45 protein-coding genes (2 of these 45 running past the window's edge) are annotated in these 57,671 nt (G+C 51.9%); 9 read left to right on the top strand and 36 right to left on the bottom strand.

All coding sequences use genetic code 11. From position 1 onward, the window contains the following. Window positions 1-356, bottom strand: the beginning of a protein-coding gene (locus ACFQ3W_RS04610; RefSeq protein WP_379317074.1) for a hypothetical protein. The gene continues 1,084 nt to the left of window position 1, outside the view; the window shows 356 of its 1,440 coding nt (coding positions 1-356); the start codon lies at window positions 354-356; its stop codon lies beyond the left edge, outside the window. Window positions 357-642: 286 nt separating this feature from the next. Next, a complete protein-coding gene (locus ACFQ3W_RS04605) occupies window positions 643-1,620 on the bottom strand; it encodes an NAD-dependent epimerase/dehydratase family protein (RefSeq protein WP_379317072.1) in 978 nt (325 codons plus the stop codon). A 211-nt stretch (window positions 1,621-1,831) separates the two neighbouring features. On the opposite strand from ACFQ3W_RS04605, the gene ACFQ3W_RS04600 reads away from it, so the two are divergent. Together ACFQ3W_RS04600 and ACFQ3W_RS04595 are read left to right on the top strand one after the other, a co-directional pair. After that, on the top strand, window positions 1,832-2,884 hold the full coding sequence (locus ACFQ3W_RS04600) for an LCP family protein (RefSeq protein ID WP_379317070.1): 1,053 nt from the start codon (window positions 1,832-1,834) through the stop codon (window positions 2,882-2,884). A gap of 4 nt (window positions 2,885-2,888) precedes the next feature. Continuing rightward, window positions 2,889-4,151, top strand: a complete 1,263-nt coding sequence (locus ACFQ3W_RS04595; RefSeq protein WP_379317068.1) for a right-handed parallel beta-helix repeat-containing protein — start codon at window positions 2,889-2,891, stop codon at window positions 4,149-4,151. Window positions 4,152-4,163: 12 nt separating this feature from the next. Here the strand turns inward: ACFQ3W_RS04595 and ACFQ3W_RS04590 are convergent, their stop codons facing one another. The 14 genes from ACFQ3W_RS04590 to ACFQ3W_RS04525 form a co-directional block, all read right to left on the bottom strand. Then, a complete protein-coding gene (locus ACFQ3W_RS04590; RefSeq protein ID WP_379317066.1) occupies window positions 4,164-5,639 on the bottom strand; it encodes a sugar transferase in 1,476 nt (491 codons plus the stop codon). After that, window positions 5,636-6,919: a glycosyltransferase family 4 protein gene (locus ACFQ3W_RS04585; protein WP_379317064.1), complete on the bottom strand. Its 1,284-nt coding sequence runs from the start codon at window positions 6,917-6,919 to the stop codon at window positions 5,636-5,638. The genes ACFQ3W_RS04590 and ACFQ3W_RS04585 overlap by 4 nt, the downstream gene beginning before the upstream one ends. After that, window positions 6,841-8,010 (bottom strand): glycosyltransferase, encoded by a 1,170-nt coding sequence (locus ACFQ3W_RS04580; RefSeq protein ID WP_379317062.1) that lies wholly within the window; start codon window positions 8,008-8,010, stop codon window positions 6,841-6,843. The genes ACFQ3W_RS04585 and ACFQ3W_RS04580 overlap by 79 nt, the downstream gene beginning before the upstream one ends. Next, window positions 7,979-9,265, bottom strand: coding sequence for an O-antigen ligase family protein (locus ACFQ3W_RS04575; RefSeq protein ID WP_379317060.1), 1,287 nt, complete (start codon window positions 9,263-9,265; stop codon window positions 7,979-7,981). The genes ACFQ3W_RS04580 and ACFQ3W_RS04575 overlap by 32 nt, the downstream gene beginning before the upstream one ends. Continuing rightward, a complete protein-coding gene (locus ACFQ3W_RS04570; RefSeq protein ID WP_379317058.1) occupies window positions 9,253-10,422 on the bottom strand; it encodes a glycosyltransferase in 1,170 nt (389 codons plus the stop codon). The genes ACFQ3W_RS04575 and ACFQ3W_RS04570 overlap by 13 nt, the downstream gene beginning before the upstream one ends. Then, window positions 10,382-11,836, bottom strand: coding sequence for a polysaccharide deacetylase family protein (locus ACFQ3W_RS04565; RefSeq protein ID WP_379317056.1), 1,455 nt, complete (start codon window positions 11,834-11,836; stop codon window positions 10,382-10,384). The genes ACFQ3W_RS04570 and ACFQ3W_RS04565 overlap by 41 nt, the downstream gene beginning before the upstream one ends. A 78-nt stretch (window positions 11,837-11,914) precedes the next feature. Beyond that, a complete protein-coding gene (locus ACFQ3W_RS04560; protein WP_379317054.1) occupies window positions 11,915-13,294 on the bottom strand; it encodes a lipopolysaccharide biosynthesis protein in 1,380 nt (459 codons plus the stop codon). 37 nt (window positions 13,295-13,331) lie between these two features. Further along, the gene (locus tag ACFQ3W_RS04555; protein WP_379317052.1) at window positions 13,332-14,465 is read right to left on the bottom strand and encodes a DegT/DnrJ/EryC1/StrS family aminotransferase; all 1,134 of its coding nucleotides are present in this window, start codon (window positions 14,463-14,465) and stop codon (window positions 13,332-13,334) included. A gap of 7 nt (window positions 14,466-14,472) precedes the next feature. Next, a complete protein-coding gene (locus ACFQ3W_RS04550) occupies window positions 14,473-15,093 on the bottom strand; it encodes a DapH/DapD/GlmU-related protein (RefSeq protein WP_379317050.1) in 621 nt (206 codons plus the stop codon). Window positions 15,094-15,111: 18 nt separating this feature from the next. Further along, window positions 15,112-16,458 (bottom strand): nucleotide sugar dehydrogenase, encoded by a 1,347-nt coding sequence (locus ACFQ3W_RS04545; protein WP_379317225.1) that lies wholly within the window; start codon window positions 16,456-16,458, stop codon window positions 15,112-15,114. Between the two features lie 55 nt (window positions 16,459-16,513). After that, the gene (locus tag ACFQ3W_RS04540; RefSeq protein WP_379317048.1) at window positions 16,514-17,527 is read right to left on the bottom strand and encodes a Gfo/Idh/MocA family protein; all 1,014 of its coding nucleotides are present in this window, start codon (window positions 17,525-17,527) and stop codon (window positions 16,514-16,516) included. After that, the gene (locus tag ACFQ3W_RS04535) at window positions 17,524-18,204 is read right to left on the bottom strand and encodes a YveK family protein (protein ID WP_379317046.1); all 681 of its coding nucleotides are present in this window, start codon (window positions 18,202-18,204) and stop codon (window positions 17,524-17,526) included. Before ACFQ3W_RS04535 ends, ACFQ3W_RS04540 begins: the two co-directional genes overlap by 4 nt. 19 nt (window positions 18,205-18,223) lie before the next feature. Continuing rightward, window positions 18,224-19,207, bottom strand: coding sequence for a polysaccharide deacetylase family protein (locus tag ACFQ3W_RS04530; protein WP_379317044.1), 984 nt, complete (start codon window positions 19,205-19,207; stop codon window positions 18,224-18,226). 203 nt (window positions 19,208-19,410) lie between these two features. Next, complete coding sequence (locus ACFQ3W_RS04525) at window positions 19,411-20,682, bottom strand: glycosyl hydrolase family 28-related protein (RefSeq protein ID WP_379317042.1); 1,272 nt, start codon at window positions 20,680-20,682, stop codon at window positions 19,411-19,413. 245 nt (window positions 20,683-20,927) lie between these two features. Here ACFQ3W_RS04525 and ACFQ3W_RS04520 point away from each other — a divergent pair, with 245 nt between their 5' ends. Then, window positions 20,928-21,854, top strand: a complete 927-nt coding sequence (locus ACFQ3W_RS04520) for a GNAT family N-acetyltransferase (RefSeq protein WP_379317041.1) — start codon at window positions 20,928-20,930, stop codon at window positions 21,852-21,854. Window positions 21,855-22,358: 504 nt separating this feature from the next. On the opposite strand, the gene ACFQ3W_RS04515 is transcribed toward ACFQ3W_RS04520, so the two are convergent. Both ACFQ3W_RS04515 and ACFQ3W_RS04510 read right to left on the bottom strand, forming a co-directional pair. Beyond that, on the bottom strand, window positions 22,359-23,465 hold the full coding sequence (locus ACFQ3W_RS04515; RefSeq protein WP_379317039.1) for a DUF58 domain-containing protein: 1,107 nt from the start codon (window positions 23,463-23,465) through the stop codon (window positions 22,359-22,361). A 3-nt stretch (window positions 23,466-23,468) separates the two neighbouring features. After that, window positions 23,469-24,446 (bottom strand): AAA family ATPase, encoded by a 978-nt coding sequence (locus ACFQ3W_RS04510; protein ID WP_379317037.1) that lies wholly within the window; start codon window positions 24,444-24,446, stop codon window positions 23,469-23,471. 126 nt (window positions 24,447-24,572) lie between these two features. On the opposite strand from ACFQ3W_RS04510, the gene ACFQ3W_RS04505 reads away from it, so the two are divergent. Then, a complete protein-coding gene (locus ACFQ3W_RS04505; protein ID WP_379317035.1) occupies window positions 24,573-25,214 on the top strand; it encodes a serine/threonine protein kinase in 642 nt (213 codons plus the stop codon). Between the two features lie 51 nt (window positions 25,215-25,265). Then, entirely contained in the window at window positions 25,266-26,042 is a 777-nt protein-coding gene (locus ACFQ3W_RS04500) for a sporulation protein (RefSeq protein ID WP_379317033.1), read from the top strand. A gap of 169 nt (window positions 26,043-26,211) precedes the next feature. Here the strand turns inward: ACFQ3W_RS04500 and ACFQ3W_RS04495 are convergent, their stop codons facing one another. The 3 genes from ACFQ3W_RS04495 to ACFQ3W_RS04485 all read right to left on the bottom strand — a co-directional run bounded on the left by ACFQ3W_RS04495 (window position 26,212) and on the right by ACFQ3W_RS04485 (window position 29,684). Continuing rightward, window positions 26,212-26,517 carry a thioredoxin family protein gene (locus tag ACFQ3W_RS04495; protein WP_379317031.1) on the bottom strand — a complete coding sequence of 102 codons (306 nt, stop codon included), beginning with the start codon at window positions 26,515-26,517 and terminating at the stop codon, window positions 26,212-26,214. A gap of 344 nt (window positions 26,518-26,861) precedes the next feature. Next, window positions 26,862-28,772 (bottom strand): beta-N-acetylhexosaminidase, encoded by a 1,911-nt coding sequence (locus ACFQ3W_RS04490; RefSeq protein WP_379317029.1) that lies wholly within the window; start codon window positions 28,770-28,772, stop codon window positions 26,862-26,864. A gap of 51 nt (window positions 28,773-28,823) precedes the next feature. Further along, a complete protein-coding gene (locus ACFQ3W_RS04485) occupies window positions 28,824-29,684 on the bottom strand; it encodes an AraC family transcriptional regulator (protein ID WP_379317028.1) in 861 nt (286 codons plus the stop codon). Window positions 29,685-29,811: 127 nt separating this feature from the next. Here ACFQ3W_RS04485 and ACFQ3W_RS04480 point away from each other — a divergent pair, with 127 nt between their 5' ends. The 4 genes from ACFQ3W_RS04480 to ACFQ3W_RS04465 all read left to right on the top strand — a co-directional run bounded on the left by ACFQ3W_RS04480 (window position 29,812) and on the right by ACFQ3W_RS04465 (window position 33,007). After that, window positions 29,812-30,870, top strand: a complete 1,059-nt coding sequence (locus ACFQ3W_RS04480) for a Gfo/Idh/MocA family protein (protein WP_379317026.1) — start codon at window positions 29,812-29,814, stop codon at window positions 30,868-30,870. An 18-nt stretch (window positions 30,871-30,888) separates the two neighbouring features. Continuing rightward, window positions 30,889-31,779, top strand: coding sequence for a sugar phosphate isomerase/epimerase family protein (locus ACFQ3W_RS04475; protein ID WP_379317023.1), 891 nt, complete (start codon window positions 30,889-30,891; stop codon window positions 31,777-31,779). A 15-nt stretch (window positions 31,780-31,794) separates the two neighbouring features. Next, window positions 31,795-32,652: a sugar phosphate isomerase/epimerase family protein gene (locus tag ACFQ3W_RS04470; protein ID WP_379317021.1), complete on the top strand. Its 858-nt coding sequence runs from the start codon at window positions 31,795-31,797 to the stop codon at window positions 32,650-32,652. 76 nt (window positions 32,653-32,728) lie between these two features. Further along, the gene (locus ACFQ3W_RS04465) at window positions 32,729-33,007 is read left to right on the top strand and encodes a hypothetical protein (protein ID WP_379317019.1); all 279 of its coding nucleotides are present in this window, start codon (window positions 32,729-32,731) and stop codon (window positions 33,005-33,007) included. A gap of 153 nt (window positions 33,008-33,160) precedes the next feature. Here the strand turns inward: ACFQ3W_RS04465 and ACFQ3W_RS04460 are convergent, their stop codons facing one another. The 15 genes from ACFQ3W_RS04460 to ACFQ3W_RS04390 all read right to left on the bottom strand — a co-directional run. Then, window positions 33,161-34,687, bottom strand: coding sequence for an ABC transporter substrate-binding protein (locus ACFQ3W_RS04460; RefSeq protein ID WP_379317017.1), 1,527 nt, complete (start codon window positions 34,685-34,687; stop codon window positions 33,161-33,163). Window positions 34,688-34,827: 140 nt separating this feature from the next. Continuing rightward, window positions 34,828-35,781, bottom strand: a complete 954-nt coding sequence (locus tag ACFQ3W_RS04455) for a carbohydrate ABC transporter permease (protein ID WP_379317015.1) — start codon at window positions 35,779-35,781, stop codon at window positions 34,828-34,830. An 18-nt stretch (window positions 35,782-35,799) separates the two neighbouring features. Next, window positions 35,800-36,729: an ABC transporter permease gene (locus ACFQ3W_RS04450; RefSeq protein WP_379317013.1), complete on the bottom strand. Its 930-nt coding sequence runs from the start codon at window positions 36,727-36,729 to the stop codon at window positions 35,800-35,802. 253 nt (window positions 36,730-36,982) lie between these two features. Next, on the bottom strand, window positions 36,983-38,554 hold the full coding sequence (locus ACFQ3W_RS04445) for a response regulator (RefSeq protein WP_379317223.1): 1,572 nt from the start codon (window positions 38,552-38,554) through the stop codon (window positions 36,983-36,985). Between the two features lie 2 nt (window positions 38,555-38,556). Next, complete coding sequence (locus ACFQ3W_RS04440; protein ID WP_379317011.1) at window positions 38,557-40,398, bottom strand: cache domain-containing sensor histidine kinase; 1,842 nt, start codon at window positions 40,396-40,398, stop codon at window positions 38,557-38,559. A gap of 445 nt (window positions 40,399-40,843) precedes the next feature. Further along, complete coding sequence (locus ACFQ3W_RS04435) at window positions 40,844-43,582, bottom strand: alpha-mannosidase (RefSeq protein WP_379317009.1); 2,739 nt, start codon at window positions 43,580-43,582, stop codon at window positions 40,844-40,846. A gap of 118 nt (window positions 43,583-43,700) precedes the next feature. Next, window positions 43,701-44,693 carry a glycoside hydrolase family 130 protein gene (locus ACFQ3W_RS04430; protein ID WP_379317007.1) on the bottom strand — a complete coding sequence of 331 codons (993 nt, stop codon included), beginning with the start codon at window positions 44,691-44,693 and terminating at the stop codon, window positions 43,701-43,703. A gap of 59 nt (window positions 44,694-44,752) precedes the next feature. Beyond that, the gene (locus tag ACFQ3W_RS04425) at window positions 44,753-46,072 is read right to left on the bottom strand and encodes a glycoside hydrolase family 125 protein (protein WP_379317005.1); all 1,320 of its coding nucleotides are present in this window, start codon (window positions 46,070-46,072) and stop codon (window positions 44,753-44,755) included. A 44-nt stretch (window positions 46,073-46,116) separates the two neighbouring features. Then, window positions 46,117-49,275, bottom strand: coding sequence for an alpha-mannosidase (locus ACFQ3W_RS04420; protein ID WP_379317003.1), 3,159 nt, complete (start codon window positions 49,273-49,275; stop codon window positions 46,117-46,119). 6 nt (window positions 49,276-49,281) lie between these two features. After that, a complete protein-coding gene (locus ACFQ3W_RS04415) occupies window positions 49,282-51,582 on the bottom strand; it encodes a glycoside hydrolase family 3 N-terminal domain-containing protein (protein ID WP_379317001.1) in 2,301 nt (766 codons plus the stop codon). Between the two features lie 27 nt (window positions 51,583-51,609). Continuing rightward, a complete protein-coding gene (locus ACFQ3W_RS04410; RefSeq protein WP_379316999.1) occupies window positions 51,610-52,527 on the bottom strand; it encodes a carbohydrate ABC transporter permease in 918 nt (305 codons plus the stop codon). A gap of 22 nt (window positions 52,528-52,549) precedes the next feature. Beyond that, entirely contained in the window at window positions 52,550-53,431 is an 882-nt protein-coding gene (locus ACFQ3W_RS04405) for an ABC transporter permease (RefSeq protein ID WP_379317221.1), read from the bottom strand. A gap of 156 nt (window positions 53,432-53,587) precedes the next feature. Then, a complete protein-coding gene (locus tag ACFQ3W_RS04400; RefSeq protein WP_379316997.1) occupies window positions 53,588-55,093 on the bottom strand; it encodes an ABC transporter substrate-binding protein in 1,506 nt (501 codons plus the stop codon). Window positions 55,094-55,224: 131 nt separating this feature from the next. Continuing rightward, the gene (locus ACFQ3W_RS04395; RefSeq protein WP_379316995.1) at window positions 55,225-56,745 is read right to left on the bottom strand and encodes a response regulator; all 1,521 of its coding nucleotides are present in this window, start codon (window positions 56,743-56,745) and stop codon (window positions 55,225-55,227) included. Continuing rightward, window positions 56,738-57,671 carry the 3' portion of a sensor histidine kinase gene (locus tag ACFQ3W_RS04390; protein WP_379317219.1) on the bottom strand. Its footprint extends 845 nt past the window's final position, so 934 of the gene's 1,779 nt are visible here — the last part of the coding sequence; its start codon lies beyond the right edge, outside the window; the stop codon is at window positions 56,738-56,740. Before ACFQ3W_RS04390 ends, ACFQ3W_RS04395 begins: the two co-directional genes overlap by 8 nt.

Below are 57,671 nucleotides of genomic sequence, written 5' to 3'. Positions count from 1 at the left end.
GCAAATAGCAGTACCAAAGAAGCATAGAAACCAACTAAAGAAACGGAGTTGGAAGTTCCCTCCTGGCTCTGGGAAGGCAAAGCCTGCGCAGCAGCGGCTATGGCCAAGGCTCCTCCGAGCAGCACAGCGACGATCAGCCGCTGCCATAGCTTGGGAAGCCGAGGGCATGTCAGCACCCCCGCAAGGGATAGAAGCGGCAGAACGCCCAGCCAAACGGGGGAAAGACCAGATGGCAGCAGATGTACGGACATAAGCACCCAGGCCGGCAGCAGGAGCACCATTTCGATCAGACAAGACAGCCATTGGCGAAAAGATTTATAAAGGTAAGCGGAAACGTCCAAGTTCATTTTAAACACCGAAGCCTCTCACATTTGAAAATGCCTGTTATGAATGAGTGCGCCTGCACTCTCATCTGTCAATTTTCGTTATTTACATGAAAAGTCCTGCTTCTTCAACCGAAGAAACAGGACTTTTTGCCAGGTATGTAACCTATCCAGATGATTTTACGCCAGCCCAGGGCTCAAATTTTCATCATCCAGGGTACCGGTTCAGCGCACTCGAGTGTTTAAATGTATTAAGTACATTTATTTTTGAACATTTGAACGTACTCGCAAAAATAAATGCAAAAAGTGCAGCCTCAAATCATATTACCGACGAAGCCTCGCTATAGCTTACCCCTGCCCGCTGCACAAGCATTGGATTTTGCCGCGCATCGAGCTCAAAGTCAACCATTTCCCTGAGTCCTTCATAGATAGAATAGGATGGCTCCCACCATAGGATATCCCTAGCCTTACCGTTATCCAGCACGCTATGCTCTATATCACCAGCCTGCGCCGGGAGAAACTGCGGATTAACGTTTCTGCCGCACAGCTCCTTCAGTATTCCCACCGTCTCCAAAAGTGAGATTCCCGCCCCACTGCTGATATTCATAATCTGCTGTTCCCCTGAACGGAGTGCCGCTACATTCGCTTCGGCGACGTCTTTAACATATATAAAGTCCCGGGTCTGCAAGCCGTCCCCATATATCTCCAGAGGCAGCCCTGCCATAATGCGCTCCACAAATGCGGTCAGCACTCCGTCTTCACCGGTTCGGGATTCCCGAATTCCATACACGTTAGCGTAACGAAGGATTGAATAATCCAGATCATGGCGCAATGCAAAAGTTTCAATATACATTTCCGAAACCCGTTTGGAAACGCCGTAAAATGACAGTGGTTCCGTGATATGCGTCTCCTTTATAGGAACCTGCCGAGGATTGCCGTACACAGCAGCCGACGAAGCAAAGACGATTTTTTGCACATGATAACGCGCACATAGCTGAAGCAAACGAACCGTTCCCATAATATTTGTCTCGGCATCATCCAACGGATTTTGCAGGGACCTACGAACGCTAACCTGCGCGGCTAGGTGAATCACGCTGTCCGGGCGCTCATCGGCAAATATTTTCTCCATCTGCTCTGATCCGATATCCTGCTGGTACACAGTAACCCCCAAGTCCGAAAACAACCTGCCGACATCAGGTTTACGGTCTACAACAACAACTTGGTCTCCCACTTCTATCAATCGCTTGACCGTGTAGCGACCGATAAATCCAGCTCCTCCAGTAACTAACACTTTCATCTCTTTCGCCTCTCCCATTTCCACTATTTTACAATGAATTCGTCATCTCAACACCTTATGTCAGGTTTGGCCTGAATATACTTGGGGGAGTTGAATATTTGAAAACATTTCTGAAATGTCGCACATTGCATAGTGTCCGGTCGCCACGAATATACTGCTATGAAACACTTTAAAAGGTCGGAATCAGAATCAATGTGACGGAGTGGAAAATATGAAAATACCCAAAAAAATTGTTATTCCGGTCTCCCTATTGCTCGTCCTAACGGTATGCGCCTTGTGGCTGTACTTTCGATTTGAGCCCTCACGCCATTTTAGCAGCGCCGATATTCCTGTACTCGCCAAGCCAACGTACACCTCGGATTTGAGTGGGAACAGGCAGAGTTCGAAAAAGCAGGCCATTAAGAACGGGGTTAGCCCCAACAACGGACTAGCCGCTCCTTCCCCCCGTGATACAGCTGACGGCAAGCTTAAAGAAATTCAAGGCGCCAAGGGAAGCTTTAATATGCTTCTGCTGGCTGTCGATGCCAGAGCCGAAGAAGCCTCGCGTACCGACGTGCTTATGCTTGTCCACGTCAATCCGGCCAATCAAACGGTTCGCCTCGTCTCAATTCCCAGGGATACACGGGTCAATCTGCCGGGAATCGGCCTCACCAAAATTAACCATGCCCATGCGCTCGGAGAAATGAAAGGAAAAGGCGTTCACTCCGGTACCACGGCAGCGATTCAGGCGGTCAGCGACTTATGCGGCTGTACGATCAACTACTACGTAAAAACCAATTTTGAAGGGTTTGAGCACTTCATCGACACCATCGGGGGCTTGGACGTCGAGCTCGATGTCCCCGTTAAGCTTACTTATGACCACCTCACGCTGCCTGCCGGAAAACAGCATTGGGACGGGAGAACGACGCTCCATTTTGCCCGTGAGCGCAAGTCTCTACCGGAGGGGGACAGCGGTCGCCAGGAGAACCAAGCGCTTGTTCTGAAGGCGATCGTCCAAAAGCTGCTCAAGCCGGGCAATCTGGCGCAGATTCCTGCCCTGATCGACCAGGTAAAGGAAGATATTCTCGATACCAATCTGTCCAAATCCGATATGATTAGCCTCGCCTGGATGGCCAAGGACGTCGATGCCGGAGAAATAACCTATGCCCAATTTCCGGGGAGCAGCGGCAAGGCTTATGATCCGCTAGTAAAAGCCGAGCTCTATTACTGGATGCCGGATTTAACGGCTTGGTCCTCCGTGTCCGAGCAATTGCTGGGGGATTAATGCAATGGGTATTTTTCAAAAGAAACACCGAACCTTCTGGCTGACCTGCGCCCTTCTTGTATGCGCTGCTATCGTCGCCTTCGTGCTTCTCCAGCATTCGCCCCTCTTCCAGAGCAAATGGGTGCTTGATGTAAAAAAAGCCGGAGCGAAGGGCGATGGGGTCAATGACGATACGGATGTCTTCTTGAAGGTGCTGCGGCAAGCGGCTGATGCCGGACACGGTGCCGAGGTGATTGTGCCGCCCGGAACCTATTCTTTAAGGCTGGACGAACCGTTGCCCCTATACAGCGGTGTTTCCATCCGGGGGCAAGGCAAGCCCGTGCTAAAGTTCCGGAGTCTGACCGGAGTCCGGAACGGCTTTGAGGCTGTTGCGGCGTCCGGAAGGCATATCCGTATAGACGGGATCGTCATTGACGGCGGACATCGTTTAACACGCGGCATCAATGTGCATACCGGGTCTTACGATGTAGAAATCAGAAACAGCGTCATCCGCGATTTAAGCCAGTCCGAAAACCCGGAAAGCTCGCTTTATTCCGCGGTCGTCTCGGGCATTATGATTTATGGAAATACGTCGAAAATAACGATTTCAGGCTGCACGATCACGCAAATTTCTGCGTCTCATGGACAGCCCGTAGCCAGAGGAATCATGGTGTGGAGCGAGCCGGGGAAAAATATCGCCCGCTTCGTTCGTATCATCGGCAACGAAATTTCCCATATCACGCCGCGAGAGGATGCCGATGGGATTTACTTCGACAAACCTCCGGCCGACGCTCATTTATCCGAATCCGTGATCGAAGGCAACTTCATACACCATACGGCGAAACGGGGAATCAAAATCTCCACTCCCGGCGTCACTGTAAAGGACAATCATATTGTGAACCCATACTCCGGCAATAACCGTTATTTACGACCTGCCAAAGATCCGCTTCCGCAGGATATGTATTCAGCGATTTCTATTTACGCGAGTCAAGTTACGGTATCGGGCAATACGATCGATGGAACGGGGAGCTTCTATGCGGCGATTGAGGCGGATATTGGCCCTCTGAACGGAATCGTTATTGAAAATAACCAAATTTCCGGCGGTTCCTCCGGCACGGTGCGGAATACGAGCGGAATTCGACTGGGTGCGGTTCACGGATTCACCGTGAAGGAGAACACGATTAGATATGTGCAGACGGGAATCCGCTTATCGGAAACAGCCACGGCCGGTCACCTTGCCGGAACGGGGAAAATCGCAGATAACCAAATTCAGGAACGCAAACAGTAAAACCCCATTCACTTAAGTTTGTGATGGGGTTAGTGTTTGTGCTGAAGCGGGATTCGGGTCCAGGGAATTCGCAGCCGGATGCGCAAGATGCGTAGCTCCAGCTAAGCTGGACAAAGCCAGCACAGCAGGTGCGGGATTGGCGGTAGAGGGCTCCACACCTTTTGCCTGTTCCCGCTGCAAAATAACCCGTATCGTCTGAAACAAAATGCGAATATCCAGCAGGAAGGAATATCTTTTGATGTACATCAGATCATACCTGAGCTTATCGGAGGGAGTCGTTGCGTAGCCTGCCATAACTTGGGCATAGCCGGTCAACCCCGGCTTTACAAGCAAACGGTATGTATAGTGCGGCAGCTCCTCCTTAAACCTTGTAACGAAAAAGGCCCGTTCCGGCCGTGGTCCGACCAGACTCATGTGTCCTAGAAGCACATTGAACAGCTGCGGCAGCTCATCGATGCGGGTCGCTCGAATGAACTGACCCAGCCGTGTAATTCGGGCATCTTCTTTCCCGGCCAGAACCGGTCCGGTAGCCGCCTCAGCGTTCTCGATCATGCTGCGAAACTTGTACAGGGGAAATGGCTTTTCCGAAAGCCCGATTCGCTCCTGGACAAACAGCGCTTTGCCCTTCGACGTTAAAGGAATGACGAAAAACATGATAAGCATGACCGGCGATGCTATAAGCAGCAGAAGCAGCGAGATCACGATGTCCGACATGCGCTTGAGCACGCGCTCCGGCAGCGTAAGCTGCGGCGGCATCAGGGAATAAACAAGCAGGTCATCGATTTGCTGGGGCTCGGCGTCCGCCAAATACAGCTCATAGAAGTCCGGTACCATGATGACCTCCACATTTCTTTGGCCGGCAAGCCGCACCCACTCCGCCTTGGCCGACGTGGACAGGCCCGGACCAATCCATATGGCTTCGATGCCAACCCACCAGCCATCCGGCATTTCCGCCCGCACATCGCCGACTTGCAAGATTCGCTCAATGCGAAACCATGGCTTTCCTTCAAGCATCATTTTTTGCAGAGTGGCTAGGTCTCCGGCTTCGGGGGTGACGATTGCGAGCGTCCGTTTTACGCTGATTCCTTTGCTCTGCGCGTAAAATAACAGCAGACGTAGGCCAAATGACAATACCATTTGAATAAGGAATGCCGCAAACAAGATGCCTGGGGATAAGCGGAACGAGCTCATCCAATAGCTATACACGATCAGCTCGGCAGCGATAAACAGTTGAGCAAGGAACAAATTGAACAAAAATTGCGAAGGTTTCCTCCGACCGGCCAAATCATACAGATTAAAAAAATAATTGGTTGTTGCTGTAAACAACGCTAGCCACGGCATATTTTGCAGAAATGAATCCCACTCCGTGATTGGTGAACCGCTGTGATTAAGGAATCTGTACGCCAGCAAAAAACTGAAATAGATCAGCAGTCCATCCAGCAGCAGCAAAACGGCCTTCATCCCGTTATTCCGAAACAGCTTGATCAAATACTTCCTCTCCTTTCCCCTGCGCCAGCAGAAACCTTCGGCTCCTCGCAAAGGGCATGACCATAACTCTGAACTCCCAATGACATATATATCTTGCTAATTTCCGCCCGGATGCTCATCAAATCATACTGTGCTGCGAGGCCGCGGCTGTACTCGCCCATAAGCTGCCGCAGTTCCGCATCCTTATACAGCTTCTCAAATGCATCCGCCGCCCCGGTATCTCCGACCGGGACAACGTATCCGTTGTGCCCATCGGTAACCAGATCCCGGCTGCCCCGCACATCTGTTGCCACCAGCGGCTTGCCAGCTGCAAGACCCTCCAGCAGCGCCTTTGGCAGCCCCTCCCGCCGGGACAGCAGGCCCAGCACATCGGCAGCCTGAAGCAGCCGCGGAATATCCCGGCGAAAACCGAGGAACCGGACCTCCTGCTGCAGTCCGAGCTCCGCCACTAGCCGGCGGTACTCCGGTTCTGCTTCCCCCGTTCCGGCCAGAAGCAGGACGGCTGGGATGCTGCGGCTTCGCAGCTCACGGACGGCCTCAATCAGTTGCTGCTGATTTTTGTTCCGATTCAGTTCTGCGATGCAGAGAATGGCGAAGTCATCAGGCTGCAATCCCAGCTCTTTCTTTAGCTGTATCGACGTGAATTCTCCGCTCTCCGGCATAATGTTGCTGCCATATGCGGCAAGATCAACGCCGACGCCGGGAACATATACCACTTTCCCGCGAACCGGAAATGCGGCAGCCCGCTCGTAATCTTCCCGGTTAATCGTCACCAGTACATCCGTAAGCCGCGACAGCATCCTCTCCATCGGGTAATAGAGCAGCCAATTGCGCCATGGGGCCCCGCTGTAAAAGTGAAACCCATGAGCGGTGTACACGACATTACCGCTTCCGGTCAAGGCCGCCGCCAGGCGACAGACCACGCTCGCATTGGGGGTATGTACATGGATGAATTCATAACGCTCGCGCTTCAACCACTTCATCAGATCAAACAACGCCTTCACATTTCCGATAGCCAGCGGACTGCGGCTGAACGGAAGATCGCGGCAGGTGAAGCCGTCCTTCTCCACCTCTTCGCGGCAGTGATCCGGCGCAGCGTAAGCGTGGACCTCATAGCCGCGCGCACGCAAGTCATGCATAAACGGAAGGTGAAACACCGCCAAATGCGAGTAAACGGTAGCGACGTAGGCCGCTTTTCCCTTCATCCTTCCTGCACCCCGTTTCGCAGCAACGCCGCCGGCAGCTCCCGACCGCACGCCTGCCCGTAAATGTCGGCCCATTTCTGAGCAACACGCCCGATTTCATAATGCTCCATGACATGCTCCCGCCCGTGCTCTCCCATGCTAAGGCGCTCCTCGGACGTCAATACCATAAGCCGCTCCATGGAACGGGCGAGCGCATGATGATTTTCGGGCTCCGTCACATATCCATTCACCCCGTCCAGAACGACCTCCTCATTCCCGCCGACCCGGGTGGCGATAATCGGCAGACGACTGGCGGAGGCTTCCAATAATACGATGGGCAAACCCTCCCACTTGGAGGACAGCACAAAACCATCAGCAGCGCTCATTAGCTCGGAAATGTCGGTGCGGATTCCCAGGAAATGCACCTTTTCCTGTATTTCGAGCTCTACTGTCCGCCGCTCTATGAGCGGCAACTCAGGACCGATCCCGGCGATGAACAGCCGGCTGTTCGGGTATTTCCTCAGCACCTCGGCAAAAGCGTGAATCATGACCGGGTAGTCTTTCTCCGGGACAAAACGGCCGGCGGCCAGCCACATGAACGGCTCAGCCTCCCGTCCCGGACCTGCAGCTAGGTCGAGCCTGTCGCGTATCTTGCTGCGCCTATCCCCGCCTCCGCCAAACTGTTCCAAATTCACGCCGTTCGTGATCAATTTGATTTTGCGGGCGGGCGCTATTTTTAGGGAGATATACCGGTCTACAGCTTCCCGGCTGACATTCGTCAGCAAATCACCAAGCGGATCGCTGAGGCGGTACAGCCACTCCCGCACTCTTCCACCTTCATTTATACTGTGGGCGGTACAAATCAAGAACGGAATTTTCACAAACAGGCGAGTAACCCGAGCCAGCAAATTGGCATGGACCAGATGACTGTGAACGACATCCGGCCTCATCTCCCGAATGATGCGGGCCAGCCGAAAAATCGCCCGGGGATCGGGGACGCCCTTTTGCATGCCTAGGCTTTGCACCTCGACCCCCATCTCCCGCAGCTCATCTAAATAGGCCACCGGCGGAATCATCGTGACCAGCCTGATCTCGCAGTTTCTGGCCCGCAAATCCCGGCATAGCAGCACTACCTGACTCTCCGCCCCCGCGTAATCAAACCCGGTGATAAGAAACAATATTTTCATGGCTTGTAGCGACTCCTTTCCCGATTCTCTCCGGCAGCAGTGCCAGCGCAACAAAGGCCATCACCACATATTCGTAGTTGAACCCGAAATCGCCGCTCAACATGGCGTAGCCGATGCATTGTACCAGCAGAATGGCGAGCACCGTGGCGTATCTAAGGGCGGCCCAAAGGGAAAACAGCACAGCGAAGGTCCACATGGCAAGACCAACCACCCCCAGCTCGGCAGCCATTTCCACGATGATATTGTGCGGGAAATCCCTGGCCAGAGGCGGAGTAACCCCGCCGAGACCCGCCCCGAAAAATGGCGATGCATCTAATTTCTCGGCAGCCTTGAGCTGCAACTCCACCCTTCCAATAAAATTATCGTCCCCCTGGAGCCGAGCCCTGTCGAAAAGCACCGTAAATCGACTGCCGCCGACCCAGTCGCCAAGCTGCTGTCCATACATTGAAAAGCCGGCACCTGCCATCAAAAGCAGCAACAGCGCCGGAATCGCAAAACGCGACAGCTTGATCGACTGTTTTTTATCCCGATATTTACGGACAGCCCACACGATGAAAAAGAGGGCATTGGCGATGAGAAAGGCCGCCAGCGGTCCCCGGGACTGCGTAGCCAGCGCCGACGCCATTGCTGCCCCAGCAGCAATGACCCGAACCGGGAGCGGAATGGACCGAGCCCACAGGCAAACGGTCACTGTCAAAAGCGAAGCCCGGGCGTTAAAGATCGGATTGCCGCCGGGCAATGTCAGTCTGCCGGGATATTCCTCCAAGTAGACTCCAAGCAGCAAATGGGCGATCGCGTAGGTTAAGCCGGCCCAGGCTACAACATTCCAGGAGAAACGGCCGTATTTTTTGTAGACGATGTAAATGTATATAGCCGGCACAACGCCATGGGCCAACAGGACGATTTCCTTCATCAAGCCTTCCGATTCCGAGGGGGCCCAAGCCAAGGACAGCAGAGCATACACGAGAAAAATTCCCCACAGCCAAAACCCCTGATCTCGCAGGAACCCCCACGAGGAAGTCGGCTTATGCAGCAGGGCGACCGCAACCGGTAGCAGCGGCGCTGCGATCAGGAGCAACAATGCCTGCCCCGGCAGCACCATTTTGTAAAAATAGCCAAACAGGTCAAAATAAATGCAAAAAGCAAACAAGTAGCCGGCATCCACCTTCATCTTGAGAACTACCAGGCACTGCAGAATAAAGAAAACGGCTGTCCCCACCAAAAGCACGAGCCAAACCAAGCTCAGACCGGACATGGCTCGCTCCCTCTCTTCCGGCTCGTAATTATCCGTTCCATAAACTCGATTCTAGCCGCCTCCTTCACCGCGGTATCCAGATGGCGGACATCTTCACGCTCCACCCTTCTTCCTTTCCACGCGTGAACAAATTGTTCGATTTCTCCGAGGCTGCGGACCATGTTTCCCGGCTCGTTGGGAAGCTGCAGTACAAAGGGAACAGGCTCCGAGAAGTCCGTCTCCCGATAAGCCGTAATCACCGGCAGGCCATTCGCTAAGTACTCACGAACTTTTAGCGGGGATGCTTCCTCCATCCCCTTGCGGTACAGTGCCAGCGTACCGATCGCGATGTCGGCCTGGTCGAGCAGCGGCTGATAGCGGCTGCGCAGCAGCTTGCCGTGAAAATGCATGTTGTCGGGAACCGGCTGCGCCAGCTCCGAACGGTCCATGCCGATTACATCGAACCCCCAATCCGGTTTAACCGCGGCAAGCTCGGCAATCTGATCAACTCCGTGCCAGGTTTGACCTGCCGACCCGATAAATACGAAGCGAACGGATGACTCCACGCTGGCGCCCGCTGCTTCATGAGCTTCTGCATCAGTCCATGGCAACGTGTTCCCTTGAGTTGTTTCATGTTGCTGTAGATTAATCCCGTTGCCGATCACCTTCACAGCTTTACCTTCGACGAAACGCCGAAAAGGCGCCGCCTCCGCCAGCTCTCCGCTGACGAAAACGAACCCGGCAGGTGCAGTCAGCACCAGGCGGCGCGTCAGGAGATGGTAGCCGTAGCGAAGACCGCTTTTTTTCTTCTCCAGCACCAGTTCAGCGACGTCATTCGTATTGATTTCCAGTACCGATGGGACCTCACGTAGCAGCCGGGGGAGCGAAGGATAATACAAATCAAAACGGTGGTATACGATATCGGGCTGCCAGGCGCGCAATTTGGCCAGCAGCACTTTAAAACGGGCTTGGCGCCCTAACTTGCCCCGGTACGTTTCGGCAATGATGCGAATGCCCGCCTCCTCCGCCTCGCGCCATTCGTCGCCGCTGCGGCTGGTAAACAGATACATGGCAGGTTCATGCTGAAGCGCCCGCCACTCCCGCGCCTGGGCGAGCACTTTTTTGAACACCCCGCTGTCAGGCCCTTCGTTCCAATGGATCAGATAAGCAATTTTCAAGCGAAATCCCCCTCCCTTCTTGTTCCGAATTCAAACCCCGCCGTTCCGGCTCATTCCCCCTGCTCAGGCTTCCGCCGGTACGCTGTCCAAGCATCTCCAAACATTTGCGGTAAACGTCCCGTTCCGATGATTTCAACAGCTGGCTGTTGTGCCATAGCAATGTAAAATCACCGCGATATTTCATGCATTCAACGTAAAAATGGCGAATCGTTTCATACGCCTGCTCATGCGTAAGCCCCATATATTCCGGGTGTAAAATCGTCTGGTCCATGACGAGCAGCGGACGCTCCCTTAGAGCTAGCGCCTGTCCGGTCCTAAGGTTAAACACCGGATACTCGTAGCAGACGCCGCAGCGAAAACCCGCCCGGTCCGCAAAACTGAGCGTGCTGTCGTACTGCAAACCGGCGTCCTCCCAAAACTGCCAAGTATCCGGGGCTCGCCACCGCAAGTAATGCTGTCTTCCTCCCCAGCTCTGCTGTGTGATGTCGTTCGCGGCGGCGATCTCCTTCAGCTTCTGAAACTGTGAGTGGATGCGCGCTGGATTCAGATATGTGTTGTAGCTGGGATGCAGGCCGATTTCATGACCGCGGGTATGAATTTCCCGAAGCAGCTGCTGGATTACCGGATCGTCGATCGCATAATTACCGTCGATTCCCGGCTTTGTCTCTTCCGTGATGAAATAGAAGGCGCTGCGAATGCCAGCCTGCTCGCTGAGATCCATCAGCCAACTGAACGTGTTGTACGGGTCCCAGGCGAGGTTGCGTCTGGCCTTGTACAGCATTTTGGCTTTTTTCCAGCTCGACTCGATGTCCCCCCGTCGGACAAGATCCATCAGGATGTCCCGCACCATGCGCAGCCGGTTGCGTCCGTAAACGTAATAAGGGAAATCCACGTCATGGCTGATTCGAATATTCGGTTCCCGCAGCCTACGGCGCAGCTCTGGCCAAAGCTGCTTCATGAGCTGCCACAGCAGCTCCACGTATTCATTGATGATCGGACGGTGGAGGAAAGACTCCAGATAAGCAAGAGATTGCTTGGCCGGAAAACGGTCGAGCCGGTCCCGATCCCGGATAACCAGCTCTTCATATCGGGCCAGCATAAACAGACTGCTTCCAAAGATGTCGATACCCAAATAGATGCCGCCCTGCTCCGACTCGATATATTGCCCTGTCCCACCAGGCTGTCCGTAAATAACCGGCATGAGCGGAACGCCCTCGGCTCCTGGAAGCTGAAACCGGTTCAGGGGGCGCCGGGGCAAAGAGGAAGGCGTCAGCCATAACGAATCCGGTGTTTGCAGTAATATATCCGGCATACGCAGCCTTGGCCCTGTGGACAAATCGTCGGAGCTGTCTGAAGCTAATCGAAGCTCCGTCCCCGTACGTTCCTCGTAAACGACGTTATAGGCCAGGCCCATGAACTCGCCCAAAACAACGCGGTATATATATTCCCTTTCAGCAAGCCGTGATTGAGGAGAGTATACCGTCAACATCCGTTATCCCCGCTCCCTGCTCAGTAATTGTTCGTGATTCGTCCGGTACTTCCGCACCGACATCCAGGACAGCCCCAGGTGCAAAATGTAACCCAGTGTAGAAGCGCCGCTGAACAGCCAGATGGCTACATTCGCCGATTGGTGGAAATACCAAGCGAGAAACAGCGATCCGAGGATCAAGATGGTACGGACGATCTCCCGGTACAAATGAAGATCCTGCCTCTCCATGACATCGATCGTCGATCCGACCGAATTGGCCACAAACTGGCTCAGATACATAATCGACAATATCCGGATAAAGCCGCCCGATTCTTTCCATTCCTCGCCAAACAAAAACGGAAACAAAGAGGGGCCGATCAACACAATTAGGAGAATGATGAACGCTCCAACCAGAAAGACATTTCGGACGGTTTTCATGAACAAGGGATACATACGGCTGGGACTGTTGATCATGTAATTCGAAGACTCCGCCAAATATACATTGCGAACAGATGTCATAATTAATGTCATTGGGGAGCCGAGGATACGCTGACAAAGGGCGAACCATCCGGCGACCTGGGGACCGTAAATCGAAGCCAGCAAAATCGTCGGAACGTACAGAACAATGCTGTTGAGCACGTTAGAAGCCATCGATAATATTGGAAATCTGCGGTACCTGTAGGCACTATCCTTCAAATCCGACCAGCCTGACGTGATCTCCTGACGCTTTACGTCATGCCGCCACAATCTCCACTGGGGAATCAATCCGCCAAAGCGGCCCATAATATCGCCGATAATGAGTCCGAGCGGCCCTATGTGAAACAGGCTGAGCCCAATTTGCGAGGAAACCTGGCCTATGCTTTGGGTATATTTTGTACGGGCAAGTTGTCTAAAGTATTTTTTGCGGACCGACCAATAATTTAATATTTGATAAAACCCTGCACCAAACAGGGCGACGATAAAAAACAAATAGTAATGAGTTAAGTAAGACTCGTGCAGCCATGCCGATAAAGGGTCCCTCAAAATATAAATGCCGATGCCGCTGGCAATGCTTACCCCGACGCAGATCCGCAGCGACAGGCTCAGCACGCTGGAGGCCGTATGGTCATCCTCGGGCAGCGTGATGGCATTTTCGTAGGAAAAAGAGATCACCATCAGAAGAATGCCAATAATCGACAAGTACATGGAATAGGTACCGTATTCGGTCGGCGAATACAGACGCGTCAAAATCGGCAGGGTCGCCAAAATAATGATTTGGCTAATAATCGTCCCGCTGGCCAGCACAAATACGCTTCGCAGGAAACCGTCATTTTTCAGCTTCTGGAGCAGGTTTAGAATATGCCGTAGCTTAAAAAGCTCGCGTATATCTTGAATCCGGCGTAGCGAGGATATTTTCTTGAACATTCCAGTCCAACCTCGTCCATTTTTTGTAAAAAGCTGCTTAATCGATGAGCGATTTGATCTGCTCTGCGACATAACGCTGAACGTCAGCTCCGATCTTTGGCCAGATCGGCAAAGATAGCACCTCTTGAGACAATCGCTCGGCTACCGGCAGAGACGGACTGCCCGCCACATAGACAGGGAGCTTATGAACCGGCACCGGATAATACACCATCGTGCTGACACCCACCGCTGCAAGTCCGGCCAGAAGTTCATCCCGCCGCCCGTTTAGCGCCCGCACCGTGTACTGGTGAAACACCGCTTTGCCATTTGGACATTCGGCCGGGAGGGCAAGTTCCTGCAGGCCCTGAAGCAGCTCGTCATAGCGGGATGCGGCCAGGCGGCGCTCCTCATTCCAAGCTTCAAGATAGGGCAGCTTCACGCGCAGAATGGCGGCCTGAAGCTCATCAAGCCGGGAATTGAAGCCGACGCACTCGTTGTAGTATTTTCGCTTTGACCCGTGCGTTCGGAGCATTGCTGCTGTTTCCGCAAGCTGTGGGTCGTCCGTGACCAGCATGCCTCCATCACCGTATGCCCCTAAATTTTTGGACGGAAAAAAGGAGTAGCAGCCGATATGTCCAATCGTACCGGCCTTTCGGCCACCCGTCTCTGCACCGAAGGCCTGTGCCGCATCCTCAATGACGAAGAGTTCATAGTCCGCGGCTATCTCCATCAGCCGATCCATGTTAAGCGGATGGCCGAACAGGTGCACCGGAATAATCGCCTTCGTTCGAGGCGTAATGAGCTCCGCCAAGCCTGCCAGATCAAGGTTGTAGGTAAGAGGGTCAACATCGGCAAATACCGGCACCGCTTGAACACGACTGATCGCTTCTGCTGTTGCAAAAAAAGTGAACGGTGTCGTAATGACTTCGTCTCCGGGACCGATCCCCGCCGCCAGTAAAGCGATAACGAGCGCATCTGTGCCGGAATTCAGCGCGATCGCATGCTTACATCCCAAGTATTCAGCTGCTTCACGTTCCAGCTGCTTCACCTGATTTCCCATAATAAATGCACCTTCGTCCAAAACGTCTTCCATGGCACGCAGCAGTTGCGGCTTCAATTCGGACACCTCCGACTTCAAATCAAGCAGAGGGATTTTAGGAAACGCCGGGTTCATAGCTTGAGTCTGGTTCATGATTGGTTCAAACCTCCTTCGTTATCGTTACGATATCTTTCTCCAGGCTGTACTCTCGGCCGCAATCGGCGCATATCACATGCCCCTTTCGAAACGTCAACGTGATGCCGCACTTGCAGACCCACCCTACTTGACGGGCAGGAATGCCGGAAACGAGCGCATAAGGCGGTACACTGCGAGTCACGACAGCGCCAGCAGCTACAAGAGCCCATTCGCCGATGGTAACGCCGCACACAATCGTTGCATTCGCTCCGACCGAAGCTCCCCGCTTGACCAAGGTTTGCCGGTAGTCGCTGCTCTGGTTGCGCGGGAACGCCGACCGAGGGGTGAGCACATTCGTAAACACCATACTCGGGCCGCAAAACACGTCGTCCTCCAGAACGACCCCCTCATAGACAGAAACGTTATTTTGAATTTTGACTCCATTTCCAATTTGCACATGATCAGCGATATATACGTTTTGACCCAAGCTGCATCGTTTGCCGATGACAGACTTGGAGGAAACATGTGTAAAATGCCATACCTTCGTGCCTTCCCCGATTTCGGCCCCCGGATCAACGACTGCGGAGGGGTGCACATAGCCATTCGTAGGCATAGTTATAAACGTAGGCAAAGACTCCTCATTCATAGGTTCACTGGCTCCTTTTTAGAGCAAAAAGTAGTTGTCCGGCTTGCTGTAGCCTCGCATGATGTTGCGCGTATCGAGCAGGCTCCGGCTCGCCGTACCGATCATGTCATAGTCAAACCCGGAATGGTCAGTCGTAATGACGGTAATATCCGCCATTCGGAGCCGCTCTTCCGTCAATTCCTCGCAGATGTAGCTTTTTCCCCGGTAATGGAACTCATGAATATGGGTGTCACTGACCCATACGGTCGCCCCTCGTTCTTCCAGCAGTCCGATCATTTTCAGCACCGGCGATTCCCGGTAGTCGTCAATATCCTTTTTGTACGCCACACCAAGCAAGTAAACGGTCGAGCCGCGAAGCGATTTGCGATCCTCATTCAAAATTTCAGCGATTTTCTGGACGACAAATTCCGGCATGGCATTGTTAATCTCTCCGGCCAGCTCGATCAAGCGGGTATGATAACCGTATTCCCTCGCCTTCCAGGTCAGGTAAAACGGATCTACGGGAATACAGTGCCCGCCGAGGCCCGGACCGGGATAAAAAGCCATGAAGCCGTAAGGCTTGGATTTTGCCGCTTCGATCACTTCCCACACGTTGATCCCCATGCGGCTGCATAACACAGCCATTTCATTGGCAAGCGCAATGTTGATATGCCGGAACGTGTTCTCGTAAATTTTCTCCATCTCGGCCACGGCCGGGCTGGAAACGACATGAACATCCCCGTTTAGCACCTGGCGATACAGCATTTCCGCGGCTTGCGAGCAAGCCGTTGTCACTCCCCCGACCACCTTAGGCGTATTTTTCGTATTAAACTGCTTGTTGCCGGGGTCTACCCTTTCCGGGGAGTATGCCAAAAAGAAATCCTCGCCGCACCGAAGTCCCGTTGATTCCAGAATCGGCTTGACCAGTTCCTCCGTTGTACCGGGGTACGTCGTGCTTTCCAAAACAATGAGCATCCCCGGATGCAAAAACCTGGCGATCTCACGAGTGGAGTTTTCCACGTAGCTGGTGTCCGGCTGCTGATAAATATCAAGCGGTGTCGGCACGCAGATCGCTACGGCGTCAACTTCTCTCAGAAACGAGTAGTCGGTAGTCGCCCTCAAGCGCCCGTCAGCTACCATCCCTCGCAAATCGTCATCCACTACATCGCCAATATAGTTATGACCGTTGTTCAACATGTTAATTTTTTGACTTTGCACATCAAAGCCGATGACACGGTAGCCTGCCTTTGCTTTTTCTACCGCCAGCGGCAAACCGACATATCCGAGGCCAATGACGCCGATCACCGCCGTTTTATCCTCCAGCTTTCGCAGCAATTCCGTATGATCCTGCTGATAATAGTCCGCTCTTACCGTCTGGGCTCGCATCGTAGATTTCTCCTCTCCCTTACCGTTTGGTGGCATTCGCATTCACTCCACCGATTTATCTATTGACCTCCAAGGCTCTTGTGCCACCCCCGGTCATATCCAGCGCCAGTTTAACGGCGCGAATTCCGTCCTCCAGCGAGATTTCCGGTTCACGTCCCTCGCGAACAGCCCGAACCATATCCTCGATAATGCACCTATGTCCCGGAATGCCGTACGGGTCCCGCTCTACCTCGCGAATGAGCGCCTCTGTCTCCTCCTGCGTCATTGAAGCGCAGACCCAATGCTGAATCCAGTTTGCCGTTTTCCCGCCGATGACGGCATACCCGTCCTCCCCGAAGACGGAAATCGTTTCCTCCAGGTTATGCCCGAACACCGTTGTTGCGGCTTCAATTACTCCCAACGCGCCGTTTTCCAGCCGAATTGCGGCAATGGCCACATCCTCGGCTTCAATTTTGCGCAGCCTTGTAGCGACGATGGACTTGATTTCCTCCACCGGTCCAAACAGCCACTGCAGCAAATCAAGGCCGTGAATCGCCTGATTCATCAGTACGCCGCCGTCCATGGCGATTGTTCCCCGCCAAGCGGATTGATCATAATAGGCCTGGCTACGATTCCAGCGGACCGTCACGTTTACGTGGCTCAGCTTGCCGAACAGGTTCTGCTCCAAGGCGGCCTTCAAGCGGCAAATCGCCGGTCTGTAGCGATTCGGATGGACCACCGTCGCTTGAAGGCCACCCCACCTTACCGCCTGCCGGAGGAGTTCAGCGTCCTCAAGGCTTAACGTGACCGGCTTTTCCAGAACCAGATGTTTGCCAGCCTGTGCGGCCTCTAGCGCTAACTTCGCATGCAGCCCACTCGGAGCACAAATGCATATCACATCTACATTTGGCTGCTGCGCCAGCAAGGTAGAAAGATCGGGATAGGTCGCAGCACTCGTAATTCCCCGCATCTCTTCAAGGCGTTCCGGATTCGGATCGCAGACCGCCACCAATTCGGCCCCTTCCGTCTTCGCGATAGCATCGATATGCTTGTGGGCGATGTGTCCGCAACCTGCAATGGCAAAATTCATCCCGTCACGCCCCCTTTATACTTTTCCTCCATTTGAACCAAGGTGTTCCCGAGACCAGGGTATTCGTCCGGGATATGTCTGCGGGATTTCTTTCTTGCTCCTCTTCTCTCCAGAATGAGCACCAAGCTTAGCGCCGCAAACAACCCGACAAACGCAGCCAGTGCCAGATTTAAATTTTTGCGGGGACTCACTGGAATGGAGGTATCCTCCATACTTGCTAAATCCAGAATCGACACATTGGCGTCAGCGATGATCTCCTTCGACTTGGATACGAAGGACTCGGCAAACGCATTAGCAATGGCAACGGCTTGCTTCGGATCCTCACCGGTATAAGACAGCATGATCACCAGAGTACCCGGATCGGTACGGACCTTGATTTTTTGCAGCAACTCCGTGCTCGATTCCTGAATAGCTATCTTTTTCTTGACCTCAGACGCAATGTAACGGCTTTGCATTGTATCCTCGTACGTCTTTGTCAGCATCTGGCTCGCCAGAAATTCGTTGTATGTACTGGATTCCGGCTTTGAGGCGATGTTCGCAACCATGCTAACGTTAGCGCGGTAGGTGGGCCTCAACATTTCGTTGGCAAGAAAAGCAGCCCCGATGCATAATGCAATGACAAGCCCGAAGACGATAAAATGATTCCTGACCGACTTCCACAAATAAACCAGTTCCACAGATTTCACCTCATTTGTTTTATCTTTTTAGAACGAGATCACTCAGCTCTTCCATATTCAAGCTGGTCATTTCGTAGCGCTCCGCAAGCCGGCCGTAGTGCTCGACCACTCTTTCAAGCGCACGAAAATCGGCAGCCCCCGCAGCGTTATAAGGATGCAGCCACAGATGATATACCTGCCCCTGCTTTGCCGCATATGTCATACCATCCAGAATGCGTTTAAGCCTTAGCGGCTCCAGCGACCTTAACGCCTGCGGCGTGGAGCGAAGAAAGAAGCTCGCCGGCAGGTTCACAGGTGCCTGGGGGACAACTGATTGTAGCGTGTAGGTGTGGTGACCCGTCAGGTTAAGATAGCTATCGGCGAGTCGATACACCCGGCGCAGCAGGGAATCTTCGGCAGAGTACCCTGAACTGTAAAGCCTATGCTGCGGATTTCCGCGATAGGACATAAATCCCAAATGTGCAAGCCCGTCCAAATATTCGGCGCAAACCTGGTTGCGAGGCAGCACCAGACTTTCGAGTGGAATCCCCCGCTTCTCGGCTGCCGCGACCGCTGCCTTCAGATCGCTGTAAAACTGCGATTTGCTTTGCCCTTTCTCCAGACAATAAAAATGCGAGAACGTATGCGAGGCGATTCGCTGGCCCAAAGTAGCGTGAATTTGATCAATCAACGATATCGCATAGTGATAAGGATCATCGTCTTCCCCTTCACCGACTTCGTCGCCCCTAATGCCCCCGTACGGGGATAAACAGCCGTCTGAATAAGTCGGTTCATCCTCAGGTAAGCCGCTCAGCATTTCCATTTTATTTTTAAAAAACAGCAACCCCACCGTCGCCCAAGTCGCATGAATCCCTCCCTGCCTAAATAAATCTAGTATTCTGGGAATCTGCTCCCTCTCTCCGCCCCATTTCATCGCATAGTCCTGCTTGCTATAAAGGTCCCGAACTCCCCAATACAGCTCAAAATCGAGTGAAATAACCAAAGTCCCCTTACCTGGAGTCATGTCTCCCCGTCCTTTACAGCAATCTGCTTCCTATCGTCTACCAGAACGTTTGCTATATTGTGTTATATTCAGGGCAGGACCTTTTTAGTCTTATAAAAAACAAAAAACTCCACCCTACGGATAGCTGCTCCGTCCAGGGTAAAGTTCATCAATACGCGTCATTTGTGCATGAAAGTGCTTTCCTATATTCCCATTTTTTATATTTATTTAATAATAACATTCTCGTTGGTGGGAGCCGTCCGGATGGTGTAGGTTCCTGCAGTAATGCTGTTGTTCAAGCAGATGATATCCTTTTGAACATAGCCGGTTAGATACGTAGAAAGGTCAATGCCCCCGCCCCGCCGGACAATAATGACGTTATCCTTGATCAGCCCCTGCTCGGCGTTTTGCCAGGTCCAGATTCCCCGCTCCCCGTTATTGATCGTATTGGAAATAATCCGGAAATCTTTGATGTTCCCGAGACGAATGGCGGTTGTCCCCCTGATATTGCTTCTTGCTCCCATGGTAACCTCGTTATCCTGAATGATCATGTGTTCTACCGGAAATCCGGCTCCCACCTCGATGGCGGCATAAAAGCTTCCTTTACCCGCAATGACATTCCCCTCTACTGTATTGCTTCCACCGTAGATGCTGATCGCCGAATACATATCCGGTGCGAGGGTTCCTTTATCCACGCCCATATAGTAGTTATTGTTGAGATAAGGGTTGTTAATTTCATTCCCTGCGACGTAAACCCCCTTGGCAAATACTTTAATGGCACGTTTGGCGCAGTAATCAAAACGATTTCCGGTGATGCGGCTGTTCAGTTCCTCTCCCCGATTGTTTTCCATAGCCGGGTCCTCGATATAGATGCCGTCCGCATCGTCGGCAGGCAGGATATCGTGAATATAGCAATTCGCGATAGCAACTTGTTTTGCTGCACGCTCTTGACTGCCCCAGGTTGTCGTTACATAGATTCCGCGAGCTACTAAGCTTGAACCGACCAGATTTCGTGCGACAATGTTCGCTACCTCCGTATTTTCAATCGTAATCGATTGGGTATTTCCGTAAACGACGATGCCGGACACCACGCCTGAATAGTATTCACTCCGCCGATCTGTACTGTGCGTGGCATTAAGAACAGCCGCCTGACTTACTGTCACCCGCGAGCAGCCTCCCCCGATAACCAGCACTCGATTTACGCGATAATTGCCGTCGAGAGTAATGCTGCTGATGTTCACATCATTGCCGGAAACTCTCATCAGCTCCCAGCCAAAGGTTTTCGTTAAAGCTTTAATAACGGATGATCTGCCATCTCCCCGTATCGTTGTGTTCCCGCCGACTCGAAGTGTCGCTGCCGGATTTATTAAATAAACGCCGCTTGGAAAATATACCGTCTCACCGGTTTGGGCGGCCTGGTTCAATGCCCTCTGTATCGCTGCCGTATCGTCGGTTACACCGTTCCCTTTCGCTCCAAATTTCGTTACTTGAATCACGATTATCCCCTCCTGTTCCTGACCTCATGAACCGATCCCTTACTCCTTGGCCTGGACAATATTTGGCGTCCCCCTTTGGACCTCGGGAATATCTCTTTTCATATATTAAATGCGGCCATAGCGACATAGGGAAACGGCGGTTGCCTCATCCGCTTTATCATATTTCGGGGGACAAGATCATAGAATGGCATTGATGCAATATTTGAATCATTAGGGATTTACAAAGGGAGGCACTTGATGTCCTTATGGTTAATCGCGATTTGTTGGAGCAATGGGCCGAATTTAACGTTCGAAAATGGAACTGCCAGGCCCGGTTCGTAGATTTTAGAGTGTCCCACTCCGCCGCTCGGGGGGAAGGGTTATTTTTCTTCGATAAGGGAGGCAAGCTGTTTCTTCCGCCGCTTAACCCCTATCATCCGTTTTTCTTTCATTCTACGCCGACGGATAAACCGTATAAAATCGACAGGCAGTGGCTTGAAGTGGCGGGCTTGATGATCCCGGAAATGCTGAAAACCCAGCGCAACGCCAGCTTCGTATTCCCGCCGGATATTACGGATGTTCGCCCTTTTCTCTGGCGCGGCTTCAAAACGGATATTAAATATACTTATATGACGGACCTACCATACACGCTGGATCAGGCAAGCAGGGAAATCCGAGCGAAAATTAAAAAAGCTGATGCTGAGGGCTACCGTACGGCAAAAACCGTTGATATGGAAGAGGTGCATCAATGCCTGCGAGGGACCGAGCAGCGTCAAGGCTTTAGCCATCGGCTTAGTGTGGAGGATCTGAAGTTAGCTCAGACCCTGCTAGGAGAAAACGCCTTTCACGCGTATGTCTGCTACTCTCCCAACGGAGAACCGGTTAGCGCCAGTGTCGTGCTGACGTTTGACGGTGAGCGGGCATTCGGCTGGATATCCGCCAGTAAGACGGAGCACTTGGGCCAAGGCGTTGTTCAGCAATCCCAGAGCTTTGTGCTTCAGCAATTTTCCGAGCTCGGCTACAAAAAATTTGATTTCGCCGGAGCCAATATCCCCACGGTAGCCCAAGCCAAAACGAACTGGGGCGGCACCCTCACCCCGTATTATCTGGTGAGACCCCCGGGGTATAAGGAAATTTTGCGAGCTGGGCGGGACTGGCTTAAGTTTGTCAGAAGTGCGCAGAACCCAAGGTAGGTAAGGATTACAATTTACATAAAAACGGGCCGCAAAGCTTCGTTTGACATTGTTACCCAGTTGCATTTCCTGTTGCCAAATACCCCGTCGCCCATGAGCAAAAGCCGCGGGCAACTCGCGGGCACGGGGTTAGATGTAAAAAGTGCAGTTATTTTAGCCAACGCCGTCATTTTCTCCAAATTAATTGTAAAAAGTGCAGCTATATCCAGCTTATTTCGTGTCGTTCGGCCCACCAAGCGCTTTTAGATGTACTTTTTACATCTACTTCTTCCTTTCTAGAAAAAAGGGGGAAATAGCTGTATAAAATGCAGCTACCCCCCGTCATGCTGCTATTACGGCAACGTTTAAAGTACAAATATCGATGTCTATTGAGGGAAGGAGCATAAATTGGAAGCAAGGCGCCGCCTCGATACCCATAGTTATGCAAAACGCGAGATTCAAGGGCAATTGTCCCTTTATCTCGCGTTTTTCGTTTTTTCTCCCACTCGCTCGTGGGCCTTTCGTTCATTGGCTATTGCTCATTTCCTCTTCCGCCAGCTCGGGAATTTCCATCCATTCCACTCCGTTGCCGTTAAGCCTCAGCTGTTCCACCGTTTCCTGCAGTTTCTCACCCTGGTGACAGGAGATGATCAGGTAATCGGTATCAGTCGTACCTGTCTCCAGCTCCATTTCTAACAGCCTGGTCATGGAGGCCGTTCGGTCCATCACCAAGCGGGCCATTGTCCCAAGCAGCAGCTCCAGCCGATCGGAGGCCGCCTGCGGCTCAATTCTTACCGGCTCCTTCGGTCCATCTACCAAGCAGCCGTTGCATAAAAAACCAGCAGCAAGGCCGCTATTCAGCGCATGGTCGGCTACTGTGGCGGCGTACCGGATACCTAGCTCTATCCGCCCCGGCTCAGTGACCGCCTTCCACATCGAATCGCTAACCTCCAGGTTCAGGCAAATCATCAGCCGGTGGTCGGCGGTGTAATCCCGTTTATGAACCTGCAGCTCCCCCGTCCGGGCCGTCGCTTTCCAGTTGATGTTTCCCATGGGATCGCCGGGTCGATAATTTCGGATTCCCGCGGTCAAGAACGGATCCTCCACAATCCAACGCCGGACGGCAAGCTCGCCAAGCCAGCTGTGATTCGGGAGCGGCAGCTCTGCAAGTGTGAGAATTCGAGGATAAACGAGCAGCTCCAGCCCGAGCGGGAACTGCTTCACCTCGGTTGACAGCCCTAAAGGGTCTCCCGTCGTCATCGTCGCAGATTCCAGACGGTACAGCCCCCTTTGAGAACAGGTTACCTGGTGGCGCCGCGTAATTTGCCGGTATGGCTTCAGATAAAAAAGACTAATGTGATTCTGATAAATATCCCCGGTATGAATCGCCAAGTTGCTCTGATTGCCGAAGGTGAGTCCTGCCGCAATGCTCGATTCTAGCCGCAGCCAAGGCAGCGGCAGCAGCTTGGCGTTAGCGATCACCTCAACCATTTCAATCGTATCGCCTTCAAACACGGCATGCTCGGAAAAATACCGTTCATACCGAACCGCCTTAAGCGCCCGCCAGTGGTATAAGCCAGAAACGAGCAGAACGACAACGAATACGCTAACAATGAGCGATGTCAGCTGCATGAACTAGTCCTCCCGCTTCCCCTCTCCGACAGGTACCTTTTCCGCCGGCACCTCGACCTCGCGCAGCACCTGGCGCACCACACCAATGCCTTGGGCTTCTTCTCCTTTCAAACCATGGCGCATTAGCAGCCGATGCGCCAGGACCGGAGCAGCCACGGTTTTGATATCGTCCGGCGTCACATAATCCCGCCCTTGAATGAGCGCGTACCCTTGGGAGGCGCGGAGCAAAGCCCCGCTGGCCCGCGGGCTGGCCCCCAGCTTCACCTCCGGGTGCTTGCGCGTCGCTTCGGTAATCGCGACGATATACCCGAGCAAATCCTCCTGGACGCGGATCGTTTGCGTGAAGCGCTGCACCTCCGCCACCTCCTGCGCGGTGGCAACCGGATGTAACTCGGCCAGCGGCTGGCGCTCCCTGAACCGTTGCAGGACCATAATCCCTTCGTCAAACGAAGGGTACCCCATCGCGATCCGCATCAGGAAGCGGTCGAGCTGGGCTTCCGGCAGCGGAAAAGTCCCCTGCTGGTCGATCGGATTTTGGGTCGCCATAACGAAAAATGGCGCCGCCAGCTCATGCGTTACTCCGTCGATCGTTACCTGACGCTCCTCCATGCACTCCAGCAAGCTCGACTGCGTGCGCGGCGTTGCCCGATTGATTTCATCCGCGAGCAGCACATGCGTAAATACCGGCCCCGGGCGAAACTCGAACTCTCCTGTTTTTTGGCTATAAAAGTTAATGCCGCTTAGGTCCGAAGGGAGTAAGTCCGGCGTAAACTGAATTCTTTTAAACTCTCCGCCCAGCGATTTTGCGAGTGACTTGGCTAGCAACGTTTTTCCCGTACCCGGCACATCCTCAAGCAGAACATGTCCGTTTCCGAGCAGTGAGGTGAGGAGCAGGTCGATCACTTCCAGCTTACCGACAACCACTTCCCCGATATTTTGGCGAATCCGCCCGATCATATGAATCGCTTCTTGTAGCTCCATTATGTATCGATACCGCCTTCCCACAGTAGAAGTCCGAAACTTTGAATTCCAGCCCAATCTATTCAACATTTTGCTTTTCTCTAGTAAACTATAACAGATAATCTCTCAAACGGATTAGGTGCAAATATGAAAAAGCTGTTAATGCAAGTTACAGACGAACTGCTGCCCGAGCTGGCCGTTGAAAGTCTGGACCCCCACGATCCCGTTGTCGTCAAAAAGCTTCCCAAGCCCTGGACTTGTCTTGGAAGGGGCAACTATGCCGCCGTGCTGCTGCATCCTGAATATCCCGATTATGCGGTAAAGGTCTATGCTCCGGGGCGGCCGGGACTAGAGGAGGAGCTTGAGGTGTACCGACTATTAGGTCGACACCCGGCCTATTCGGAATATTATGCATCAGGAAGTAATTTCCTGATTATGAAACGGCTAAAGGGGTTGACCGTATATGAATGTATACGCCGAGGCATACGGATTCCGGAACAAGTGATCCGCGACATTGATGAAGCGCTCGATTACGCTCGGTCCAAGGCTTTATACCCCCATGATATCCACGCCAAAAATGTGATGATGGAGAACGGGCGCGGCTATGTGCTGGACGTATCCGATTTTCTGAAGCAAAGTTACTGCGGCATGTGGAAAGACTTCAAGAAAGTGTATTTCCGGCTATACGCCCCCTTAATACGAAGACATCCTATTCCAGTACCTGATGGATTGCTGGAGGTCATCCGCAAGGGTTATCAGCTGTGGAAAAAGCTAAAGCGCTCGGATTAGAGAACCGGCATACCGTGACTGTCACGGCCCTTAAAATGAAGGAGGATGTGAATGTCGTTTTTTAACCGTGTATTGGCCAGTGTGGGAATCGGCGGCACCAAGGTAGATACCAGACTGGCGGAAGGCCGCTATTATGCCGGCGATGAGGTTCAAGGCAAGGTATTCATTCAAGGCGGGAACGTAGAGCAGCGGATCGAAGAGGTTTATCTTCACCTGCTCACGGATTATGTCCGGGAGCACGATGATCACAAGTATAACCATACGCAGACTTTAGATAAGTTCCGACTGACCGGTCCGATCCAGGTTAAACCCAATGATCAGTTGGAGGTGCCGTTTGCTTTCAGGCTGCCGTTATACACCCCCTCTACCTTTGATCGGGTGCAGGTTTGGGTGAAGACGTCTTTGGATATCGACAACGCGGTAGATCCCGACGATCACGACGGATTGCAAATTTTGCCTCATCCTTACACAGGGGTTGTGCTGAAGGCAATCGAGGAACTGGGCTTCCAAATCCGCAAGGTGGAGAACAGCTACGCTCCCCGCTACGGCAGAGGGCTGCCGTTCGTGCAGGAATTTGAATTCTATCCAGGCCGCCAGTATTACGGGAAACTTGATGAGCTGGAAGCGGTCTTCTATCCGACGGAGGACGGCATTGAGGTACTGCTCGAGGTAGATCGCCGTGCACGGGGCTTCGTCGGCTTATTGGAAGAAGCGATGGATGCGGATGAGAGCAAGGTGCTGCTGCGTTTCTCGCAGAGCGAGCTGGAACGTGGTACGGGCTACATCGCGAGCAAGCTGGATGAAGAGATCCGTTATCACGCCAGATAAGACAAAGTCATTCGAACTTTTATAATAAAAAATATCACCGCGGCACAAGCGCCGCAAGAGGGTGTCCCAAAAGCCATCGTAGATGACTTAGGGCGACCCTCTTTTTGCATGCGCCTGCAGTAGCTTGTGATTCACTCGACCAGAGCCGTCTGGGCTTACCCGCCACGCTCTACACCTTCAGCCAGGTGTACAAATCAACAACCGAACGCATGGCATACTCGATTTGCACGGGCTGCCCTTCCTGTACAATAACCAAGCATGGTACGCTGGAAATTTGCCAAGCTTCGCGCAGCGTCGGGGCATAGTTGATGTTCAGTCCGAACACGGGAATGCAGGGACCTGACGCCAAAGCGATTTCCAGCATCTTCTCCCCCAGCTTGCAGGTGCCGCACATCGGCGTAAACAAGTACAATGCCTCCCTGGTATTGTTGCCGCGGCTCAGCCACTCATTTTCCGATATTTCGCGTAGTGTCATGATAGACTCAACCCTTTAATCATGGGATTAAAGCCGTAAATGATAATGATTAAATTCGGCCTTTCTGACCTTATCATATCACAGTTCGCTTACGAGTTAGCCTTGGCCGAGTAGATCCCAGTAATAAGAGTATTTTTGGGCCTTATTTTGAGGATTTGGCCGCTCATCACAAAATTAGGGGAATTTTATGGCCCTATTCCCTTGTTGGGGTCGGAAAAACTGGCCTTTTGCCGCCCTCGTAAGAAAATAGGTACATCAAATTCCCTTATTTACGCTGAAAGCTTGTAAGATCGGAAAATAGGGCCCTTTTTTACCCTTATTTGAAATGTTTCGGAATGGACCAATCAGCCCATTTTGTAATAGTAGCCTGTTGTCGCAATTTGATGGAAATGCGCGTTGACGTCCATCGGTGAGCTAGAGGTACCGTTTTGCGTGAACAATAGGCGCTCTTCATCCAACTCCTCTAGCCGATCAACACGGCCATCGACATAGTCGAGTAAACGGTCGCGCACCGACTTTATCCGGGCCATCACCCCGCCGTAGCGGAGATCAAGCACTTCCCAGCCGAACGGTTTATACGCCATCATCCACGATTTGCGGTGCGATAGACGCAGCTCGTCGACTTTCTGATACAGATCAGGCAGTACGTTCTCGGCGATGCTCCGCAGCTCGCTCATCACCTTGGCATCATAGTGCTTTTTAATCGTGAGCCCTAAGGTGGATTTGATCTTCAGCACGGCAGCGAGCTTTTCATAGAAATCGAACAGCATAGCGAATGGCTCCTGCAGCTGAAGCTTATAGCTGTGCCATTCTTTTTCAAGGCCAGCGTAGTAGTCCGGCAGCACGTTCTCCATACCTTCAATATGCTTGTCGAACAGTCCGATGAGCAGGTCCTGCCAGAGCAAAAATTTACAAGGATTCGCGGAGAAGAAGTTGTCCTCCTTAACTCCGGGCACTTCATCCATCCGTTTCAGCGCGATGAGCGGGTCCAGCAGGTCTACTCCGGTGCAGGCTTTGAGTCTCGTGCGGACATGCTCATCCGTCACCTCATCGCGATAACCGTACTCGGCGAACAGCTGCAGACCGGCCAAAATCACGAAATGGTTCGTTTCATTCCCGTCATCGCCCCAGGCAGTCGCGAATACTTCTTTCAGGCCGGTTTTCTTGGCCGCACGCAAGCCCGGATGGCTTGTCGCCCATGTTTTGCCGTAGTTCGGTGCGAGCGAGTTCCACATATGAACGCCACCAGCGAACAACGGCAGCGATCCGAGCTGCTTATGCTTCTCGAAAACCGCCTCATAGCCCTCTTCCTCAATTCGATAGTAATCCCAGTATACGAATTGAACGCCTTCCGGGATTTTGCTCATATTTTCCTGGGAGAAGTCCGCTCCCATATCGTAGATCGAACCCTGATTGGCGTTGGCCAGCAGGTTGAAATACATATCGCTCCAGATCATCGGCTTAAGGCCCAGCTTGCTTGTGATTTCCATCACTTGGCGGACGTGCTCATTCATGATTTCGAAGCGATCGTGGAACCCATGCTTGCGCAGGTAAGTGCCGAGCCCCACCTGGAACGCCTCATCCATGCCGATATGAATCCGCTTCGAACGAAGCGGTGCAGAGGCGGCCGTGATCATTTGCTCAATGAACCGGTAAGTATCCGGGTCCCCGCACAGCAGAATATCCGCTTGATCGCGGTATGCTCCGGCATAGCTCCATTTCAACGCCTGGAACAGATGGCCGAGCGTCTGAATGCACGGGATGATTTCAATGCCGAACATGTCGGCGTAATCGTCGCATTCCCGCAGCTCTTCTTCTGTATAGCGACCCCGCATATAGCCGAAATATGGAAGATCCTTGATTTCATAGGTATCTTCGGTGTACATCATGAGGCCGTTCAGCCCCATCACCGCCATATAGCGGAGAAATTGCTTAATCGCGTCGACCTTCATGACTGCGTTGCGGGAAGCGTCCAGCATCGTGCCGTTGTAATCGAACTGTGGCTGCTCCGTAATTGTGAAGGAATCGGCCTCCGCCGCATGCTCCGCAAACAGGCCTAAGCCGCGGAAAAAGTGTATTTTTTTCTCATAGCAAATCATGCCCTTACCGTCCTGCAGCGATACCATAAGAGGCCCTGCCTCCTGCACCACTTCGACAGGTAACCCGCCGTCTTGTACCTGCAAATTCAGTATGCCGGCAAGTTCATTGACTCCCTGCTTTAGTTCCTCCGAAATTCCCTTCAAACAAACGTCCATTGCTTCTGCCTCCTCAAAATGACAAAATATCTGCATCATATGCATCCATCTTCATTGACCGCCCCGGCTCCGATAGTCTCTTGGAGAATGGCCGGTAATCCGCTTGAACACCCGGGAGAAATAAAACGTATCCTTATACCCCAGCGCTTCTCCAATCTCCTTCACACTCATTTCCGTATTGAGCAAAATGTTCTTGGCCTCGGCCGCCTTTAGTCGGTGGATGAACTCATTCAGCGGGTACCCGGTATATTCATGCACAATTCTTCGCAGTGTCGACACGGAAATGTGATGCCTTTCAGCCATCTCCTCCGGCTCTTGGCCTGAATATAGCGAACCGGAAAGATCCTCCATCAGCTTCAGCACGAACCTCCCGCGGTTGCCTGCCTCCGCCTGGTCTGCCTGGGAAACGAGCTCGTACAGGAACGATTCCAGCATCAACGAAGCGCGGTCCAGATTGCTGGGCACGCCGCTGTCGATGAGCATGAACATCATCTCCATCTTATTGATGACCGAATCGTCGATTTCCGCTCTTTTTACCCCTGTCGGGTTCGGCAGCCAGTTATCCAGCCATTCCGTCACCCGCGTTCCTTCCACGGTAAAATAATACTCATCCCAATGCCCACCTTCATCGGGACCGTAGTTAAACACCGCATCCGGAAACAAGCAAAACCAAGAGCCGGCCTTCACCACCTGCTTTTCGCCGCCATTAACCTGGTAAAATCCCCCGCCTCCCGTGATGATCACGAAAGCCCAGTATTCAAAGTTGGCGTCAAGCCGCTGCATCGTTCTTCCGGGCAAATGGCCGGCGTGAACAATCGTCAGCGACTTAATCTTGTGCTTGCTCGAATCGACAACCGGATTAAATACGCGGATCGGATGTGGACTGATCATATAATCCAGATATTTTGTCATCCTGCACATTCTCCCTTTAGAATTAGTGTGCTAAATTAGTGGTGCTTGAACAAATAAAACATATCCGTGTACGATTGTTCTATTGTAGCAAATTCGTCCGGATAACGAAAGGGAGCAAATGCAGAACATGAGCGAGTTGAAAATCGGCCTGATTGGAGCCGGATCGATCTCGGGATCCCATCTTGCGGCTTACCAGGCCAACCCTAAAACCGTGTTATGGGCAATCTGTGATATCAACGAGGAAAGAGCGCGCGAAGCAGCCAAGAAATTCAATATTCCCCATGTCTACACCGACTACCGCAAGCTTCTGGAAAACCCGGAAGTACAGGCGATCAGCATCTGCACCTGGAATAACACACACGCCGAGATCAGCATCGCCGCCCTGAAAGCCGGGAAAAACGTATTATGCGAAAAGCCGCTGTGCATCAACGTGGACGAAGCGCTTTCGGTCCAAGACGCGGTCCGGCGCACCGGCAACCTGCTGCAGGTAGGCTATGTACGGCGCTTTGCATCCAATATCGCCGTTCTTCGCAAATTTATCGACGCCGGAGATCTCGGAGATATTTATTACGCCAAGGCCAGCTTGATTCGGCGCCTCGGCAATCCTGGAGGCTGGTTCGCCGACAAAGCCCGCTCCGGAGGCGGCCCGCTCATCGATATCGGTGTGCATGCCATCGACCTTTGCTGGTATTTGATGGGCAAACCGAAGGTTGTGTCCGTCAGCGGCAATACGTACGCCAAGCTTGGAAACCGCTCGCACATAGAAAATTATGCTTTTTATAAAGCAGCCGATTACGACGCTTCCCTCAATACGGTCGAGGATATGGCGAATGCCCTCATCCGTTTTGAGAACGGCGCCTCTCTCATGGTTGACGTCAGCTTTTCGCTGCACGCCAAGGAAAATTCGGCATTGCTCAACATTTACGGGGAAAAGGGCGGCGCGGAGATCGAGCCGGTGCTGTCGATTGTAACGGAGCAGCACAATACGATCATCAACATCGATCCGCAAATCAGTTCCCCGGGCTTCGACTTTGAAGACAGCTTCCAGAATGAGATCAATCATTTTGTGGATAGCTGCTTGAACGGAGGGCCTAACATAAGTCCTATCGAAGACGGCGTGGAAATGATTAAAATTTTGAACGCGATTTATCAATCGGCGGCTGAAGGACGCGAAATTCGGTTTTAATCGGAGGTGAAGATCGCAATGAAACTTAACAATAAAATCGGCATTATCGTAGACAGCTTTGGCGTCGGCGTGCGGGAAGGGCTGCGGAAGGCTAAAGCCTGCGGCGCGGATGGTGTACAAATCTACGCCGTGTCCGGCGAGATGGACCCGGACGTGCTCAAGGGCACGAAACGAAAGGAACTGCGCGACGAAATCGCCGGGCTGGGGCTGGAAATTTCGGCACTATGCGGCGATTTGGCCGGTCACGGTTTTCAGGATGCTGCGGTGAACCCGGCCAAAATTGAGAAATCCAAACGGATTCTCGACCTGGCGGTGGAGCTCGGCTGCAGCATCGTGACCACGCATATCGGCATCGTGCCGGACGATCCGAACAGCCGGATTTATGCGGCGATGCAGGAGGCCTGCGAGGAGCTTGGCGTTTACGCCAAGCGCATGAATGCCTACTTCGCCATTGAGACCGGGCCGGAGCCGGCGGCGCATTTGAAGAACTTTCTCGATTCGCTCAGCACCAACGGGGTTTCGGTCAATTTTGACCCGGCCAACATGGTGATGGTCACCGGCGACGATCCGGTTCAGGGCGTGAAGACGCTGCGTGATTATATCGTCCACACGCATGTAAAGGACGGCATACGTACGCGTCCGGTCGATCCGCGGGATGTTTATGGCTATCTTGGCTATGCGGCGATGGATCATCAGAAAATCGCCGAAATGGCCTCATCGGGAGCTGCCTTTGAGGAGGTACCGCTGGGCGAGGGAGAAGTCGACTTCACCGAGTATTTTGCCGCACTGCAGGAAATCGGCTATGCCGGCTACCTGACCATCGAACGCGAAGTCGGTAAAAATCCGGAAGAAGACATACGTAAGGCTGTCAGCTTCATACAATCTTTTCGGAGATCATCATTCAATTAAGGAGATGGGTGTTCCATGAAACTCGGGATCAGTTCTTATAGTTTGTATCAAGCGATGCAGGCCGGAGAAATGACGATACTGGATGTAATTGAGTGGGTCGCCGAAATCGGCGGAGAGCATGTGGAGATCGTGCCGCTGGGGTTTAACTTGGGAGAATCCCCTGAGCTTATCGCACAGATTCGGGAACAAGCCGCCAAAGTCGGCATCGACATTTCCAACTATGCCATCGGCGCCAATTTTGTTCAAGACAGCGAACAAGCTTATGAAGACGAAATTCAGCGTGTAATCGGCGAGGTGGACATCGCTCATGCCCTCGGCGTCAAATTGATGCGCCATGACGTTGCATCTAGACCGGACACGTCGATCGTCAACTTTAACCGGGATTTGGATCAGCTCGCCCATGCCTGCCGGACGATTGCCAATTATGCGAAGTCCTACGACATTACAACCAGCCTGGAAAACCACGGCTATTACGTCCAGGCCAGCGACCGGGTGCAAGCGGTGGTTCATGCCGTAGGCCGCTCGAACTACAAGACAACGCTCGATGTCGGCAATTTCGTCTGCGTGGATGAAGATCCGATTACGGCTGTGAAGAAAAATATCGGCATTGCCTCCATGGTGCACATCAAGGACTTCTACATCCGTCCTGAGGATCGCAATCCCGGCGATGGCTGGTTCCGCAGTGCCGGAGGCCGCTATTTACGCGGTGCGATTGCCGGCCAGGGCGACCTTGATCTGTGGGAGATTTTGCGGATCGTGAAGCACTCCGGCTACGACGGTTACTTGTCCATCGAATACGAAGGCATGGAAGACTGCCTCAAGGGCACGAAAATCGCCTTCGACAATGTGAAGCGGATTTGGAGCGAAGTATAAGCGGAGCCAAAATCGTACATTGCTGCTGAAAATGATTTAAAAACCCGCCCGACTTGGTGAAGTTGGACGGGTTTTTGTGTTAGGTGAGGTAGGAAATTTGGCGAGCATAGAAGAAATAGGGGAAAATTATGGACTTATTAGAGCAACTTTGCCCCTTGTACAAAAAATAGGGGTAATTTATGGCCCTATTTTTTCAATACTGGCCAAAAAGCAGCCTCTTTTGCGTGTTTCACTCCCAATAGGTCCACAAAATTCCCCTATTAAGGTAAAGATATTTGAAATTTTGAAAATAAGGCCGTTTTTTACCCTTATTTATTCCATCCATAAACCGCAATGCTCTGAAACTCCCCGCTAACTTGAGATGACGGCCCTCTCTCAAGGAAGTCAGACCACGTATAGCAGTAGTTTTCTGCGTCTAAGAATACTCAGCTCCACTGGTAACTCCAAAATTCTACAGTACTCAAAAAAAAAAGAAACGGACGTACAAGCCGCCCGTTTCTTCGAATCTCTATTTTTGCTCAGCTTTCCAGGCATCGAACTGCTTTTGAGCTTCCGCAATGACTTTGTCGATTCCGGCGTCCTTGAATTTTTGGAGTGCCTTCGGCAAGTATTCGTCCGGGTCAACCGATCCCGTGTACAAGGCCGGAATAAATTCTTTGGCCACATTCGTCACCGCAGCGACCTCCGATTTCACTGGGGCTGTATCGAAGTTAAAGCCGAAGGTAGGCGCTACGATTGCCGATGAATTGAACTTCTCGAAAGCATCCCATTTGTCTTTCGGTTCGCCTTCATGCAGGTAGGTCAGGAACATGTTGCCCAATGCGAAGCCCGGCATCGCGTAGTTGTCCTTCATGGCCGGAAGATCCTCGATGTACGGGTCCTCCAATTTCTTATAGTGAGTGCCTTCAATTCCGTACTGAATCAAGTTACGAAGATACGCGTCTGTATTCAACAGGTTCAGGAACATCATCGCTCGCTCCGGATTTTTGGAATAAGAAGAAATAGCGAGCATCGAGCCAGCGGCAGAGCTAGTATAAATAATCGGTTGGTGCATCGGTCTGGTAACAATGTCGTATCCGGCGCTTCTCGACCAGCCAAGATCTGCATAAGGCTGCGTGATTTCGCGGTCAACGAGCCATTTCCCGGTCTTCATATTGTCGATGCCTTCCAAGGTGGCAATATCCTCGCGGACATAACCGGCTTTATAATATTTCCGCATCGTTTGCAGAGCGGCTTTAAGCTCCGGAGATTCCAGAATATTCACATATTTATGGTCCTTGGTGTCGATATACATGCCGATCGGGATTTCATCGCCCAAGGCGAAGTCGAACGGCAAATACGGTTTGAAGTTTTTCGGAACCGCCAGCGGCGTGATGTCCGCCGGTTCTTTCTCTTTGATCGTCTTGAGAAGAGGCTCCAGGTCCTCAAGCGTTGTCACTTTGGAAATATCGAGATTGTACTTGTCCACATATTTCTTGTTAAAGCGCCACACGAATTGTTGGGCCAATTCCTTGTTTGCGGGAATCCCGTAATTAACCCCTTTAACTTTGGTCCCCTCCAGAAAGCGAGGATCCAACACCTTCTTGATCCCTTGGCCGTACTGATCCAGCAGATCATTTAGCGGTAGGAACGCGCCTTTGGCGGCATTCGGAAGGTAGTCGAACGCCCAGGAGCTGGTAAACGCAATATCGTAGTTTTCCCCGGAGCTGGTAATGACCTGCATGCGCTGACTGTAGTCGCCCCAGTCGATCATCGAGATATCCACTTTAGCATTAATTTTTTCGGTGACGTATTTATTGATTTCTTCCTGAACCTTAGGCAGATCCTTCTGGCTAGGTCCGATCAGGTATAGCTTCAATGTCACCGGGTCCAATTTTGAAGCATCAATCGTACCGTCGCTTTGAACCGCTTCCTTTTCCTTGGAAGCCCCGCCGCTGTCCTTACTGTTTTTACTGTCTCCCCCGCATCCCGCAAGAACCGTGGACAGCAACAGAACCAAAGCCAGAACCATAGCAAAAGACTTTTTCTTTCTCATGTTCCTTCCCCCTACTTCAAAATAATAATGAAATCCTGCATATTGAAACCGCATTCAACTCCTGCCATTAGGCACATGAAACATGTAAGGCAGAGCTTTGCGGAAACAACCGAAATCAAGCATTTGTGGACCGGTAAGCATCACCCCTTCACCGAACCCACCGTCAAGCCTTGAACAAAATAACGCTGGAAGAACGGATATGCCATTACGATAGGAAGGGTAGCGAGCACAACCATCGCCATTCGGACCGTTTCCGTGGGCAAATTGGCCGCGGCGTTGAAGGAGCCGAGATTCTGGGCATTCTGTGTCAGAAAGTCCATGTTTTTCTCGATCTTCATCAGCATAAATTGGAGCGGTGGCGTCAGCTCCGGTTTGTTGTAATACAGCAAGGCGTTGAACCAGTCGTTCCAATAGGCCAGGCAGCTGAACAGCCCGATGGTCGCGATCCCCGGCAGCGACACCGGAAGCACGATCCTCGCAAAGATGAGCAGTTCCCCTGCTCCGTCGATTTTGGCTGATTCAATAATTTCGTCGGGAACCGTGGTCTGGAAAAACGTCCGCATGACAATGATGGAAAAAGCGCTGAGCGACAGCGGAAGCACCAATGACCATATCGTGTTCTGCAAATGCAAGAACTGGGTCATGACGATGTATCCGGGTACCATCCCTCCGGAAAACAGCATCGTAAAAAATGCCAGAAAGCTGAAGAACCCTCGGAATTCAAAGCTTTTTCTGGATACGGCATAAGCATAGGTCGTTACCAGAATCAAGGTAAGCAGCGTACCCGTTACCGTAACGAGCAGCGTAACGCCGAACGAAACGAACAATTCATGACCGGTCTCGAAAATGTAGCTATAGGCCGCTGTGCTGAACTTGCTGGGCCAGAGGCTGAAGCCTTCAAGCACCAGCGTTTGCTCGTCGGTCAAAGAAATGATGATGACGAACAGAAACGGGAAAACGCAAGAGAAGGCGAACAGCCCGATAATGATGTTGAAAAATACGTTCCAGGCCGGCGTTAATTCATTGAAATCCCGCGGTTTCTTTCTTCCCGGCACCGGTGGCATTTCGGACTGGACAGGTTGAGTTGTTGTCATCTTTTAAACCCCCGTGCTTCAAAAGATCGCATGATCTTTTTCAATTTTTCTGACGACCGAATTAGTGACAAGAATAAGTACCAGACCGACCAGTGATTGATACAACCCCGCCGCAGTGCTCATCCCGATATCCCCCATATTGATCAAGCCGCGATACACAAACGTATCGATAACGTTGGTTACAGGGTACAGGGCACCTGAGTCTTTCGGCAGCTGATAAAACAATCCGAAGTCGGAGCGGAATATTCCGCCGATGGCAAGGATCGTCAAAATGATCATGAGTGGTTTAAGCAGCGGCAGCGTGATGTAGCGTATCTGCTTCCATTTGGTCGCCCCGTCGATAACGGCCGCCTCATAGTAGGATTTGTCGATTCCGGTAATAGCGGCCAAATAAATTACGCTGTTATACCCTACACTTTTCCAAATGCCGACGAACACAATAATAAACGGCCAATATTTCGGCTCCAAATACCAGTTGACCTGTTCCCCGCCGAAGAAAGTGATGATCTGGTTCAGCGTACCTTTATCCATGCTCAGAAAAGTGAAAGCGAAATAGCTGATAATAACCCAGGATAGGAAGTGCGGGAGAAACATTCCGGTTTGATATACCTTCGCCATCCTTTTGTTGACCAGTGAGCTCAACATAATCGCGAACCCGACAGAAATGACCAGTCCGAGAAAAATGAGTACCAAGTTGTACAGAATGGTGTTTCTGGTAATGACATAAGCATCGCTCGTCGTGAACAAATATTCGAAATTTTTGAACCCTACCCACTTGCTGTTGAACACGCTGGCGAAAAATCCGTCGCGGCTGATTCGGAAATCTTTGAATGCAAGAATAGAACCGAACATCGGCAAGTAGGCAAAAATAAGGAACCAAAGGGTCCCGGGTAAAACAAACATAAGCAGCGTCCGGTTCCTGATGATTTTTTTCCAATAAGCTGCCATGATCATTCCTCCTTTACCTAAGGCCAAGTCCGTTTGCCATGCCTTAGATCCCCTAAGATCCTAGAAAGCACCGGCAGGTAACCCCCCTTCATACACTTGCCCTTGACTACTTTTATTGTGCCAAGTAAGCGCTATCGCCAACAAGTTGAAAAACCTTATATTCCCATGGATAAATCAAAGAATGCTAAAAAAATAACAGGTCCACCGAAAGGTTGGACCTGTCTCATGCCGTTCTCCGGCATCAGGGAGCAATTCACTTTGTATACATTTGGCGAAGCTCCGTTGGGGAGACTCCGGCATACTTTTTGAATTGGCGATAGAAGTAGGAGGTGTCGAGGTAGCCGACGCTTAGAGCAATTTCCGCCGTTTTGCGATCCGTATTCAACAGCAGTTGGGTCGCCTTTTCAATCCGGTATTGATTCACGTAATCCGAGAAGCTGCTTCCGACCTCCTGCTGAAACAATTGCCCTAAATAATTCGGATGCAAGCCAGCTTTCTGGCTTAGTGTCTTCAAAGATAGCTCTTCGCTATAATGCCGATGCACCTGCTCAATCATAAACGCGACATGGGGAGTATATTCCTCGCGGACGCTTTCTTCCTTATCAAGGCATTTTTGGACGACGGCAACGACATGCCGCACGATGCCTGGCAGTGAACTGATCCGGCCCAAGGATGCAAACACCTCACTATAATCGGGGCTTTCCTCCTGTTCCTTTGCAGCTAACATCAGGCGAAGAGCCATGTTAAGGCACGATTGGCGCGGAATCAGATCTCCCCGCGAGGCACAAGCACCAGACAGCACCTTTTCAACATACCGCCCAACCTCTTCGGGGCGGCCTTGAATCAAAAGCTCGATATAACTTTTCTCATTCCATTCAACAGGAACGGTTTCGTCATTCCCGAAAGCTTCCGGTTCCCCGCAAAACGTATACTCCGTTTCCCCATCCCTAGGTAGCAAAAACCGGCGAAATACCGATTTTGCCTTTCGGTAGCTGCTTTGAACACCTAAAAAATCGCCTCCGACTCCGCCATCCGCGATCCAAAAACTTCCTTCAAGCCCGTTTGCCGCTCCCTGCAACGACTTTTGAAGCTCCTGGTCAGCGGCATCATTCGTCAGATTCCGGAGAGCGTACAGGATCACCAAGTCGCCGTCCTGGTCAAAAAAGCTGACAACCTCCGCCTCCTTCGGCTTAAGCCGTTCCAGTGCTCCAGCGATCTCCCGACACTTTATAGCCGACTCGCTCGCACAAAAATCATAGTCCCCTAACATCTCATCCGAAACCAGCCTCGACACAAAAAGCCGATATACTTCACATTTCAGCGGAAGACCCAGCAGTTCGGCGCGCTGCTTGAACTCCTGACTCTCGATTTCCCCGCTGACCCAGCGCTGTAGAACGTTGCTCCGCAGAATTTCCCAGTCCTCCTGGATTTGAACCTGCTCCATCTCCTCCCGATCCCATTCCCCGCGGATGTGCCGGATGGTTGATTCCAATTCGTCCAGGTTAATCGGCTTTAAGATGTAATTTTCAATACCCAGCCGGATTCCGGTTTTCACATAGGCAAACTCCTCATATCCGCTGAGTACGACGAACTTGGTCTGCGAGCCGGATTCCTTAACCCTGCGGATCAACTCAAGCCCGTTCATGCGCGGCATCATAATGTCGGTGACCAGTAAATCCACGGGTTTCTCCCGGAGGATATCGAGGGCGCTCGATCCGTCATTGGCTGTTCCGGCAATCTCGATGCCGTAGTGGTCCCAATCCAAAATCGAGCTTAAGCCCCGGGCGATAAATGGTTCGTCATCCACAAACAACACTTTTTTCATCGTCACATGAATCCCTCCCTGAGAACCGGTATCTCCACTCGCACAATGGTGCCTTTTCCTTCCTCGCTGCAAATGGTGACTCCGTAGTCTTCCCCATAATTCATACGTATTCTTTCGTGGACATTGATTAGCCCGATCGAAGAACCGCCGCTTCTAGGCGGCTGAGACGAATCCGACAGCAGCTGCCGAATTTCCTGCAATCGCCCTGCCGATATCCCCTTCCCGTTATCCGCCACCGTAATGACAATCCGTTCTTCTTCCCTTACGACGGAAAGCGATACTTCATTATCGCCCTCCAATGAGCGGAAACCGTGGACGATATAATTTTCCACGATCGGCTGAATCAGCAATTTGATGATCCTGCAGCCACCAATTTCCCGATCCATGTCGATCCTAACGGCAAGCTTCCCCTCGTAGCGAATGCGGAATAAATCCAAATAGATGGAGCACAGCTCGATTTCTTCCTGAATCGTCACCATGGTGTCTTTTTTCACCATGCTTTTGAACATGACGGACAAGCTGTAAATCAATTGCCCTACTTCCTTCGCTCCGGACATATATGCCTTCATGCGTATGGATTCCAGCGTGTTGTATAAAAAGTGTGGCTGGATTTGCGACTGCAAGGCAACAAGTTCTGCATGCTTCTGGCGAATCTCCGACGCATACATTTTATCGATGTACTGCTCAAGCCGCTCACACATGTCGTTGACTCGAACGGAAATTTGCTGAAGTTCGTCTTCCCCGGGCATTTGGATCCGAACGGATAAATCACCCTCCCCGATCCGACTCATGGAACGAATGATACGTTGTATTTTTTTCGAATGCTTCCTCATCACCGTGGAGGTGACGATGAAACTCGCTAATACGAAGAGAAGGGTAATAACGATCAGCGTATTCCTTAACTGTACAGTGCTGTCATGAATCGAAGATTTGGACACAAACCCAACTACCGTTAGCTCCGAATTTCCCGCGCTCAGCACATTTACCTTGAACGACTCATCAAGTGGCGTCCATTTCCCCGTGTTGTCCAGCTGATGCCGGTACGGGTAGGCCTGACCGACATAGCTTCCCGTCTCTTGAGAATCGTAAACAACGGTTCCCTGGGAGCTCATGACCAGAATACGGCCCTGGATATCCGGTGTTCTCGTTTTCAGCCAGGCAGACAACTGATCCGCATCGAAGTCCACCATCATCATGCCTACCTTTTCCAGTGTCCATGGGTCCTGAAGCTCCCGGAAGTAGGCGTATGTCCCCGACGAGGAAGAACCGGCTGCATCCAGGAAAGGCCCATATTGGTTTATCGTATCCCACCCGTAATATTTCCGCTCGGCAAACCAGGACTCCCAATCTCCCTTGGAACCGTTTTCATATTTAAGCTGCTGGCTTTGCTTTCGGATTTGCATATAGAAATTTTTCGGGTAGCTGAAAATCGTGACACCGGTAGCTCCCGGATCTTGCTCCAGAGACGACTTCAGCACGGAGCTGAACGACTGGACTCTATGCTCTCCGGGCCTGCTGAATAAATTGAGACGGTGGCTTAAATAACTTTCGTACCGATTGTTCAAAAAATAAACCAAATCGTCGCTTAACGCGGCGTCACCATAAATTTGCTGCACCATCGTTTGAACATTTTCGTACTGTCGGTTCAAATAAATGGCGAGCACCTGCGCTGTCTTCAAATTGGCGTCCGATTCCTCCCGAATAATCCGCTGCACCTGATATTGATATGCCATGACGGCTGCAATCAGGAACAAAATCATCATCACTGCGGAATAGATCAAAATGATCTTGTTGAACATTTTCCGTTTCACATGATTTAGATAAAAACGACGAATTTTATTCATGCCGGACAGTCCTGTCCTTTCAAGTTTTATTAGTTCGCGTTCAAGTTTAGCACCGTCCCTCGTCCCAGCGCAATCCGTTCTTCCGGAAAAACAAGTAGGCCCATGCGCATTTGCATGGGCCTCTCCCCGATTCGATCGATCGGGCGGTTTTATGTTGGATACCCGATGCCAGTTTACCTTAAGGGTAAATTTTGGCCCTATTCGAGCCATTTTGCCCCTTATACAAAAAATAGGGGTAATTTATGGCCCTATTTGCTACAAAGTAGCCGAAAAGCAGCCACTTTTGCGAACTTCTCCCCAAATAGGTCCACTAAATTCCCCTATTTCTATAAAATCACATGAAAAGCGGAAAATAAGGCCCTTTTTTACCCTTATTTCATCCTAGCCTCTTAGACTCTGCCTATACCCCCGCGATCGAGAACCACCGATAGCGACTGACTATCCCCTACCGGCGGCGAATCCCGATCGTAACAATTTCACACGGTCCGGTATGCATGGACAGGCCTCCGAATGTGTTTGGAGCCAGCGGTTCGGCTGCTTCTTCCAGAATCGTCGTTTTGTACATGTGCTTGTGCGGCACCTCGACGCTCAAGGTCAGCTCGGAAGACTGAGGGCTCATATTGTACCAGCGCAGCAGCATGTCCCCCGTCTCCTCGTTCATTTTCAGGGAGGAGAAGGCCAAGTCCCCGCTTTCCCATTGGAACGGCGTATATTTTGGAGCCAACGATCCGTCGTGGACTTCCGTTTGGCAAACTGTCCAAGGAATCTGGAACTGGTATGCCTCCGCAAAGGCACCGGATGCGATGCCGTCTCCGCTATGCGGAATCAGCTCCATGCGAGCCGTATGCTGCCCGAGGCACTGCGCGTCCGGCGTCGGGAACAAGCCCCAGTCGCCGAGCTCGCCGACGCACCGCAGAAGGGTAACGGCAATCGTATTCCGCCCATCGCGCAGCACTTCGTATTCGTTCAGGCCAAGATTGGCGACGGTTAAACCGGCCTTCTCGCCACTGACATCCACAAAAGCCTGCTGATGCTGGGTGTTGCTCGGGTTTTCCCATTCCGGTGCAGGCTCATTGTCCCGCACGGCGATTTCGAACATCGAATCGGCCCGGTGTACCGATGCGGCAAGATCCGTTGGGAACAGCGCACGCACGCGGTGATCCTTCGCCGTGTTGTCCAGCGTCGTTTCGAGCTGAACCCCTTTGCCGCCCGCTTCGAGAGAAACGACCGTGCGAATGTTCAGCGTCGTCAGCTTGCTGCTTCTTTGTGCCTTGCGGTGCGGGTAGTATACCAGCTCCCGCTGCTCGGCATCCAGGCGTTCATCCGCCGATGCCGGGATTTCCCAAGCATGGCAAATCTCCACGGACGCGCGAAACGGCGTATCCTCCAGCACGCGAATGGCAGCAGGCAACCCCTTCGTGGTCAGCGCCTTCTCGCCTTCCGGCTGTTTGTACATATATTCATTGCCGATATCCCCGGTATCCTCGTAAATGCCAAGGTCACGGTAAACTTGACCCGTCGCTTTGTCCGTTAGGACAAACGAGCCATCTTCGGCAATTTCAACCTTTAATCCCGAGTTCTCCATCACCAAGCGGTCGCGGTCGCTGAAAAGGCTGGACGCTGCAGCCGGAACGCCTGCTTGCGGGCGTACCCACGCATAGCTGCGGAGTCCCAGTGCAGGGACCTCCTCCGCCTGGAACGTCAGCTTCACCTTGCGGCACATGTACGGCTGACGGAATTTATCGTCCGGCAGGTCGTAGCCGAACAGCAGTCCGAGGTCCTCGACCGTGCAAGGCACCACGTTCCCTTGCTCATCGACGAGTTGACGGCCGGACAGGTCGAATTCCTTCATCCGGCGGCCGGTCTCCTCAATGCCAAGGCCATCCCGCAAATAAATGCGGGCGGCGTCCAGCTCCACTGTCACCGTGCCGGTCCGGCTCCAGCCGGTCGTATTCATCACGACCAGCGGTCGCGGATCTTCGCCATACCCGGCGAAGACGGAGGTGTTCACTGCGTCAGCGATGACGCGCTTGCTGTCATCGATCAGCGCTTCGGTCACATGCTTGCTCTTAGCGAAGCGCATGACCATCTCGCTGTGCACCTCATCCACACTGCAGCCGCAAATGCTGTCGTGCGGATGGTTTTGCATCAGTGTTTTCCAAGCATAGGTAAACAAGTGATGCGGATATTCCTGCCCCAGCAGCTGCGCCACTGTTGCAAGCGGCTCGGCTACTTTTTCAAGCAGCGCTTGCCCTTCCTGATTCATCTGCTTCAAGTACACGCGGGCCGAAGCCGTGTTCACCAGTGTCCCCCAGCCGTCGGTGCGCTGGCTGCGCAGCTCGCCTTTGACGGTGGACAAATCGCGGTCCAGTGAGCCCTCGAGCGCCTTCAAATAATCCGGGAAGTTCGAGTGAATAAACTTCGTATCCGGATAGAGCTTCTCCGCCGTGCGGATCGCTTCCGGCAAATCGAGCTGAATCGGCTGATGGTCGCAGCCGTTCATGAACAGCAGCTCGCCTGTAGCTGCGTATTTCTCGGCATCCGCGAGCTTGCGCTCCCAGAACGCCTTCGCTTCCGCCTCATCCACAGGAACCTCGTTCCCGTTGGAATACCAGTTGGCGAACAAGATGCCTAGTACCTTTGAGCCGTCCGGTCCTTCCCAAATTAGCTCCGAGAAGGAGGACTCGTATCCGCCGTCGGATACGGTATTATTGAAGCCGGTCGGCTTCACGCCACGTCCGAAGAAGGCGTTGCTGATCCCGGACTGCTGCATCAGCTGCGGAGTTTGGCCGACAAGGCCGAACGTATCCGGGAAGTAGCCGATCTTCGACGGTTCTCCATACTTTCGCGCGTCGCGATGCCCGATCTGCATATTCCGCACATTCGCTTCGCCGCTGGTCAGGAACGCATCCTGCAAAATATACCACGGACCGATTAGAATGCGTCCGTCCCGAATATGTTTCTCCAGCCGTTCCTTGTTCTCCGGACGGACCTGAAGATAATCCTCCAAAATGATCGTTTGTCCGTCAAGATAAAAGCTTTTGAATTCCCCGCCTTGATCAAGCTTGTCTAACAGCGAATCGACCAAAGCCACAAGCCGGACATGATGCTTTTCGTACGGCAAATACCATTCACGGTCCCAGTGCGTGTGGGAGATGATATGGGCTGTTCTTTTTTTGTCCACGCCTAGATTCCCCACTTTCTTATGTTTAACTTATCCACGATTGCGAAGTGATTACGGTTTAAAGCAGCACCGGCCCAAACCTAGTACTTAGGCTTAGGCCGAAGCTTTAGACTGAAATTTAGGCTTCCAAAGGATATTTCTTCATATAGTCGAGCAGTTCGTCCACCGTCGTGAAAGCAAGGCCAGTCACGGTATCGGCGCAGCCATAGTAGATGGCAATCCGTCCGGTTTCGGCATCCGTCAAAGCCGCGCAAGGGAACGTTACGTTCGGCACGTCGCCTACGCATTCGTACAGCGTTTCCGGACCCAAAATGTAGTTGCGGGAGCGCGCTTTAACGATCCATGGCTGATCCAGGTCAAGCAGCGCGCAGCCGATCCGGTACACGAACCCGTTGCAGGTATTGATAACGCCGTGGTAAATGAGCAGCCAGCCCTCTTCGGTTTCGATCGGAATCGGTCCGGGGCCGATTTTTTTAGATTGCCAAGCGGAGGCGTCGCCGTTAATCGTGCCCATCACATAACGATGTTTGCCCCAGAACGTAAGGTCAGGGCTCGCGCTATAGAAAATATCCCCGAATGGCGTGTGGCCCGTATCGCTTGGACGGCTGAGCATGGCATAGTAATCGCCGATTTTGCGTGGGAACAATACCCCGTTGCGGTTATATGGCAGGAACGCATTCTCCAATTGATGGAACGTTTTAAAATCGGTCGTATACGCAATCCCGATCGTTGGGCCATGGTAACCGTTGCACCACGTAATATAATAGCGGTCTTCGATTTTGCATACCCGTGGATCATAGCGATACTCGCGTTTAGTAACTTCTGCATCTCCTTCAAATTGGATCGGCTCATGATTAATATTCCAGTTGATGCCATCTTCGCTGAATCCGGCGAAAATATCCATACTAACGGATCTGGAGTCGCAGCGGAACACCCCGGCGTACCCGCCTTCAAAAGGAACAACAGCCGAGTTAAAAATGCTGTTCGCGTTCGGAGTTGCATGCCGTTCGATAATCGGATTTGCGGAATAACGCCATACCGGGGCATTAAGGCCTTCCGGCTTGTCCTGCCAAGGGATATTTTTCAGGCTTTCTCCAATAATTTTGCTCATGCTCATTTCTCCTTTTCATCATAAGAAGTAAGTATGTTGTGTATAAGATCAATGCGGTCTTACAGAATCCCGTCCTTCATGGCCCGGTAAACAAGCTGGGAGAACAAGCTATTGGACCAGGCAAACCACTTACGGGTAAAAATAGTTGGGTCATCGGCATGAAATCCTTCATGCATATACCCGGTCCCCGCATCGGTCGTCTCCAGCAGCCGGATCATTTCCAGCTTCTCTTCCTTGGTTTGAGCCGTGATTCCTTGCATCGACAGCGCCATATGCCAAATGTAATCCTTCGGTGTATGCGGACTGCCGATCCCTTTAGCCGCTTTGCCTTCAAAGTAGAATGGATTTGCCTTGCTCAGCGCGAAGCGTCTCGTATTTTGGTATATCGGATCGTCGGCGCCTACGTACCCGAGGTACGGAATAGAAACGAGGCCCGGCGTACCCGCGTCATCCATCAAGCAGTAATTGCCGAATCCGTCGGTCTCATAAGCGTAAATCGGTCCAAATTCGGGATGGCGGTAAATGCCGTACAGCTTGATGCCGTGGTCAACCTCAAACTCCAGCTCCTTCAGCTCAGCCAGGAAAGCCATGTCACGGAAGACCCACTCAGCGAACTCCTGCATTTGACGAAGCGCTACCACCGCGAACATATTGCCCGGAATGTTGTAATGGAAATCGCATGCGTCGTCACTGGAGCGGAACCCCGACCAGATCATCCCGGTGTAGTTCACTGGCATACCGAGCCCATTATTGCGGAGCGAATCCTCAGGAATCCCGTTGTTTCGGGTGAAGCGGTACGGCGATTTCTCGAAGTGGTGCTGTTCGGTTTTGAATACATCGTAAATCCGCCGCATTGCCGCTTTGAAGCCGGCATCGAAAATGTCCGTGCGCTCCGTTTCTTTCCAATACGTATAGGCCAAGCGGACAACAAAGCATAACGAATCGATTTCAAACTTACGCTCCCACACCCAAGGTGACATTTCGGTCTCGTCCGTCGTGTTCCAGTGCCAGTCATTGTCTGACTCGTTAAACGCGTTCGCATACGGATCTACGTGAACATAATGGATGTGGCGCTTGATCAAACCGCTGATGATTTGCTGCAGATCAGGGTCGTTTTTGGCGAAAGGCACATATTGAATGACCTGTTCCACCGAATCCCGGAGCCAGGAAGCCGGAATATCTCCGGTAATGACGAACGTCGTGCCGTCATCCATCAGCTTCGTCGTCGTTTCCAGCGTATTCGGAAAACAGTTCTTGAACAGCTGCAGCAAATGAGGACGGTGTGCCAGCTTCACATCCGCTTCGGCCAGCACCTCCTTGATCGCCTGCGGAAGCTCAAGCTTCGGCATCGGTATTTTGGGAAGTCTAAATTGCTCCATGAGCAGCCTCGCTCCTTTATTGTCGTCTCTTGTATAGTAAATGGCTAGCCTTTGATTTTAATCGTTTTGATTTCATAAGGGGCAAAATGCATGTCAATGCGGCCCGAATGTCCTTCGATCGGTCTCAGCTCCTGCTCCAGCGCATTGGAAACGAAGGCCCCCCGGTAAGGCCGCGGCCAGTTCAGCTCTACGCGCTCGCGCCCGCCGGCGGATTCGTAGAAACGCATTACGATCCCGCTGCCGTCCTCAGCCGGTTTGATCGTATCCAGCACGACGTGCTCTCCGGTAAATCCAAAGAACGATTTTGCCGCTGGAAGCGCGCCTTCCTTCACCTCGGACGAGATGACAGCCGGAGCATGATTTAGCTCCGCTGCAGCGCGCACAGTATGAGCGGCTTGCCAATCGCCAATATGCGGATAGAGCGAATACGTAAATTCGTGCTGTCCCAAGTCGGCTGTCACATCCGGCCACTTCGGCGCACGAAGCAGCGACAGGCGAATCGTACTCCCCTGCACATCGTAGCCGTACTTGCAATCGTTCAGCAGACTGACGCCGTATCCACGTTCGGATACATCGGCAAAGCGATGCCCGCACACCTCATACTGCGCCTGTTCCCAGCTCGTATTGCGGTGGGTCGTGCGTTCCAAGGCGCCGAACGGGATTTCAAACGTCGCTTTATCTGTAACGACGTCGATCGGAAATCCTACCTTAAGCAGCTTATGCGCTTCGTTCCAGTTCACCTTGGTGCGGAAATCGATCCGCCGGCTATGGTGATACAGGATCAGGTCCTGGATAATCTCCGAATTGCCAATGCTCCAGCGAAAACGCAGTACGTCCTGAACCGCGCCTCTTGCCACTATCCTTTTCTCGAGCAGCTTGGCTTGTCCGGCCAGCTGCTGCTCATACCGATCGTCGATATCCCAAGCGTCCCACAGTGTCGGACGGTCATGGAAGAAGAAGAAGCGGTTTGCCGTCTGGCCCCGTTTGACGATTTCCCGCTCAGCCGCTTTATCCCACAGGCTGACAATTTCGCCCAAGCCGTTAAATTGCAGGCGATAGTGCTTCGTTTCCCAAACATCCTCGAATGTCTGAGGATGCGGCCGACTTGCCGCAGCCGCAGCTCCTTGCTCCTGCCCGTTGGTTAGTCCAGGCTCGGCAGCAGCGTTCGCCGCTTCGTTTCTCAGCCATATCGTCTTGTAGCCAAACGCCGGAACCGCCGGTACGTGTACCCAGGCTGCCGGTGATTCTCCGTCCGGGACACTTACCATATCCAGGCTGAGCCGCTCTCCGTGCTCGTCGTAAGCCGCCGCTCCCTGCAGGAGAACATTGTCCCGTAAACCGACTACAACGTCACGCGCCCAGCCCAAGCTGTTAAATATAATAAACGGCTTGCCTTCACCTGTGGTCGTCACTTGCCCCGCCAGCGTCTCTAACCCTTGAAGCAGGCCGTTATTGCCTTTGCTAAAGATCTCTTTATACTCTTTTTCCGAAGTTTCATACGCTTCGGTAATTGCCGAGCCTGGAATAATGTCATGGAACTGGTTCAGCAAAATCAGCTTCCAGCCATCATGCAGCAGTTTTTGCACCTCAAGGCGCTGCTTCTCCGGCATTACGGGAGCCCCTAGCGTATTCCAAACTTCTGCCTCCCGGTACAAGATTTCTGCAATTCGGTTGTTCCGTTTGTTTCGGGCGTGTGTCGTATACGTGCCGCGGTGCAGCTCCAAATACAAATCTCCACGCCACTGTGGAAGTTCCGATCTCGCCGTATCGATACCTGAGAAGAAGGATGCTGCCGTGCTGTATTTGCTGCCCGGCTGACCGACCATCAGGCTGGCGCGGTTGATATACTCCAGCATTTCGCGAGTCACCCCGCCGCCGCCGTCCCCGTGCCCATAGAGCAGCATTTGTTGCGGATGTTCTGCTTTTTGCCGGTAAGACTGCCAGTGCTCGTGCACGTCCTTCGGCAGGGTGTTCTCATTGACCCCGTGGTTGAGATAAGACAAAATCGGGGTTCCGTCAATGCCGACCCAGTAAAATAAATCATGAGGAAATACATTCGTGTCATTCCAGCCCAGCTTCGTCGTCATGAAGTAGCGAATGCCGCCGTGACGCAAAATTTGCGGCAGAGAAGCGCAATATCCAAACGTATCCGGTAGCCACTCGATTTCCGATCGTTTGCCGAATTCCGTCATATAGAAGCGTTGGCCGTACAGCATTTGCCGCATCAACGATTCACCGCTCGGAATGTTCAAGTCAGGCTCTACCCACATGCCGCCTACGAGTTCCCAGCGACCTTCTTTGATTCTCGCCTTGACTCTCTCGAACAGCTCAGGGTCATTGTTCTTCAAATATTCGAACAATTGCGGCTGGCTTTGCGCATAGCGATACTCCGGATATTCGCTCATCAAGGCGTCCACCGTCGAGAACGTACGGCTCGTCTTCCGCACCGTTTCCCGGGCTGGCCACAACCAGGCGATGTCGATATGCGACTGCCCGACCATATGGATTAGACCTTCGGCATTGCCGCCAATTTCGCCGACTCGTTCGACAAGCCGCTTTTCCAGCGCCACAATGGAGTTTCCTTGGCGCACGGCGGCTTTGTCCATCCCTACGAATTCATCCATAGCCTGATGCAACACCTCGATAAGCCGGGTACGGCGGAAATCCTGCTCAGGCAGCAATACCGCAGAGTCGCGGATAATCGTAACTGTGTACATCAGGCTTTGCACAGGCCGGTTCACCAGCACAAGCTGGCTCGAAATCGATGAAATCGGTGGCTGAATAACAGCCTGCTGATTCAGCGGGTCCACCGGCTCGGGAATCGGGTCGAACAGCTCGATTTCCAAATCGAGCGAAACGTCCGGCCTTGCCCCGCGGAGTGTAACAAACGTATGGTTACGATCGAGTCCTTGATACGACTTTCCATTTATCCGAAGCAGCCCTTCGCCTCCGGATGCAAACACAAGACCTACGTGGCCTTTCTCCCATCCTTCCGGGATGGTCAGTCTCGACCGGAAGAAATAGGTCGTTCCTTGTTTACTCGGAAACCTTTCGAAGTTCAGCCCCTCCGAATAATCTGTGGGTTCCGCATACTTCCCGGGAAGCTGATACGTCGAGGCTGTGATGTCCCATCCGCGCAGTTCAATCTGTTCGAGCCAAACGTTTTCCGACAATTCCCGAATAAAACGTCTAATCCGTTCCATGTCCAATTAATCCTCCCGCACCGTTAGCTTGGTGCTCAGCGTATTGTTCACGTGCCCTCCGACATACACCCGGAAGTCACCCGGTTCGACAACTGGCTTGTAGTCCTGCCCGATGTACTGTAATTGCTCGGTGCCTACCGTAAACTCAACAAGGCGGGTTTCTCCCGGTGCAAGCTGAATCTTCTGGAAGCCCTTCAGTTCCTTAGCTGGTCTTGTCACCTTGCTGGCTACGTCGCCGATATACAGCTGCACGACCTCCGCCCCGGCACGTTTTCCGGTATTCGTCACCTTGGCGGTCACCTTGGCGGTTCCACCCTGCGGGATCACCTCCGGCTGAACGGTCAAATTCGCGTAACTGAATTCAGTATAGCTCAGTCCGAAGCCGAACGGGTAACGCGGCTGCGAATCGTTCTCCAGATATCTTTTTCCGCGTGAGCGTTTGCCATTGTAATACACCGGGAGTTGACCGACATCCTTCGGAATGGAAATCGTCAGCCGCCCGGAAGGGTTGATATCGCCAAACAATATATCGGCAACGGCATGGCCGCCTTCCTGACCAGGGTACCAAGCCTCCAAAATCGCATCCGCATGCTCGTCGATCCACGGCTCCGCAATTGGACGACCGTTGATGTAAACGACGACCATAGGCTTGCCCAGCTTATGCAGCTTCTTGGCGAGCTCAAGCTGTACGCCCGAAAGATGCAAGGACAGGCGGTCAATGCCCTCGCCACAGTCCATGTCGCTCCACGCATTTCCGGTAACCTTTGAGGCTCCGGTCTTCAAATCAATACTGCCTTCGCCAAAGTCCCGTGCGCTGGAGCCGCCCAGCACCAGAACAATCGTATCTGCCTGCTCCGCCGTGAATAACGCATGCTCAAAGCCTTCCCGGGAATCGCCGTTAATCCGGCAACCCGGAGCGTAAAGCACACGCTCTGGAGCATCGGCCAACCGGCTGCGAATCCCGGTGAGCACCGTAGCTACCTTCGAACGCGGCTGCGGGGAGGTGTAATCGCCGAGTTGGTTATAGCCAACATCGGCATTAGGCCCGATCACCGCAATTTTACCTTTGCCTTCCGGGGCAAGCGGCAGAACGCCGTCCTTGTTTTTCAGCAGCACGATGCCTTCACCAGCGAGTTTCCGCGCCAATTCAATATGCTCCTTGCTCCCAATCACCTGCTCGGCCCGGTCAGGATCAGCATAAGGCGATTCGAACAAGCCCAGTTTGAATTTCAGCGTCAGCACGCGGCGGACCGCCTGATCCAGGACAGCCGTTTCCAAACGACCGCTGCGGACCGCCTCCACCAGATGCTCATCGAACATCACGCCGGACATTTCCATATCGATACCCGCCTCAATCGCTTGAATAGCCGCATCGCGGCCGTCCTCAGCCACGTCATGGCCGGTAGCGAGCATCTCTATCGCTCCGCAGTCCGTGATGACCATGCCGTCGAAGCCCCATTCCTTGCGCAGGACATCGTCAAGCAGCTCCCGGTTTGTCGTGCATGGCACACCGTCGATTTCGTGATACGCCGGCATAATTGAAGCCGCTCCGGCCTGCACCGCTTTCTTGAATGGTAGCAGGTCCACCTCCAGCAGCTCGCGGCGCCCCATATGCACAGGGCCCGCATTTCTTCCACCCTCAGAGCTGCCGTAACCCACAAAATGCTTCAAGGTTGCAGCTACGCTGTTCGGGCTGTCCAGCCCCTCGCCCTGCAAGCCTTCGACTGAAGCCACAGCCAGCTCGCTAATGAGATGAGGGTCTTCGCCGAAGCATTCCTCCGTGCGGCCCCAGCGAGGATCGCGCACAACGTCGAGCACTGGCGAATACGTCACCGCCCCGCCTTGACTGCGGGTCTCGCGAGCGACGGCCTGGCACATTTCCCGGTACAAATCCACATTCCAGGTGCTGCCTAGCGTCAGCGGCACCGGATAGACCGTTGCCCCGATCGCCATATGGCCATGAGAGCATTCCTCCCCAATTAACAGGGGGATACCCAGCCGGGAATGCTCAATGGCATAGCGTTGAATCGCGTTCACCGCCTCTGCGCCTTTGCGGGGCGAGAGGCCGGTTTCCAGGGTGACGCCGGTCCACGGGTCGGCCCGAAGCATACCGTACAACGAACCGACTCCACCGTTTTCAACCTGTTTTTTAAACGATTCTGTCAGCTTTATTTCTCCATTTATATGCTCATAGGTTTGCCAGCCGAACGGCTGGATCAGCTGGCCGACCTTCTCTTCCAAAGTCATCAGCCCGAGCAGATTGTCCACCCGTTCTTGAATAGGTTTTGTTTTGTCTTTATAGATCATGGTTTCTACTCTCTCCTCCGAATGATCTTATTCTTTGACAGCCCCTACCGTAAGACCTTGGATGAAATAACGTTGAAAGAACGGATAAGCGAAAATGATCGGCCCTGTAGCCAGCACAACCATGGCCATCCGCGACGTATCCTGCGGCAGCGACTGAAGAGCTTCCAAGCTAAGCGAGCTGTGTTGCGAATTTTGCAGGATAAATTGCATACTCGTTTCGATCCGCATCAGCATGGATTGCAGCGGAACGAGGTTCGGATTATCAATGTAAAGCAGCGCGTTAAACCAATCGTTCCAGTAGCCCAAGGTGCTGAACAGACCGATGGTTGCCAGACCCGGAAGGGACAAAGGAAGTACCAGCTTGAGGAAAATCCGAAATTCCCCCGCACCGTCAATTTTCCCGGATTCAATAATGGCGTCCGGAACGCTTGTGCTGTAGAAGGTACGCAAAATCATAATGTAAAAGGCGTTTACGGCAAGCGGCAAAATCAGAGCCCAAATCGTGTCCTTCATGCCAAGCAATTGAGTCACAATAATGTAGGTTGGGACTAAACCGCCGTTGAACAGCATCGTAAAAAAGGCAAAAAAGGCAAAGAAATTGCGAAATTTAAAGCTTTTCCGCGAAATAGCATAAGCATAAAAGGCGATAAACAGCAAGCTGATGATCGTCCCGACAATCGTTACGAAAATCGTAACCCCATAGGATTTAAGCAGCATATCCCCGGTTTTAAATACGTACCGGTATGCCTCAAGACTCCATTTCGACGGAATCAGTCTATAGCCGTCATTCGCAAGTGCTCCCTCATCAGTAAAAGATAAAATTACCACAAAAAGAAAGGGAAAAACGCACAAAAATGCAAAAATGCCAGCAAAAAGATTAAATATAATATTCCAAGGCGTTGAAAGCTGATGAAAATCGCGTTCTTTATTAGTTCTCCGAGACATATGACTCACTCCTTCCGGTTAATTAAAACAGGGCGCTGTCCTTGTCATACTTACGAACGATCAGGTTAGATACCATTACCAGGATGAAGCCAACTACCGATTGGTACAGACCTGCCGCCGTACTCATGCCGATCTCGCCGGTTGTTTTGAGGCCGCGGTATACGTAGGTATCGATAACGTTCGTAACCGAATACAGGGTGCCGGAATCTCTTGGAACCTGGAAGAACAAGCCGAAATCCGCGTAGAAAATTTTCCCGACGGCCAGCAGCGTCATAATCGTGATGATCGGTGTGAGCAGCGGAATCGTAATGCTGCGAATTTGCTGGAATTTGCTGGCGCCGTCGATCATGGCCGCTTCATACAGTGATCTGTCGATCCCCATGATGGCTGCCAAATAAACGACACTGTTATAGCCTACGGCTTTCCACAAGTAAACCAGAATCAAAATATAAGGCCAAACCTTCGGATTGGAGTACCACTGGATAGCGTCGATCCCCATCGATTGGAACAGATGGTTTAGCAGCCCGCGTTCCGAGCTCAAGAAGCTGAAAGCAAAATAACCAACAATAACCCACGAAAGGAAATAGGGGAGGAACATGCCGGTTTGATATACTTTTGCAAGCCGTTTGTTCGTAATTTCACTCAGTACGATGGCCATCGCCACGGCTAGAATCAAGCCAATGATGATAAAGGCAATATTGTATAGCAGCGTATTCCGGGTAATGACGTAGGCGTCGTTTGTGCTGAACAGAAATTTGAAGTTGTCCCAGCCTACCCATTTGCTATTGACGATGCTGGCCCAAAAGCCGTGCCGGCTGAATCGGTACTCCTTAAATGCGATAATCGTGCCAAACATCGGCAAATAGGAAAAGAACAGAAACCATAATGCGCCTGGTAGAACCATGAGCAGCAAGACTTTATTTTTAACGATATCCTTAAAAAAGCCGCCTATCTTTTTCACGCTAATCCCTCCTGATCGCTAAATTCACATCGACTGACGGAATGTAAAAAAGATCGGGCGTTAGGCTCATCACCCGCCCGATCTTCTATAATAATGTTATTACTTGTTGTTTGCGGCTCTCCATGCATCGATTTGCGTTTGCGCTTCAGCGATGATTTTATCCAGACCAGCCGTTTTGAATTTCTCGATTGCTTTCGGCAGGTATTCGTCAGGATCTACAGTACCGGTCATCAGTGAGGACCAGAATTCTTCCTTCACGTTGTTTACTGCCGCAATTTCGTTCGTTACCTTCGAAGTATCGAAGTTGAAGCCAAGCAGCGGAGCTTTGATACCCGATGCGTTGAATTTCTTGAATTCGTCCCATTTGTTCTCAGGGTCGCCTTCATTCAGGTAAGTGATCATGATGTTGCCCAAGGAGAACGTAGGCATATCGTAGTTTTTAGCATCAGGCAAGTTTTTGATCATGTTGTCTTTGACCTTTTGATAGTGAACACCTTCGATACCGGAATCAATCAGGTTACGCAGGTAAGGATCAGTATTGAGCAGGTTCAAGAATTCCATTGCTTTCTCTGGATTCTCGGAGTTTGCAGAAATGGCTTGCATGGAGCCCATAACCGACCAGTTGTAAATGTACGGCTTGCTGGCTGCCGTAGAAACTACAGGATAGCCATAGCTTGCGGACCAGAGGTTATCGGCCAACGGCTGAGTTGCCGCCCGGTCCATAAACCATTTGCCGGATTTGTACAAATCGTCTACCGAAGAGGTCGTTGCAACTTCAGGAGAGACATAACCTGCTTTGTAGAACTTGTGCACGGTTTCGAGCGCTTTTTTCGCTTCCGGAGTTTCCAGAATGTTTACAACTTTATAGTCCTTCGTGTCCAGGTAAACTGCCATCGGCATTTTTTCGATAACATAGTCGAACGGCATTATCGGCATGAAATCTTTCACCATAGCGTACGGAGTCACGCCCGGTTCTTTCTCTTTAATCGTCTTCAGCATGGGTTCCAAGCTATCCATCGTGGTCGCTTTGGAAATGTCGAATTTGTATTTATCTACCAATTGTTTGTTAAAGCGCCATACTTCTTGAGCAGGAAGCTCTTTGTTTGCTGGAATCGCGTAGTTGTGTCCATCAACCTTCGAGCCTTCAAGGAAAGCCGGGTCGATCGTGTCTTTGATGCCTTTGCCATACTTGTCGAGGAGATCATCAAGTTCCATGAATGCACCTTTCCGTGCATTTTGGACATAGTCAAATGCCCAGGAGCAAGTGAACATGATGTCCATCGGCTCGCCGGAAGCAGCCATAACTTGCATTTTTTGCGTGTAGTCACCAAAGTCGATCATTTTCATATCGATCGTAGCGTTGATTTTTTCTTTGGTGTACTTGTTCACTTCTTCCAATACTTTGTTCATGTCTTTTTGCGGAGCCCCGATCGTGTACCAGATCAGTTTTACCGGTTCCTCGGCTTTCGTGTTCGAGGAGCCTGACGTGTTGCTAGCCTTGTTTGTGTTGTCTGCCGCTTTATTCCCGCCGCAAGCGCTAACAATTAGTGTAAGCGCCATCAACGTGGCCAGTAGCAGAGAAAAGCTTTTTCTTTTTTTACTCATTGCTTGAGTACCCTCCTTTTGATGTAAACCTCTTAAGGACTATCTTTACTGTAAGGGATGAAAGCATTTTCAAATAGAGAAGAAAACTAATAAATCATGTTCAAAATAAAGAAAAGAGCTTGCCAGCCATTTCACTCGCTGGACAAGCCTTTGAACTCCGTCGGGGAGACCCCTACGTATTTCTTGAACTGTTTGTAGAAGTATCCAGTTTCCCAATATCCTACGCTGCGGGCGATTTCATGCACCTTCTGGTAGGTTGTTCTAAGCTGCTCTTTGGCCTTCTCGATCCGGTACCTATTGATATACTCGGTAAACGATTCGCCGACTTCCTTATGAAACAGCTGCCCAAGATACACGGGATGGATGTTGTATAAAGACCCAAGCGTCTTGAGTGAAAGATCCTCGTTGTAGGAAGTATGGATATTGTTTAGTACCTGCTGAACGACTGGGCTTTTTAAATCATGATCTAAGGATTCCATCGTCTTGTCGGCCACTTCCTTCAGCACGCCGATCAATTCGCCGATCGATCCGGCGGAACGAATACGTACCAAGCTGTCTTTAAAAAGACCTGGCTCTTCCGAATGGCGAATTTCCTTAAACTGCATCTTGAAGCGGACGATCCATTCCATTGCGCTAATGTGCAGGTCATCCGGGGTTACTCCCTCCATCCGGCTGAGACGCTCAAAATCCTCTTCAATGCGCTGAAGCATCGCTTCCCGGTTTCTGGCCATCAGGAGCTTGGCGTACTCCGCCCAATCCACGGAAACCCCTGCCTTCATCTGCTTGCCGGTACTTTCGAGTTCTTCAAAGCAGATGATGTTCCGGTCCTCAAACACCATAAAATATTCCTGGGCTTTCTTGGCGTTAGAATAGCTCTCCGGAGCTTGGCCCTCCGTCTCCTCCACGCTGCCCACGGATATGCGCACAGGTTTGAAGGACTGCAGCCCTTCAATGAGCAGCCGATGGATGTTGTCCGCACGTTCTTTTCCCTGCCCTGGGTCGTCAAAATTATAAAGCAGCACAATGTCCCCATCCATATCACGAAAAGGAACGATCCAGGTTTGTCCGGCGATGATGCGAAGGGCTGCGTCAAACAGTTCATTTGCCGGCCGCTCCGGGCGCAGCAGCGCCACCATGGCATACGGCTGGTTCAACGAAATGCCGAGCAGGTCGGCCCGTTCTCGAAACTCCGCACTGCCGATCTGTCTGCGTATCCACCGGTGCATGATGTTGTCCCGCAATATCCGAATGCTGTGTTCATTAAGCATTACTTTGGATTCATTCAGCTTGTCAATCGCGGTTTTGAGGGTAGCCTGAAATTCCTCCAGGTTAATCGGCTTGAGCAAATAATTTTCTATGCCAAGCGCCATGCCTTCCTTCAGGTATGCAAATTCGTCATACCCGCTTAGAACAATAACTTTCAAGTTTGGGTGAACTTCTCTTGCGGACCGAATCAGGTCCAGTCCGTTCATTTGCGGCATAGAAATATCCGTGATCAAAATGTCAACCGGAAGCTGCTTCAGCCGTTCCAACGCCTTCAAGCCATTTTCGGCATGACCCACGATTTCCATACCCAGCTTGGCCCAATCGACGATATCATATAAACCTTCAATGATAAACGGTTCGTCATCTACAATAAACACTTTATACATACCCTATCTCCTCTCCCCCAAGTTCAGGAAAGCTCACTATGACGGATGTCCCCACTCCTGCCTCGCTGCTGATCTCAAGCCCGTATTGAGGACCATAGAGCAGCTTCAGACGTTCGTGGATACTCCGTAATCCGAACGATTCCGAATAGGCATCCGGATTAAGTAAGGTTTGCTTAATTTGCTCGAGTCGATCAGGTTCAATCCCCCGTCCGTTATCGGTTACCTCCGCGCGTAGCGTTCCGTCTTCCAAACGAGTCACGGATATGGATATTTCATTATCCGTGCGGTCTGATTTCATACCGTACAAAATATAATTTTCGATAATCGGCTGCAGCGACATTTTTAGAACCAGATTATCTTTAAGCTGGTTGTCGCAATGAATATCATAAGAAAATTTATCCTTGTAGCGGATACGGAACAGCTCCAGATAAAGGCGGCAAGCTTCAAGCTCATCCTTCAATGTATATTTCGGCTTTTGCTGCACATAACTTTTGAACAGCATCGACAAGCTGTAGATCATTTCGCCGACATCCGCCGCACCCTGCGAAATCGCCCGCATGCGGATAACTTCCAACGTATTGTAGAGAAAATGTGGGTTTACCCGCGCCTCTAATGCGGCAAGCTCTGTTTTTTTCTGTTTGATTTCCGCCTTATACACTCGATCAATATACAGGTTAAGCTCATCGAGCATATCGTTGAAGCTCTTGGAAATAAGCCCGAGCTCGTCGTCGCGCACATCCGCAATCCGCGCCTTAAAATCCCCGTTTCTTACCTTACGCGTAAAGCGGATAATGCCGTACGTCCGTTTGGCGAAATTGCTGATGAATAGTGAAGGAAGCAGAATGGCGAACAAAATACAGATGGAACTGATTAGCAAGATCATGTTTCTCGTACCACGGTATGTTTTCGCGAGGTCCTGCTCCGGC

The organism is Paenibacillus puldeungensis (assembly GCF_042678945.1).
GTDB classification, from domain to species: Bacteria; Bacillota; Bacilli; order Paenibacillales; family Paenibacillaceae; genus Fontibacillus; species Fontibacillus puldeungensis.
The sequence above is the reverse complement of the archived record's forward strand: the minus strand, read 5'-3'. Positions and strand labels throughout refer to the sequence as shown.

What these genes read in the sequence shown, in the direction of transcription:
- ACFQ3W_RS04600 (WP_379317070.1), top strand. Translation starts at nt 1,832, where the DNA reads ATGAAAATACCCAAAAAAATTGTTATTCCGGTCTCCCTATTGCTCGTC.
- ACFQ3W_RS04420 (WP_379317003.1), bottom strand. Translation starts at nt 49,275, where the DNA reads ATGGAACGGATTAGACGTTTTATTCGGGAATTGTCGGAAAACGTTTGG.
- ACFQ3W_RS04505 (WP_379317035.1), top strand. Translation starts at nt 24,573, where the DNA reads ATGAAAAAGCTGTTAATGCAAGTTACAGACGAACTGCTGCCCGAGCTG.
- ACFQ3W_RS04450 (WP_379317013.1), bottom strand. Translation starts at nt 36,729, where the DNA reads ATGGCAGCTTATTGGAAAAAAATCATCAGGAACCGGACGCTGCTTATG.
- ACFQ3W_RS04515 (WP_379317039.1), bottom strand. Translation starts at nt 23,465, where the DNA reads ATGCAGCTGACATCGCTCATTGTTAGCGTATTCGTTGTCGTTCTGCTC.
- ACFQ3W_RS04490 (WP_379317029.1), bottom strand. Translation starts at nt 28,772, where the DNA reads ATGGACGTTTGTTTGAAGGGAATTTCGGAGGAACTAAAGCAGGGAGTC.
- ACFQ3W_RS04575 (WP_379317060.1), bottom strand. Translation starts at nt 9,265, where the DNA reads ATGTCCGGTCTGAGCTTGGTTTGGCTCGTGCTTTTGGTGGGGACAGCC.
- ACFQ3W_RS04500 (WP_379317033.1), top strand. Translation starts at nt 25,266, where the DNA reads ATGTCGTTTTTTAACCGTGTATTGGCCAGTGTGGGAATCGGCGGCACC.
- ACFQ3W_RS04565 (WP_379317056.1), bottom strand. Translation starts at nt 11,836, where the DNA reads ATGGGCCTGGCCTATAACGTCGTTTACGAGGAACGTACGGGGACGGAG.
- ACFQ3W_RS04605 (WP_379317072.1), bottom strand. Translation starts at nt 1,620, where the DNA reads ATGAAAGTGTTAGTTACTGGAGGAGCTGGATTTATCGGTCGCTACACG.
- ACFQ3W_RS04540 (WP_379317048.1), bottom strand. Translation starts at nt 17,527, where the DNA reads ATGAATTTTGCCATTGCAGGTTGCGGACACATCGCCCACAAGCATATC.
- ACFQ3W_RS04455 (WP_379317015.1), bottom strand. Translation starts at nt 35,781, where the DNA reads ATGACAACAACTCAACCTGTCCAGTCCGAAATGCCACCGGTGCCGGGA.
- ACFQ3W_RS04445 (WP_379317223.1), bottom strand. Translation starts at nt 38,554, where the DNA reads ATGAAAAAAGTGTTGTTTGTGGATGACGAACCATTTATCGCCCGGGGC.
- ACFQ3W_RS04405 (WP_379317221.1), bottom strand. Translation starts at nt 53,431, where the DNA reads ATGGTTCTACCAGGCGCATTATGGTTTCTGTTCTTTTCCTATTTGCCG.
- ACFQ3W_RS04560 (WP_379317054.1), bottom strand. Translation starts at nt 13,294, where the DNA reads ATGTTCAAGAAAATATCCTCGCTACGCCGGATTCAAGATATACGCGAG.
- ACFQ3W_RS04480 (WP_379317026.1), top strand. Translation starts at nt 29,812, where the DNA reads ATGAGCGAGTTGAAAATCGGCCTGATTGGAGCCGGATCGATCTCGGGA.
- ACFQ3W_RS04580 (WP_379317062.1), bottom strand. Translation starts at nt 8,010, where the DNA reads ATGAAAATATTGTTTCTTATCACCGGGTTTGATTACGCGGGGGCGGAG.
- ACFQ3W_RS04510 (WP_379317037.1), bottom strand. Translation starts at nt 24,446, where the DNA reads ATGGAGCTACAAGAAGCGATTCATATGATCGGGCGGATTCGCCAAAAT.
- ACFQ3W_RS04475 (WP_379317023.1), top strand. Translation starts at nt 30,889, where the DNA reads ATGAAACTTAACAATAAAATCGGCATTATCGTAGACAGCTTTGGCGTC.
- ACFQ3W_RS04440 (WP_379317011.1), bottom strand. Translation starts at nt 40,398, where the DNA reads ATGAATAAAATTCGTCGTTTTTATCTAAATCATGTGAAACGGAAAATG.
- ACFQ3W_RS04585 (WP_379317064.1), bottom strand. Translation starts at nt 6,919, where the DNA reads ATGGGCCGACATTTACGGGCAGGCGTGCGGTCGGGAGCTGCCGGCGGC.
- ACFQ3W_RS04470 (WP_379317021.1), top strand. Translation starts at nt 31,795, where the DNA reads ATGAAACTCGGGATCAGTTCTTATAGTTTGTATCAAGCGATGCAGGCC.
- ACFQ3W_RS04550 (WP_379317050.1), bottom strand. Translation starts at nt 15,093, where the DNA reads ATGAATGAGGAGTCTTTGCCTACGTTTATAACTATGCCTACGAATGGC.
- ACFQ3W_RS04520 (WP_379317041.1), top strand. Translation starts at nt 20,928, where the DNA reads ATGGTTAATCGCGATTTGTTGGAGCAATGGGCCGAATTTAACGTTCGA.
- ACFQ3W_RS04460 (WP_379317017.1), bottom strand. Translation starts at nt 34,687, where the DNA reads ATGAGAAAGAAAAAGTCTTTTGCTATGGTTCTGGCTTTGGTTCTGTTG.
- ACFQ3W_RS04555 (WP_379317052.1), bottom strand. Translation starts at nt 14,465, where the DNA reads ATGAACCAGACTCAAGCTATGAACCCGGCGTTTCCTAAAATCCCTCTG.
- ACFQ3W_RS04530 (WP_379317044.1), bottom strand. Translation starts at nt 19,207, where the DNA reads ATGACTCCAGGTAAGGGGACTTTGGTTATTTCACTCGATTTTGAGCTG.
- ACFQ3W_RS04430 (WP_379317007.1), bottom strand. Translation starts at nt 44,693, where the DNA reads ATGAGCAAAATTATTGGAGAAAGCCTGAAAAATATCCCTTGGCAGGAC.
- ACFQ3W_RS04410 (WP_379316999.1), bottom strand. Translation starts at nt 52,527, where the DNA reads ATGTCTCGGAGAACTAATAAAGAACGCGATTTTCATCAGCTTTCAACG.
- ACFQ3W_RS04495 (WP_379317031.1), bottom strand. Translation starts at nt 26,517, where the DNA reads ATGACACTACGCGAAATATCGGAAAATGAGTGGCTGAGCCGCGGCAAC.
- ACFQ3W_RS04485 (WP_379317028.1), bottom strand. Translation starts at nt 29,684, where the DNA reads ATGACAAAATATCTGGATTATATGATCAGTCCACATCCGATCCGCGTA.
- ACFQ3W_RS04545 (WP_379317225.1), bottom strand. Translation starts at nt 16,458, where the DNA reads ATGCGAGCCCAGACGGTAAGAGCGGACTATTATCAGCAGGATCATACG.
- ACFQ3W_RS04425 (WP_379317005.1), bottom strand. Translation starts at nt 46,072, where the DNA reads ATGGAGCAATTTAGACTTCCCAAAATACCGATGCCGAAGCTTGAGCTT.
- ACFQ3W_RS04595 (WP_379317068.1), top strand. Translation starts at nt 2,889, where the DNA reads ATGGGTATTTTTCAAAAGAAACACCGAACCTTCTGGCTGACCTGCGCC.
- ACFQ3W_RS04395 (WP_379316995.1), bottom strand. Translation starts at nt 56,745, where the DNA reads ATGTATAAAGTGTTTATTGTAGATGACGAACCGTTTATCATTGAAGGT.
- ACFQ3W_RS04415 (WP_379317001.1), bottom strand. Translation starts at nt 51,582, where the DNA reads ATGATCTATAAAGACAAAACAAAACCTATTCAAGAACGGGTGGACAAT.
- ACFQ3W_RS04400 (WP_379316997.1), bottom strand. Translation starts at nt 55,093, where the DNA reads ATGAGTAAAAAAAGAAAAAGCTTTTCTCTGCTACTGGCCACGTTGATG.